Source organism: Photobacterium kishitanii, from assembly GCF_000613045.3.
GTDB lineage: Bacteria > Pseudomonadota > Gammaproteobacteria > Enterobacterales > Vibrionaceae > Photobacterium > Photobacterium kishitanii.
In genome coordinates, this window is the sequence record NZ_LN794353.1 from 807,400 (window position 1) to 865,070 (window position 57,671).

The 57,671-nt window shown below is 39.2% G+C and carries 58 protein-coding genes (1 of these 58 running past the window's edge); 26 read left to right on the plus strand and 32 right to left on the minus strand.

The window, feature by feature from the left end:
• Nucleotides 1–27, plus strand: the end of a protein-coding gene (locus tag PPBDW_RS18945; protein ID WP_036791513.1) for a chondroitinase family polysaccharide lyase. It extends 3,069 nt beyond the left edge of the window; 27 of the gene's 3,096 nt are visible here — the last part of the coding sequence; its start codon lies beyond the left edge, outside the window; its stop codon occupies nt 25–27.
• Nucleotides 28–115: 88 nt separating this feature from the next.
• Here the strand turns inward: PPBDW_RS18945 and PPBDW_RS18950 are convergent, their stop codons facing one another.
• From PPBDW_RS18950 to PPBDW_RS19025, 16 genes are all read right to left on the minus strand, one after another.
• Nucleotides 116–412: a SemiSWEET transporter gene (locus tag PPBDW_RS18950; RefSeq protein ID WP_036791516.1), complete on the minus strand. Its 297-nt coding sequence runs from the start codon at nt 410–412 to the stop codon at nt 116–118.
• Nucleotides 413–747: 335 nt separating this feature from the next.
• Entirely contained in the window at nt 748–1,677 is a 930-nt protein-coding gene (locus tag PPBDW_RS18955; protein WP_036791520.1) for an alpha/beta hydrolase, read from the minus strand.
• 201 nt (nt 1,678–1,878) lie between these two features.
• The gene (locus tag PPBDW_RS18960; RefSeq protein ID WP_036791522.1) at nt 1,879–2,895 is read right to left on the minus strand and encodes a substrate-binding domain-containing protein; all 1,017 of its coding nucleotides are present in this window, start codon (nt 2,893–2,895) and stop codon (nt 1,879–1,881) included.
• Nucleotides 2,896–2,927: 32 nt separating this feature from the next.
• Complete coding sequence (gene rbsK, locus PPBDW_RS18965; RefSeq protein WP_036791525.1) at nt 2,928–3,848, minus strand: ribokinase; 921 nt, start codon at nt 3,846–3,848, stop codon at nt 2,928–2,930.
• Between the two features lie 180 nt (nt 3,849–4,028).
• Entirely contained in the window at nt 4,029–5,042 is a 1,014-nt protein-coding gene (locus PPBDW_RS18970) for an aldose 1-epimerase family protein (protein WP_036791528.1), read from the minus strand.
• 53 nt (nt 5,043–5,095) lie between these two features.
• On the minus strand, nt 5,096–6,418 hold the full coding sequence (gene fucP, locus PPBDW_RS18975) for an L-fucose:H+ symporter permease (protein ID WP_036791531.1): 1,323 nt from the start codon (nt 6,416–6,418) through the stop codon (nt 5,096–5,098).
• A gap of 54 nt (nt 6,419–6,472) precedes the next feature.
• Complete coding sequence (rbsK, locus tag PPBDW_RS18980; RefSeq protein ID WP_036791533.1) at nt 6,473–7,399, minus strand: ribokinase; 927 nt, start codon at nt 7,397–7,399, stop codon at nt 6,473–6,475.
• Nucleotides 7,400–7,454: 55 nt separating this feature from the next.
• Nucleotides 7,455–7,874, minus strand: a complete 420-nt coding sequence (rbsD, locus tag PPBDW_RS18985) for a D-ribose pyranase (RefSeq protein ID WP_036791535.1) — start codon at nt 7,872–7,874, stop codon at nt 7,455–7,457.
• Nucleotides 7,875–8,197: 323 nt separating this feature from the next.
• Nucleotides 8,198–9,913: an NAD-dependent malic enzyme gene (locus tag PPBDW_RS18990; protein ID WP_036791537.1), complete on the minus strand. Its 1,716-nt coding sequence runs from the start codon at nt 9,911–9,913 to the stop codon at nt 8,198–8,200.
• Nucleotides 9,914–10,140: 227 nt separating this feature from the next.
• Nucleotides 10,141–10,482 carry a hypothetical protein gene (locus PPBDW_RS18995; protein ID WP_036791539.1) on the minus strand — a complete coding sequence of 114 codons (342 nt, stop codon included), beginning with the start codon at nt 10,480–10,482 and terminating at the stop codon, nt 10,141–10,143.
• A gap of 250 nt (nt 10,483–10,732) precedes the next feature.
• Nucleotides 10,733–10,936, minus strand: coding sequence for a twin-arginine translocase TatA/TatE family subunit (tatA, locus tag PPBDW_RS19000; RefSeq protein WP_036791541.1), 204 nt, complete (start codon nt 10,934–10,936; stop codon nt 10,733–10,735).
• A 2-nt stretch (nt 10,937–10,938) separates the two neighbouring features.
• On the minus strand, nt 10,939–11,214 hold the full coding sequence (locus PPBDW_RS19005) for a hypothetical protein (protein WP_036791542.1): 276 nt from the start codon (nt 11,212–11,214) through the stop codon (nt 10,939–10,941).
• Between the two features lie 120 nt (nt 11,215–11,334).
• On the minus strand, nt 11,335–12,030 hold the full coding sequence (locus tag PPBDW_RS19010) for a response regulator (RefSeq protein WP_036791544.1): 696 nt from the start codon (nt 12,028–12,030) through the stop codon (nt 11,335–11,337).
• Nucleotides 12,023–13,489, minus strand: a complete 1,467-nt coding sequence (locus tag PPBDW_RS19015) for a sensor histidine kinase (protein ID WP_036791547.1) — start codon at nt 13,487–13,489, stop codon at nt 12,023–12,025. Before PPBDW_RS19015 ends, PPBDW_RS19010 begins: the two co-directional genes overlap by 8 nt.
• A 105-nt stretch (nt 13,490–13,594) precedes the next feature.
• Nucleotides 13,595–15,457, minus strand: coding sequence for a potassium transporter Kup (locus PPBDW_RS19020; protein ID WP_036791550.1), 1,863 nt, complete (start codon nt 15,455–15,457; stop codon nt 13,595–13,597).
• A gap of 243 nt (nt 15,458–15,700) precedes the next feature.
• Nucleotides 15,701–17,164 carry an MFS transporter gene (locus PPBDW_RS19025; protein ID WP_036791553.1) on the minus strand — a complete coding sequence of 488 codons (1,464 nt, stop codon included), beginning with the start codon at nt 17,162–17,164 and terminating at the stop codon, nt 15,701–15,703.
• Between the two features lie 914 nt (nt 17,165–18,078).
• Here PPBDW_RS19025 and PPBDW_RS19030 point away from each other — a divergent pair.
• Complete coding sequence (locus PPBDW_RS19030) at nt 18,079–18,300, plus strand: GntR family transcriptional regulator (protein WP_036791556.1); 222 nt, start codon at nt 18,079–18,081, stop codon at nt 18,298–18,300.
• 476 nt (nt 18,301–18,776) lie between these two features.
• On the plus strand, nt 18,777–19,808 hold the full coding sequence (trpS, locus tag PPBDW_RS19035) for a tryptophan--tRNA ligase (protein WP_054262185.1): 1,032 nt from the start codon (nt 18,777–18,779) through the stop codon (nt 19,806–19,808).
• A gap of 247 nt (nt 19,809–20,055) precedes the next feature.
• Here trpS and PPBDW_RS19040 read toward each other — a convergent pair whose 3' ends face one another.
• Nucleotides 20,056–20,601 carry a DUF2799 domain-containing protein gene (locus PPBDW_RS19040; protein WP_243423029.1) on the minus strand — a complete coding sequence of 182 codons (546 nt, stop codon included), beginning with the start codon at nt 20,599–20,601 and terminating at the stop codon, nt 20,056–20,058.
• A gap of 718 nt (nt 20,602–21,319) precedes the next feature.
• Between PPBDW_RS19040 and PPBDW_RS22945 the strand changes: the two genes are divergently transcribed.
• Together PPBDW_RS22945 and PPBDW_RS19050 are read left to right on the plus strand one after the other, a co-directional pair.
• On the plus strand, nt 21,320–21,781 hold the full coding sequence (locus PPBDW_RS22945) for a winged helix-turn-helix domain-containing protein (RefSeq protein WP_054262186.1): 462 nt from the start codon (nt 21,320–21,322) through the stop codon (nt 21,779–21,781).
• On the plus strand, nt 21,774–22,226 hold the full coding sequence (locus PPBDW_RS19050; protein WP_036791561.1) for a hypothetical protein: 453 nt from the start codon (nt 21,774–21,776) through the stop codon (nt 22,224–22,226). The genes PPBDW_RS22945 and PPBDW_RS19050 overlap by 8 nt, the downstream gene beginning before the upstream one ends.
• 278 nt (nt 22,227–22,504) lie before the next feature.
• Here the strand turns inward: PPBDW_RS19050 and PPBDW_RS19055 are convergent, their stop codons facing one another.
• The 9 genes from PPBDW_RS19055 to PPBDW_RS19095 are packed head-to-tail and all read right to left on the minus strand — an operon-like array spanning nt 22,505 to nt 29,397.
• The gene (locus PPBDW_RS19055) at nt 22,505–22,948 is read right to left on the minus strand and encodes a F0F1 ATP synthase subunit epsilon (protein ID WP_036791564.1); all 444 of its coding nucleotides are present in this window, start codon (nt 22,946–22,948) and stop codon (nt 22,505–22,507) included.
• Nucleotides 22,949–22,964: 16 nt separating this feature from the next.
• Nucleotides 22,965–24,350: a F0F1 ATP synthase subunit beta gene (gene atpD, locus PPBDW_RS19060; protein ID WP_036791566.1), complete on the minus strand. Its 1,386-nt coding sequence runs from the start codon at nt 24,348–24,350 to the stop codon at nt 22,965–22,967.
• Between the two features lie 21 nt (nt 24,351–24,371).
• Nucleotides 24,372–25,244, minus strand: a complete 873-nt coding sequence (atpG, locus tag PPBDW_RS19065; RefSeq protein ID WP_036791569.1) for a F0F1 ATP synthase subunit gamma — start codon at nt 25,242–25,244, stop codon at nt 24,372–24,374.
• 57 nt (nt 25,245–25,301) lie between these two features.
• The gene (atpA, locus tag PPBDW_RS19070; protein ID WP_036791571.1) at nt 25,302–26,843 is read right to left on the minus strand and encodes a F0F1 ATP synthase subunit alpha; all 1,542 of its coding nucleotides are present in this window, start codon (nt 26,841–26,843) and stop codon (nt 25,302–25,304) included.
• A 12-nt stretch (nt 26,844–26,855) separates the two neighbouring features.
• On the minus strand, nt 26,856–27,404 hold the full coding sequence (locus tag PPBDW_RS19075; RefSeq protein ID WP_036791573.1) for a F0F1 ATP synthase subunit delta: 549 nt from the start codon (nt 27,402–27,404) through the stop codon (nt 26,856–26,858).
• Between the two features lie 14 nt (nt 27,405–27,418).
• Nucleotides 27,419–27,889: a F0F1 ATP synthase subunit B gene (gene atpF, locus PPBDW_RS19080; RefSeq protein ID WP_036791575.1), complete on the minus strand. Its 471-nt coding sequence runs from the start codon at nt 27,887–27,889 to the stop codon at nt 27,419–27,421.
• A gap of 52 nt (nt 27,890–27,941) precedes the next feature.
• A complete protein-coding gene (gene atpE, locus PPBDW_RS19085; RefSeq protein WP_036791577.1) occupies nt 27,942–28,178 on the minus strand; it encodes a F0F1 ATP synthase subunit C in 237 nt (78 codons plus the stop codon).
• A gap of 51 nt (nt 28,179–28,229) precedes the next feature.
• Entirely contained in the window at nt 28,230–28,997 is a 768-nt protein-coding gene (gene atpB, locus PPBDW_RS19090) for a F0F1 ATP synthase subunit A (RefSeq protein ID WP_036791580.1), read from the minus strand.
• A 1-nt stretch (nt 28,998) separates the two neighbouring features.
• Nucleotides 28,999–29,397, minus strand: a complete 399-nt coding sequence (locus tag PPBDW_RS19095; RefSeq protein ID WP_036791582.1) for an ATP synthase subunit I — start codon at nt 29,395–29,397, stop codon at nt 28,999–29,001.
• Nucleotides 29,398–29,986: 589 nt separating this feature from the next.
• On the opposite strand from PPBDW_RS19095, the gene PPBDW_RS19100 reads away from it, so the two are divergent.
• Nucleotides 29,987–30,808: a hypothetical protein gene (locus PPBDW_RS19100; protein WP_036791585.1), complete on the plus strand. Its 822-nt coding sequence runs from the start codon at nt 29,987–29,989 to the stop codon at nt 30,806–30,808.
• Nucleotides 30,809–31,160: 352 nt separating this feature from the next.
• Nucleotides 31,161–31,373, plus strand: a complete 213-nt coding sequence (locus PPBDW_RS19105; RefSeq protein WP_036791588.1) for a VF530 family protein — start codon at nt 31,161–31,163, stop codon at nt 31,371–31,373.
• Between the two features lie 80 nt (nt 31,374–31,453).
• Here the strand turns inward: PPBDW_RS19105 and PPBDW_RS19110 are convergent, their stop codons facing one another.
• Together PPBDW_RS19110 and PPBDW_RS19115 are read right to left on the minus strand one after the other, a co-directional pair.
• Nucleotides 31,454–32,698 carry an NAD(P)/FAD-dependent oxidoreductase gene (locus PPBDW_RS19110; RefSeq protein ID WP_036791591.1) on the minus strand — a complete coding sequence of 415 codons (1,245 nt, stop codon included), beginning with the start codon at nt 32,696–32,698 and terminating at the stop codon, nt 31,454–31,456.
• A gap of 23 nt (nt 32,699–32,721) precedes the next feature.
• On the minus strand, nt 32,722–33,789 hold the full coding sequence (locus PPBDW_RS19115) for a methyltransferase (RefSeq protein ID WP_036791594.1): 1,068 nt from the start codon (nt 33,787–33,789) through the stop codon (nt 32,722–32,724).
• Between the two features lie 257 nt (nt 33,790–34,046).
• Between PPBDW_RS19115 and PPBDW_RS19120 the strand changes: the two genes are divergently transcribed.
• The 17 genes from PPBDW_RS19120 (at nt 34,047) to PPBDW_RS19200 (ending at nt 49,611) form a co-directional block, all read left to right on the plus strand.
• Nucleotides 34,047–34,784, plus strand: coding sequence for a beta-ketoacyl synthase chain length factor (locus tag PPBDW_RS19120; protein ID WP_036791597.1), 738 nt, complete (start codon nt 34,047–34,049; stop codon nt 34,782–34,784).
• A complete protein-coding gene (locus PPBDW_RS19125; protein WP_036791600.1) occupies nt 34,781–35,563 on the plus strand; it encodes a lysophospholipid acyltransferase family protein in 783 nt (260 codons plus the stop codon). Before PPBDW_RS19120 ends, PPBDW_RS19125 begins: the two co-directional genes overlap by 4 nt.
• A 43-nt stretch (nt 35,564–35,606) precedes the next feature.
• Nucleotides 35,607–35,864 carry a phosphopantetheine-binding protein gene (locus PPBDW_RS19130; protein ID WP_036791603.1) on the plus strand — a complete coding sequence of 86 codons (258 nt, stop codon included), beginning with the start codon at nt 35,607–35,609 and terminating at the stop codon, nt 35,862–35,864.
• 5 nt (nt 35,865–35,869) lie between these two features.
• Nucleotides 35,870–36,127, plus strand: a complete 258-nt coding sequence (locus PPBDW_RS19135; protein WP_036791606.1) for an acyl carrier protein — start codon at nt 35,870–35,872, stop codon at nt 36,125–36,127.
• A 5-nt stretch (nt 36,128–36,132) separates the two neighbouring features.
• A complete protein-coding gene (locus tag PPBDW_RS19140; RefSeq protein WP_036792953.1) occupies nt 36,133–36,696 on the plus strand; it encodes a COG4648 family protein in 564 nt (187 codons plus the stop codon).
• 37 nt (nt 36,697–36,733) lie between these two features.
• Nucleotides 36,734–38,131 (plus strand): AMP-binding protein, encoded by a 1,398-nt coding sequence (locus PPBDW_RS19145; protein WP_036791608.1) that lies wholly within the window; start codon nt 36,734–36,736, stop codon nt 38,129–38,131.
• A 17-nt stretch (nt 38,132–38,148) separates the two neighbouring features.
• Complete coding sequence (locus PPBDW_RS19150; RefSeq protein ID WP_036791611.1) at nt 38,149–38,520, plus strand: ApeI family dehydratase; 372 nt, start codon at nt 38,149–38,151, stop codon at nt 38,518–38,520.
• Nucleotides 38,517–40,205 carry a glycosyltransferase family 2 protein gene (locus PPBDW_RS19155; RefSeq protein ID WP_036791614.1) on the plus strand — a complete coding sequence of 563 codons (1,689 nt, stop codon included), beginning with the start codon at nt 38,517–38,519 and terminating at the stop codon, nt 40,203–40,205. Before PPBDW_RS19150 ends, PPBDW_RS19155 begins: the two co-directional genes overlap by 4 nt.
• On the plus strand, nt 40,195–41,751 hold the full coding sequence (locus tag PPBDW_RS19160) for an HAL/PAL/TAL family ammonia-lyase (RefSeq protein WP_036791616.1): 1,557 nt from the start codon (nt 40,195–40,197) through the stop codon (nt 41,749–41,751). The genes PPBDW_RS19155 and PPBDW_RS19160 overlap by 11 nt, the downstream gene beginning before the upstream one ends.
• 118 nt (nt 41,752–41,869) lie before the next feature.
• Nucleotides 41,870–42,310: an acyl-CoA thioesterase gene (locus tag PPBDW_RS19165; protein WP_036791618.1), complete on the plus strand. Its 441-nt coding sequence runs from the start codon at nt 41,870–41,872 to the stop codon at nt 42,308–42,310.
• Nucleotides 42,297–42,983, plus strand: coding sequence for an outer membrane lipoprotein carrier protein LolA (locus PPBDW_RS19170; protein WP_045045296.1), 687 nt, complete (start codon nt 42,297–42,299; stop codon nt 42,981–42,983). The genes PPBDW_RS19165 and PPBDW_RS19170 overlap by 14 nt, the downstream gene beginning before the upstream one ends.
• A complete protein-coding gene (locus PPBDW_RS19175; protein WP_036791621.1) occupies nt 42,967–45,339 on the plus strand; it encodes an MMPL family transporter in 2,373 nt (790 codons plus the stop codon). The genes PPBDW_RS19170 and PPBDW_RS19175 overlap by 17 nt, the downstream gene beginning before the upstream one ends.
• 1 nt (nt 45,340) lies before the next feature.
• Nucleotides 45,341–45,952 (plus strand): DUF3261 domain-containing protein, encoded by a 612-nt coding sequence (locus tag PPBDW_RS19180; RefSeq protein WP_243423030.1) that lies wholly within the window; start codon nt 45,341–45,343, stop codon nt 45,950–45,952.
• Nucleotides 45,953–45,969: 17 nt separating this feature from the next.
• A complete protein-coding gene (locus PPBDW_RS19185) occupies nt 45,970–47,199 on the plus strand; it encodes a beta-ketoacyl-[acyl-carrier-protein] synthase family protein (protein ID WP_036792956.1) in 1,230 nt (409 codons plus the stop codon).
• Nucleotides 47,192–47,653, plus strand: coding sequence for a hotdog family protein (locus PPBDW_RS19190; RefSeq protein ID WP_036791624.1), 462 nt, complete (start codon nt 47,192–47,194; stop codon nt 47,651–47,653). Before PPBDW_RS19185 ends, PPBDW_RS19190 begins: the two co-directional genes overlap by 8 nt.
• A gap of 9 nt (nt 47,654–47,662) precedes the next feature.
• The gene (locus tag PPBDW_RS19195) at nt 47,663–48,388 is read left to right on the plus strand and encodes a 3-ketoacyl-ACP reductase FabG2 (RefSeq protein WP_036791627.1); all 726 of its coding nucleotides are present in this window, start codon (nt 47,663–47,665) and stop codon (nt 48,386–48,388) included.
• Nucleotides 48,385–49,611: a beta-ketoacyl-ACP synthase gene (locus PPBDW_RS19200; protein WP_036791629.1), complete on the plus strand. Its 1,227-nt coding sequence runs from the start codon at nt 48,385–48,387 to the stop codon at nt 49,609–49,611. Before PPBDW_RS19195 ends, PPBDW_RS19200 begins: the two co-directional genes overlap by 4 nt.
• A gap of 73 nt (nt 49,612–49,684) precedes the next feature.
• Here the strand turns inward: PPBDW_RS19200 and PPBDW_RS19205 are convergent, their stop codons facing one another.
• The 4 genes from PPBDW_RS19205 to PPBDW_RS19220 all read right to left on the minus strand — a co-directional run bounded on the left by PPBDW_RS19205 (nt 49,685) and on the right by PPBDW_RS19220 (nt 55,057).
• Nucleotides 49,685–50,050 carry a SpoIIAA family protein gene (locus PPBDW_RS19205; RefSeq protein ID WP_036791632.1) on the minus strand — a complete coding sequence of 122 codons (366 nt, stop codon included), beginning with the start codon at nt 50,048–50,050 and terminating at the stop codon, nt 49,685–49,687.
• A 174-nt stretch (nt 50,051–50,224) separates the two neighbouring features.
• The gene (locus PPBDW_RS19210; protein WP_036791634.1) at nt 50,225–50,920 is read right to left on the minus strand and encodes an aldehyde dehydrogenase family protein; all 696 of its coding nucleotides are present in this window, start codon (nt 50,918–50,920) and stop codon (nt 50,225–50,227) included.
• 13 nt (nt 50,921–50,933) lie between these two features.
• On the minus strand, nt 50,934–54,077 hold the full coding sequence (putA, locus tag PPBDW_RS19215; protein ID WP_036791637.1) for a bifunctional proline dehydrogenase/L-glutamate gamma-semialdehyde dehydrogenase PutA: 3,144 nt from the start codon (nt 54,075–54,077) through the stop codon (nt 50,934–50,936).
• Between the two features lie 227 nt (nt 54,078–54,304).
• The gene (locus PPBDW_RS19220; protein WP_036791640.1) at nt 54,305–55,057 is read right to left on the minus strand and encodes a helix-turn-helix domain-containing protein; all 753 of its coding nucleotides are present in this window, start codon (nt 55,055–55,057) and stop codon (nt 54,305–54,307) included.
• 248 nt (nt 55,058–55,305) lie between these two features.
• On the opposite strand from PPBDW_RS19220, the gene PPBDW_RS19225 reads away from it, so the two are divergent.
• Nucleotides 55,306–55,449 carry a hypothetical protein gene (locus tag PPBDW_RS19225; RefSeq protein WP_155521666.1) on the plus strand — a complete coding sequence of 48 codons (144 nt, stop codon included), beginning with the start codon at nt 55,306–55,308 and terminating at the stop codon, nt 55,447–55,449.
• A gap of 736 nt (nt 55,450–56,185) precedes the next feature.
• Nucleotides 56,186–57,574, plus strand: coding sequence for a hexose-6-phosphate:phosphate antiporter (gene uhpT, locus PPBDW_RS19230; RefSeq protein WP_036792957.1), 1,389 nt, complete (start codon nt 56,186–56,188; stop codon nt 57,572–57,574).
• Nucleotides 57,575–57,671: the final 97 nt, after the last annotated feature.

The window sequence follows — 57,671 nt, forward strand, 5'->3', positions numbered from 1 at the left end:
CTAAGCTTTAACCTCTCAAAAGCCTAGGTCATTAAGCCAGGTTAACATCACAATAAGCCCAAATAATTAATGATTACTTGGGCTTTATATAAAAAACTAACCCTGCCCACTAACGTTAGAATGTACCACCTGTATGCCAAAAAATACCAATCACCATTGCCATATCCATTAAAAACCCAAGACTGTTACCGACCCAAATTGGCGGATTTTTATGGACAAAACCATATACTGCCCATAATGCGGCTAAGAGTGCATAGAGCACCCATGTGGTTAATGATAAACCCAATGCGTGTTCACTATGAGAAAAGAACAACTTAAACAGCTGCGGTAACGTTGCTAACGGACCAACGATCCCCATCAGCAACATAAACGGTTCAAATGCTGTCGCTAAGCGCTTAAAACGGGTTGTCATCCATAATCCTTATGTATTATTAGTGTCCTAATAATATTCTAAAACACGCTTAAAAATGTCATTGATTACCTATCTAATAACAAATCGTGAACAACATTCACAATCTGGACTTTTTTCATCCAACTGCCATTGACATAATACGTAATCACACTATTCTGGATTGAAGGAAAATAACCAAAACTATAAATAGTTCACTACGGAAGGTGTTATATGGATTTACTACGCGGCTTATATTTACTACTCGAATCAATGTTCGAATAATGAAACATTTCTATTCTTATCGCTAAGTCGTAAGTAAGGCTTACCATTACTGCTTACGACTTTATTTCATCCTACTATTTATCAGTTAACAAAAACGTTCCTACCCTTTGATATACTCGCTGACAATGCTCAGGCACTACATCTTCTAAATTTAAAAACGCATGCACCATATCAGATACATGGTAATGCTGCGCCCTACTATCCAGCTGACGCAACTGCTGATAATAATAAATGCCTTCATCCCGTAATGGACAAAATTCGGTAGTAATCACTAATGTAGCAGGAAAGCCAGCCCTTATAGGCTGCCATAATGGCGATGCATTATATCGATGGTGATCAGCTTGAAAGTATTGATCAAAATACCATTGAATTTTATTTGTCTGCAGAAAATAGTCATTACCATTGCTCACAATCGAAGGCAAAGATAGAGTGTAATCAAGACTAGGATAAATAAGCACTTGCTTATAAATTTGTACCGTATCATCTTCTTGTGCCAATACACACATTGTTGCCGCAAGAGCGCCACCAGCAGAATCGCCACCAATAGATATTTGTGCTATGTCATTAATACCAATTCGATCTAGCTCTGATAATAGATGCTGCAAGCACAAATAAACATCATTAACAGCAGCCGGATAAGGGTGCTCTGGTGCTAAGCGGTAATCGATAGCAACAACAATATGTTGACTTGCTAACGCTAATTTACGGCAGATAGGATCATAAACATCTAGACTACCCGCAACATGTCCACCACCATGTAAATATACCAAAATAGGTAATGGTCTTTGAGGCTGGGGGTGATAAATACGGATGGGAACATGCTCAATGGCATCATCAACAATCATTGCAATCTCAGGTATATCCGTAATGAATGTCTGCGTAATTGTCGCTAGCCCCTCACGCACACGAGTTGGACTAAATTGAACGCCAGCAGCTATTAAGGCAGCTAATTCAAGATTAAATCCATGTAACCACGTTGCCAGTGAGTTATCCATTTTTCGCATAAATTTTCTGTCCCCCTCTCAACAACATCATTAATTGAGGATGACGATAAAATCTCAGCGCCATCAGAAAATATCGATAGTTAAATTATAATCTATTGACATAAAACTGATGATCTTTAATAAAAAAAGGTGATAAGCGGGGAAACTTATCACCAAAATAAGACTATAAACAATGGTGTAACTCGGTTTTATACAACCGATTTAGTTATTATAAGGCAATATTTTCACACTGTTACGTGTGACTAATGTCGGTTCAAGTTGAATAACCTGAGTATCACTCATTTGATTATCTAAGCGTTTAAGTAAGGTTTCAACGGCAGCTTGTCCTAATCGGTACTTGGGCTGATGAATAGTTGTTAATGCTGGAGACATATACTTTGCAATATGGATATCATCATAGCCAATGATTGATAAATCATTCGGGATTTGAATACCACACTCATTAGCCGCATTAATAATACCCATCGCCATCATATCATTTGAAACAAAAATAGCGCTGGGTAGCGTGCCATTGCGGTGCATTTTCATAAAGGCATCATAACCACCTTCGCTTTCAAAATCGGACTCAATGATCCAATGTGGATTAAAACTCAGATGTGCTTCATTCATTGCTCGTTTATAGCCTTCATAACGCATTTGAGCTTGATGCCTAATCAACGGACCAGTAATACAGCCAATATCAGTATGACCCGCCCCAATCAAATATTGCGTTGCCATGTAACCACCACGAAGGGAGTTATCTTGGATCTTATCACTGGTAAATAACATTGGTCCCCAATCCATAACCACCACTGGAATATCAGGGTAATGTTCAAATACATCAATCCGCTCACCTTCTAACGATGAACACATTAAAATCAGTCCATCAACTCGCTTTTGCAATAAGGTATTGATGGATTCGCGCATCCGTTGGTGATCACCTTCCGTATTACACAAAATCAGGCTATAACCATTTTGATAACAACTTCGTTCAACGCCTTTTACGACCTCACCAAAAAAAGGATTTGTGGATGTGGTCACCAACATCCCCAAGGTTTTAGTACGATTAACTTTAAAACTGCGCGCTAATACTGATGGGCCACTATAATGTAATTCTTTAGCTGCGTTATTTACTCGCTGTGATATTTCTTCACTGACAAAGCGGGTTTTGTTAATAACATGGCTGACAGTGGATGTAGAAACCCCTGCTAATTTTGCGATATCTTTCATCGTTGCCATGTTATTGATCCTTTGGTGAATTATTACTTTAACTATTCTTGCTGAGCCAGAAAATCCTCAACCTCTTTACGGGTTGGAATTGATGTTTGAGCACCAAAACGAGTAACTGAAATTGCGGCAGCAGCATGAGCAAATTTAACCGCTGATTCTAAAGCTAAATCTTCCAATAAACCAGTCACGAATGCACCATTAAAAGTATCACCCGCAGCCGTAGTATCGGTCGCTTCCACACTAAAACCTGCAATAATGTCACCACAACCATCTTGGCTTAACCATACACCTTTGGCACCAAGAGTGATCATCACAATTTTGATCCCTTTCGCATGCAAAACATTCGCAGCTTGTTGTGCGCTGTCAGCATCTATCACTGTGACGCCCGTCAGCACTTCAGCTTCTGTTTCATTAGGCGTAATAATATCTACGCATGCAAGTAACTCATCAGACAGTGAACGTGCTGGAGCCGGATTTAATATCACCACCGTATTCGCCGCCTTTGCTACTTGCGCGGCTTTTTCGATACCACACAACGGTGTTTCTAATTGCATCAATAGATAATCAGCTTGGCGAATACGCTCTAAATCAGGCTCAATAGCAGCCGCTGTTAACTTGGCATTGGCTTCTGCTGAAAGACAAATACTATTTTCACCACTGTCTGAAACTTGGATCATCGCAATCCCAGTCGGACAATTAGGCTGCATTTTTACTGCCGTAATATCGATACCGTCCATTCTAAAATTGTCACGAATGTTAATCCCAAATGAATCATCTCCTACACAAGCGATAAAACCGATATCTGCATGCAAACGTGCTGCGGCTACCGCCTGGTTGGCTCCTTTTCCTCCAGGAATAACTTGATAGTTACATCCATGAAGCGTCTCACCTGGACGAGGGAAAGAAGGGACTTGCAGAACATGGTCAGCGTTAACACTACCTAACACCACTAACTTATTCATAGGATTTTTCCTCTGTTCTTAACGAACCTTTCTAATAAAACATAACAAAATAAATGCTTTTAATTTTTCAACACTCACAACCTAGAATGAGACGAAAAATCAAAAGCTTTTATTTTACTCTCTCTTCTCAGAACCAATAATTACAGAGAGAGTAAATATGCGAGAATAAATTACGATTGTTTATACTGACAGACAAATACCGGTGCGCACTGTAAAACAACGTTCTTCATTAGGTTGCAGATAAACCACAGTTCCCCGCTCTTGCGCCGCGAGGAAGCCTTCAGGTCGACATGTTGCAGGTAATGCATACGCCGCAACCTGTTGGTCACCATTACATAATAACCACCGAGTCGCACAATTAAATTCATGGGTATCAAATTCAGTCAGTAAATATTTATCGCCAACTTGCATTTTAAATACCGCCCGATCCACATAACGGCCAATATCATCGATACAGTACACAATTTCAGGATCATGCATGTCAGGCTTATCAAGTATTGAAATCGGTGCTGATGTTTTTAAACTGTCATTGTATGCCAACCACTGCGATGTTGGTTGTACATGCGCAGGTACAGTTTCACGTAACATTAATGCTGCGTCAGGAATATTTTGCGTCATAACCGCATTTTCAATATAGGTCGCATTAATATGACACATATACTGCAATGGCATATTCACGCTGGCAAGATTTTTTACTGACATTTTAATATCAAATAAACTGGCATCTTTGGCTAACTGAACCGAAGGAGTCGCCAAGTAATGATCCCCGAAACCCATTACATATTCATAACTGCCTTTGATTACAACATTGTCAGCGTCAATTTCTAACCATGCTGAATCCATTACTGCACAAGGCATTTCACCATGTAAGGCATGGTCATCTTGCGGAGATGGGCACCCCATACGAAGCATGCCGGCATGAAAAGCAAAACAGCCATATGTCTCAACAACTGTTTTAGCGAATTTTGGTTCAGAGAACATATTTTTCATACACAAATCAGTGTCTAAAAAATGTGCATCCCAAATCATCTGCCCCATAAAAGGCAATATCACCAGATGTCCTTTGGTATTTTTAATTTCAATCGCATGCACACCTGAATTATACAAGAAGCTATGAATCTCAAAATGTTCAGACTGAGCGATTAACGTTCTTTGCTTAGTGAAATTTTCTTTATATAACGGCAAGGTAAACATATTTAATTCCTCCAGAAACTGACCACTCGTGATTGAGTGGTCATAATCGAACATTACGCTTTAGCTGCAACAAAATTGAATCTTTGCTTATATTTCTTTTCATTCATGAAGTAGACAAATACCACCGCAAAACATAGTGCACTCACAATAAATGACGACTGTAAGCCAATATTATCGGCAAGTAGACCTTGAATAACTGGAATAGCCGCACCACCAATGATAGACATCACCACAAACCCACCCGCGGTTTCTGTATAGCGTGTATCAACAGATTGTAAGGTCGAGGCAAAAATTGTTGCCCAACAAGGTGCAAATAATGCAGATGTTCCTACCGCAACCCAAACCGCGCTAAAGTTAGGAATAAAGGTCACATACATCAAGCATATGAAACCAATGGCTGAGTAACCCATTAATACGTTTTCTTGTGAGGTTTTAGTAAATAAGAAGTTCGCTAACAACTTACCTAAGAAGTACATAATAAAGGCATACAATAAGTAGTTAGCCGCATCATGCTCAACCATATTGTGATCAAGTTCCAACGCTAAACGAATCGTGAACGACCACACCGCCACTTGCATACCAACATAAGCAAACTGGGTCGCAATACCTTTAAAGAAGCGCGCATTACCCATTAAATAAGACAGTGTCTCACCAAATGATGGTTGATCATCTTTACTATCCGATGCCGCTTTACAGTTAGGATATTCAGTAACCGCAATCAAGATAGCAATCGTTGCAATCACACCAACTAACCATTTATAAGGTTCTAACGTTTGTTGCAATACTTGATCTTTAAACGCAGCAAGCTCAGGACCAGTTAGCGTCGCCATCATATGACCAACATCAACACCTTCTTGGAAAATCATGTGCTTACCAAGTAACAAACCAATGATATAACCCATCGCATTAATCGTATGAGAAACATTTAAACGTAATGTTGCACGTTCAGGCTCACCAATCATTGCTGAATAGGTATTACACGAGGTTTCAAGAAACGACAGGCCAATGGCAATACAGAAAATCGCCGCTAAGAACATCGTGTATGTACCAGCGTGAGATGCAGGGAAAAACATCAAGCAGCCAAAAATATACAGCGCTAGCCCTAATAAAATCGCCAATTTATAAGAGGTTTTTTTCACAACCATCGATGCAGGAATTGCGACTAAGAAGTAAGCACCATAAAACGCCGACTGTACCAGTGCTGACGCAAAATTAGACAGTTCAAAAATTGATTTAAATTGGGTGATCAATACATCATTTAGCGCTGCCGCTGCAGACCAAAGTGCAAACACTGACGATAATAATAAAAATTGAAATATTGGTGTTCTATTTAAAAAACCATCAGCATGTTGAATTGTATTATCTTTAATAAACATAATTTATCTTCCATAAATAATCACCCTAATCAAAGAGCGTGATTTTTCTGCTTTTTAGAGGTTGTTTGCTTGGTATGCTGTAAATTTTTCAAGGCTAGGATATGACAACTGGGTTCCTTTCTCTGTCACTGAAAGCCCCGCGAAAATAGTCGCTTTTTCAAGCGCGAGTGCCACATCACCTGTTTGAGTAAAGAAATGAGAAAAACAACCGATAAAAGCATCTCCCGCGCCAGATGTATCGACCGCATTCACTTTTATGGGATTAGCAAGATACTCGCCAGCTTTTGATATCCAAAGTGAACCTCGTGATCCCATTGTCACAATCAGATTTTTTAATCCATGCTCAAATAGTACATTCGCCGCTTGATTGATCTCTGCAATCGTAGCAACAGGTTTACCGGTTAATATTTCAAGTTCCGTTTCATTAGGCACAAAAAAATCGCATTTACAGACATACTCCAGTGATAACTCTGGTACGGCAGGTGCAGGATTCAACAGCACAGTAATATTATGTTTGTTGCCAAAATCAATGGCGTGATAAACCGTTTCTAAAGGAACTTCTAGCTGCAATACAATCATATCGACATTTTTTAATTCCGCCTCAGCACAATCAATGTCTGCTGGTTTTAAATAATTGTTTGCTCCTTTTACAATCAAAATAGAATTTTGCGAAGTGGTTGTATTAACAAAAATAGGTGCGACCCCAGTACTCACACCATTGACCTTAGTCACAAAGCAGGTGTTTATATGTTGGCTGCGATAATTAGCTAAACTCATCTCCGCAAATTGATCATCACCAACTTTTGATACCATTAAAACTTGAGCGCCTAATTTAGCGGCAGCTACCGCTTGGTTTGCACCTTTACCACCATTACCAATAGCAAACGCTTCAGCTTCAAGTGTTTCTCCACTTTTAGCGACACGATCACCATAAGTAATTAAATCAACATTTGTCGAACCAATAACAGCAATCTTTTTCATATTTAAATATATTCTCAGTACGTTAAAGAAAAACGAGGATCACTCCCTTAGTAATTTAAAAAACGACACCTGCTTGGAAAATAATATTGGCATACGGTGTAAATTCACCAGTTCTCACAACTGCACGACTTTGCGCGGTGCGTTGCTTAAATTCCTCATGAGATAAATATGAAATTTGAATCGGTTTAGCTGTTGCGGCACTCTCTTGATCCAAAATAGCTAATAATGCTTGATGATGGGTAGGGCTGACTTCTGCAAATTCTGTCGCCATAATCACCGCTTCAATTTGCGATTCCGATAAAATAACCTTTACTGTATCTAGAAAGCTCGGCACACCATGCGTTAACGCAAGATCAATCCGTTTTACATGTTGCGGAATAGGTAATCCAGCATCACAAATAGTGATTTCATCGGTATGCCCTAGTGTTGCGACTAGGTATGAAAGTTCGGCATTAATTAGAGTACTTTTTTTCATCTGAATAACCTTATAATTGCACGTTATATAACTCAATTTATCTGTCTTTGAATTGATATTTATAATTGACAGTAAAACGCATCGAAACGTTTCGATGTAAATAATAAACCGCTGCAAAAAATTCACCATAGTGAAATATATAAGCTGTGAGAATGATCGCTTTCAAGGCTTAAAATAGGCTTAAAAAAGTTATTTCGCTCACATTTTTACCAGCGAAACGTTTCGATAATGGAAAGGAGGAAAGATCAACGTCCAGATCAAATAGCAAAAAAGCCATATTTAGCTATAAATATGGCTTTAAAAATAGTGACAACGTTGCGATTTTATACGCGACGATAAGGTAAATACACCGGCTCCCACATATGGCTGGCTAATACTTGTTTAAGATCCTTATCCCGTAAATAACTACATGCATCCGTTGCTTGCATTTGAGTTAAAATAGCTTCTGCAACATGGATAGACACTGCTTTTAAGTCACTAATTCGAGGATAAATACATCCCATCGCTAAATCTTGCTCATTAACGCACTCTGCCAGTGCATAAGAAGCAGTAGTGAACATATCTTGAGTGATTTTTGATGTTTGTGACACAATCGATGCGAGACCAACACCAGGGAAAATAAAGACGTTATTTCCTTGTCCAATACGATACTGCTGGCCATTATATTCCACATCAGAAAAAGGACTTCCCGTCGCAACAATTGCTTGGCCATCACTCCAATGATAAATCGCTTCAGGAATGGCTTCACAGTGAGCAGTTGGATTTGAGAGAGGAAATATAATTGGTCGAGGAGTATATTCCATCATCTTTTGAATATGTTCTACCGTAAACGAACCACCAATACCACTTGCACCCAGTAATACCGTTACGGGATGATTATTAATTAATTCTGTTAAGCTAATTTTACCAAGATCAGTAGCATGCCAACCTTCAGATATTGAACGCGGTTTAGCATAGCGACGCTTATAATCTTCTAAGCCATCACGATCATCAAATACCACTCCTTGAGAATCGAGAATGAAAATTTTTGCTCGCGCTGAATGATGACTGCAACCTTCTTTAAGTAGGCCGGCATAAATTTGATCAGCCACACCAACCCCGCCAGCGCCAGCCCCATAGATAACATAAGTTTGATCAACTAACCGTTCATGTTTGATCTTACAAGCACCAAGAATACCAGCTAAAACAACAGAGCCCGTTCCTTGAATATCATCATTAAATGACGGCAAACTATCTTCATAATCATCTAAATTATCAAACGCATTGGCTTTACTAAAATCTTCCCACTGTAATACAGCTTTGGGAAAATAACGTTTAACTTGTTGAACAAATGCTTTTATAAAACATTTATAAGCATCACCACGAAGTCGTTTACGTGAAATACCTAAATACATAGGATCATCAAGTAACTCTTGGTTATCTGTACCAACATCTAATACTATCGGTAAGCAATGAGCAGGATGGATCCCAGCTCCTAATGTATATAACGACAACTTGCCTATCGGAATCCCCATACCGCCGACACCTTGGTCGCCAATACCTAAAATACCTTGGCTATCTGTAACCACAATGATTTTGATCTCTTTACCCATAAAATGGCGCGACATCTCACCCATTGCATCTACATTTTCTTCAGTAATATATAACCCACGCGCTTTTTGATAACGATGACTAAATTCTTGGCATGCTTTACCTACCGTTGGGGTATAAATAATTGGCGTCATTTCTTCTACATGACGAGATAATAAAGCATAAAAAAGCGTTTCGTTACGATCTTGTAGTGAGCGTAAGAACAGATATTTTTCTATATCCGTTGAAGCACTGCTAAAGCCATCATAGACACGGTTGAGTTGATCATCGAAGGTTTGTACTCGTGGTGGTAATAGTCCTGTTAATTGAAAAGCTTCACGCTCTTCTTGAGTAAAAGCTGTACTTTTATTTAAAGTGCGGTCATTGAGTAACTCGGTGCCGGTTAACGACACAGGACGAAACACTTTCCCTTGCGCATCTTTCCATCTGAGGTACTTACCGATAGTCATATTCTGTCTCCGCGTATAACAACAATAGCCAGCAGACTTTATTAACATCAACAACAGCCACACTGTTATTCATACTAATAAAACCATAATATAAATTAGAGTGTATATCTAACTGCGGCATAAAAATGTGAACAGTCGCATTTTTAATTAGATCGCTAATTAAAAATCATCCTGACATTATCTGTTATACAAAAAGAATAAATAACCCTGAAGAAAACCCACTTTAATTATAGGTTTTCACGACGTATTGCCACTTTATCACAGCAAAATGGTGTAATATTAAGATTATCTCGTGCTTGCAGATCTGCATCAGTATAAAGCTGATATTTTAAGTGCTGGAAAAAACCATCTTTATAATCAACTCCAGCAATGGCAATAATGGCTAATACTTGCTGAAATTCAATATACCTAAAATCATATTTCACTCGCAATTTATGCGCAGCTTTGATTGTTGCAGAAATAATATATTGATTAGCATTTAACGCTAAAAGCATTGACTCAAGTGCTGTTGTCGAACCGTCAACATAACAACGACGTTGATGAGGCTCAATAATTACTGTTGGTTTCATGGTAATGCCTCACTGCCAATAAGAAGCAATTAATAACACCACAAAAATCCCTGCAATTAACTTTAATAATAACCCTAAACTCGCGCCACCTTTAGGAGCTTTATTACAGCAACTCATACTTACCTCTACTATCATCATATTTGAATAAAGCATGATCATAAAGGTTACACTGAGGGGAAGGTCAAGGGAGAATTACATGAGTTACATAGCCACTATGTAACTCATTAATACCATAAAACTAAGATTGTTATTACTGATTGTCCGCAGATTTAGCGGCGACTTGAGTATCCACTACCGTCTCAGTCTTTGATTGCGGTTCATCTTTAACTGCATTTTGAAAACCTCGCAATGCACAACCAAGATCACTACCTAATGTTCGAAGTTTTTTAGTTCCAAATAATAAAACAAAAATAACGGCAACAATAAGTAGCTTACCGATGCTAATTTCACCCATTTTTAATTAATCTCTCGTTGTTTTTCACTGTTAGATAAATAACGTTCTTTTGCAGCAGCAATGACAAATACAGCTGCAAAAAACACCCCAATAAACCATTTCGCTTCCAGAAACTCAGGAAAATAGTGGGTAATTGATAATTCAATTAAAAGAAGCACTGAAAATATCTGTAAACCGACAATAGTTAATTGCAGCCAAGTTGCTTTTTTATAAAGACTGCGTGTTAACATCCACACGAAAAACATAACGGCAAGACCAAGTTTTACTTCAATAAACATCTGTATACCTTCAATAAGTCCAACTCACTTGATGGTATAAATTTTAATCTAATGTTTATGTAAGGATTATCAAGGTGAATATAAATTTTTTATAAACCCATTCAAAAATATAGTAATGGTTTAATCATCGCTAATTAACCGATAACCAACCCCATTTTCAGTAATAATATATTGTGGTTGCGCAGGAGATCGCTCTATTTTATGACGTAGCTGTGCAATATGAATACGTACATAGTGAGCATGCTCAGTATAATTTCCGCCCCAAACTTCTTTTAATATCTGCTTATGGGTTAATACCTTGCCCATATTCTTCGCTAAGAGAGTAAATATCTTGTATTCTTTCGGCGTTAGCTTGATCGCCTCACCAGCATTGGTAACGGTTTGCATGGCTAAATCTAATACTACCTCACCAAACTGATACTGACTGATCTCAGCAGAATTAATATTAGTATTAATACGTAATGCTACTCGAATTCTAGCTAATAGCTCCCCACTACCAAACGGCTTAGTTAAATAATCATTGGCACCAGCATCGAGAGCAAGCACTTTATCCGCTTCTTTATCGCGCGCAGAAATAACAATAATCGGCGTTTCAGTCCATGAACGTAACTCTTTGGTAAAATCAAGACCATCAGCATCCGGTAAGCCTAGATCTAATAATATTAAATGTGGATTCCAGGTGGTGATTTGTTTAAGGCCTTCTTGTGCTGTCTCAACCGTTTTGACTTGATAACCGTGCCCGGTAGTTAAAATATCAAGAAAGCGACGGATAGGTGCTTCATCTTCAATAATTAAAATCTTACTATCATTATTCATAAATATCCGTTAACTCATACTTTTCGCAAGGAATTTTCACCACAAATATACTACCGCCTCCAGTACGTGATAATACACTTATCTCACCATTATGCGCTGCAACGATTAATTGGCAAATAGCTAAACCTAAGCCTGTCCCTTTTACTTTAACTTGATCTGAACGATAAAAACGCTCGAAAATACGTAACCGATCTTCTGGTGCCACCCCGCAGCCACGATCAGCAATTTCAATAATAAAATGGCCGCGTCGATAATTAGTTTGAATATCAATCTCACTACCTACAGGGCTATATTTAGCTGCATTTTCAACAAGGTTAGCAATAATTTGTTCAATTAAAGTGTAATCTAATGACACTAAAATCGTATCACCACATAAATTAATCGGATGCGATTTTATGACTTGCTCAACCCGTTTAATTGCACTCCCAATCACCTCTTCAGGTTCAACCCAATCGCACTTGGGGATCAAGGTCTTAATACTATAACGACTAATATCAAGTAACTTGGTTAAGCTACGATTTAAACTGTAACCTTCTTCTGCAATCGACTGTAATAATTCTTGTTGGGTTTGTTCTGGTAAACGTAAGCTCGTATCACTTAATGTGGTAGCAGAACCAATAATCGACCCCAATGGTGTTTTTAAATCATGAGATACCGCAGCTAATAATGTATTACGCATTTGCTCTAATTGATTAGCTTCTTTTGCCGCAGCTAAAGCGATATTCGCTTCAGATCTTGCTAACGACAGGCTAATCAGTGTACTCAAAATCGGATTAAACACCTGCTCTGATAATGCTTCAATCAGTAATACACCAAACATACCAGACTGCCCATCTAATGGATGCAAACTCAATGAGGGCGAGAGATACTCAATATGTTGCTGCTGTCTCCTACTGAAACGTTCAATTAACGGTCGATAAGTTACTTCACTGAGTTTCTGATGCGTCGCAAGACAATGTAACTGTGGCGAAAACAGCCATACTTGTGCTCGCATTTTAAAATGCTGCTCAAGATGGACAATTAATGCTTCAGCGATAGCATGGCTTTCATTTAATGCCGCAAGTACTGACGCTAAATCATAATTACTATTTAACTCTGCCCGTAGAATCTGATTTTCTTCAATTTTTTGTTGCTGAGATTGGGTTAATCTCACCGCAAACACACCACTAAAAGCCATCACTGAAAAGGTGATAATATGTTGGTAATTCTGAAATCTAAACGAATTGTGCTCAGGTAAAACAAAGAAATGAAAGGCGACAATACTAATAGCAGTGATCACATACGCCATTCGTTTACGTAACAACACCCCACTAACAATATTAAGTAGTAACAACAGCATTGCAGTATCAGTTTCAATGATAACATCTCGAAAGGCGACACCTAGATACGTCACTAATACATATAACAATAATAAAATACTGGTTTTGGTTACATCAAACCACGATAACGGGTTATTCATTCATTTCTCATTTTTTACCACATAAATTAGACAGCATTAAGTTAACAACAGCGCTCATCATTATTAAATACGATAATGATAAGCGCTGTGATTAAACCTAAGGCGTTATATCTCTACATGAACCCCTATCTCAATCAATCTATCTTGCGGTACATGCAGTCGCTCTGACGTTCGAAGAGCGTTACGGCTTAATAGAATAAATAGCCGAGCTTTTACATCATGCCACCAAGAACTGGGCTTCACTTTTATACGTTCTGATGACATAAAAAATAACGTATCCGTTGGATGTAAAACAAAGCCATTGCTTCGTGAGACCGTGTAGATTTGTTCAATATCGGGCGACTCTTGATAACCAACATAAACAATCATTTGCCAGAAGGTTTCGGATAGTTGAGTCACTTCCATACGCTTTAATGGGTGTACTCGCGGTTGATCTGGATATTTAAACGTTAACAGTACATTTCGTTGGTGCAAAATTTCATTATATTTAAGATTATTGATTAATGATGATGGAACTTGTCCTTCATTTCGAGAGAAATACACGGCCGTGCCTGACGCGCGGCTCCATTGTTTTTGCTCAAGTTCACTGACCATAGCTTCGGCAGACAAAGGCTGTTTAAGCAGTAATCCTAATCGCTGCCGTTCTAAATACCATACGACCATTAGAATAAACACCATTGAGCCGATGGTTAATGGTAACCAACCGCCATCCATAAATTTCAATGATGTCGCAGTAAATAACAAAGCATCATAAGTGAGCATTAATAGCCCATATTGTAATGTCACCAGCCGTGACCAATTCCATAAATGACGCGCTACAACTAATGTGAATACCGATGAAATCAACATTGTTGCAGTCACCGCAATACCATATGCTGCAGCTAAACGTTCAGAGCTACCAAATGTTAGAACAACCGTAATAACGAGGATAAACAACAATAAATTAGCCAAAGGAACATAGATCTGTCCTTGAGCTTGATGCGAGGTATGATAAATTCGCATTGGCGGTAAATAACCTAAATTAACCGCTTGACGCGTGAGCGAATAAATACCCGAAATCACCGCTTGCGAGGCAATAACTGTCGCAAAAGTAGCTAATATAATTAACGGTAACCGTAAAATGGTCGGTGCTAACAGAAAGAAAGGATTCGTTGCAGTACTCGCATCGGCCAGCACTAATGCCCCTTGACCAAAATAATTAAGTACTAAACATGGCATCACAATAAAAAACCACGCAAGACGAATCGATTTAATCCCAAAATGCCCCATATCAGCATAAAGCGCTTCAACCCCAGTAACAGCCAACACGACCACCCCTAAGGTAAATAACGTTTCAATACCATGGTTAACAACAAACTCTAATGCATATAAAGGATTTAATGCCAGTAGTACCCTTGGGTTAGCAATAATACTGATCAGTCCCAACACGCCGATACAGCTGAACCATAGCAGCATCACTGGTGCAAATAAACGTCCAATACTGCCTGAACCATATTTTTGAATCGCAAATAACGCACATATAATACTAATCGCAATAGGAATAATCATCGGCTGTAAATTGTGATTAATAACAGTGATCCCCTCTACTGCTGATAACACTGACATTGCTGGAGTGATAATTGCTTCACCAAAGAAAAAACCTGCAGCTAACATGCCTAAAAAGATAATTATTTTTTTGCTACGCTCAGGAGCTGCACCATGCGCTAGTGCAGTTAACGTTAGCACACCACCTTCGCCACGCTTAGATGCTCGCGTGACAACCGCTAAATATTTAATAGAAACGGTAATAACAAAAGTCCAAAAGACAAGAGACAACACACCAAAAACATTGGCAGGGTCAATGACCAGTGCATGAGAACCGCTAAACATCGCTTTAAAGGCATATAATGGGCTAGTGCCAATATCACCATATACAATCCCAACAGATAAGCACGTAAGTACTAATAGTGACTGTTTTTGATTTTGCATAACTTGTTACATATGTGTTTGCCCTTAACTACTGCAACACATAAGGCCTTATTTCATTCTACGAGGCGAGCAGATTAACAAGGGTAATGTAAAGTTAGGGTATATTTTCCAGTATCAAATATAAAAAATATATAAGTTTTGGGTATTATTTAACCAGTATGTAGCAAGTTTCAACTGTCAACAAAAACAAAAAAAGCATCAGTCAGTGACTGATGCTTAATAATTCCGAGGTTAATATAGCGCTTACATGCTCTCTATATTTCGACCTGATGTTTCAAAACGATATTTATGTGTTACCCATGCGCCTAATAATGATGTCACAACCAAGCACAATAACAACGAAAACACCCCAATTCCATGCAGCAAAATCGGGAATAAGAAAGCAGTTAAAATCGCACCAAACTTAGCAATTGATGCCGCAAAACCGGCCCCTTTAGCTCGAATTTTAACGGGAAACACTTCACCCGATATCAAATATGTTTGTGCATTAGGACCTAGGTTATTCATAAAATTAAATAACATAAAGCCTAAAAATAGCAAATACATCTGATAATCACCATGCATTTTTACTGAAACTGCCGCACATAATAAGCCAACAGCACAACCAATAAAGCCATAAATTTGTAGCTTCATACGACCAATAGATTCAGAAAAAATAATCGCGCAAATAACACCAACAATAAGTAAGCAGTCAATAACTGCAGTACCTTTGGCTAAATAAATTGTATTAGCAATCGTGTTCTGAAGCGCATCTCCGCCTGTTGCCTGATGAGGATCAAGTACCGATGCTAAAATAACCGGCGTAAAAATACCAATACCATAAGTGCCAAGATCTTGAATAAACCAAGGTACTGATGCCAAAATTGTTTTAGCACGATATTTTTCTTTAAATAACCGTTTATAACCATGTAACCATGATGATAATTCAACATCATCACACGGTGTTTCTTCAATTGGCATTGACGACTGTTGCGAACGATGTAATAACCGCTTGAGTGATGTTTCAGCATCGGCCTTACGATTTTTAGACAATAGCCAATGCGCACTTTCAGGAATAAAGAAACGTGCAATCGTAATCGCTAATGATGGAATCAAAGCAATAATATACATCAAACGCCATGCATTGATGTCGTTCACATACGTCAAGACAAAAATACCGGTTAAAATACCGAGCAAAACACCAATAGACTGAAACGCAAACGCACCCAATACCAGCTTACCGCGGTTCTTGGATGGAATACTTTCAGATATCATTAAGTGCGCCGTAGGATAATCACACCCTAAAGCTAAGCCAATACCAAAGTTAAACACTAAAATACTCAGATAAGACTGGCTAGTTGCCATGCCTATCAAGCAGATCGAGAGCAAAGCCATCTCAATAATGAACATTTTCTTACGTCCATAAAGATCAGATAGCCCACCCAGAGCACTTGCTCCAATTAAAATACCAAACAGAATCGAGGAACTAATTACACCTTTCTGTAGCTCTGTTAAATGAAATTGTAGGGTTAATAATGGTAGGGTTAACCCCATCATAAAAACGATCATACCCTCAAAAAACTTACCAAATGTCGCTAATAACCAAATTCGCCATTGTACACGTGTCATTGACATTGAATATTTGCTAGTAACTGAATTACTTATTGATATTTCATCAATATAATTTTGGATCGTATTTTGCGGTTGAATCTCTATTTTTTGATTCATGTTAAAATCAACAATGCTTATTGTCTTAATTCAGACGAATATCAGTATTAAAGTTGGCAGTATATAAACATATATCACAACCAAAAATGAAATTTATTTTCTGAATGTAATTAACTGCCACTATGCGTTCTCAGATATGCCCGCTATAAAGATCATATAAAACCAAAAAAGCAACCTTAACATATAACTTAAAAAACAAAAGCTTACATGAAAACCAACAGACTAACAAAACAAGAAGAAATAGTTTTTTTTAGATTTATTTTATATGTAAAGATCAAAAATAAAATATAAATTACTATTTATTATGGGTCTATTAATCAGAATTTAAACAATATGAGTTATTTTTCAATGAAAATTAATCCAGATAGGCGCTAATTTACAATTTTGATTGCTAAAAAAACATACATCAAGCGTAAAATTCTTTCACTTTTTTGTTAATAAAAAATATAACTTATTTTTATTACCATAATAAAGGTTCAATCATGAATTGAATAACAGAATAGCGTCCATTCATTGCACTGATACCACCCTATATTGCTAATAAAAATCCTTCGCAACAACTAAGGATTTCTATCACAAAAGCCACAAATTATCTCTCTATTTATAGTTAAATAACCAGTTAGTACTTACTGATGTACCAAAGTTATGCTCAATATTAGTACCGTCAGTATTTTTACTAATATTGGTTTAATATATTGTTACTAACCGTTTGTTTTTTGTTATATCAAAAGTGTTATTTTGTATATTTACCGTATTAGATCTGGTATGAGTCGCATTAATGATATTACGATCAATCTCGTCACGATTAAGGCTTACCATTCATAACACATTATTCAAACTACAATGACACAATAATGACATACCGTTGCTATGCTATTAGCCGTTTACATTCACAATGATTGGCAAAGGTTATAATGAGCGAACAACTATCATCTCCCCCCACTATTATTTGTGAAACTATACTCCAGCAAATTGAACGAGGGTTATTTACTACTCAATCAAAACGACTGCCTTCAGAACGAGAGCTAAGCGAAATTTTTAATGCTAGTCGACTTACGGTAAAACATGCATTACTACAATTAGAAGCTCAGGGGGTTATCTATAGAAAAGAACGCCGAGGATGGTTTTTAGTGTAAGTTATACCAATAAATGATACCGACACTGCAAGTAGAAGGATGCTAATTCACAATAAGAGAAGATCAAACAGTAAAATATCACTTAACAATATCAAAAACGTAATTCCTCTTGATATATTGCTTAGATTTGAAATACCAAGACTGTGTTACACACTCAATTACTTTTATTGTTTTTTATGGATGTTAACAACCTATCACTGCGTTCAAATACCATATAACTTAGTTTTTCAGCCATTTTCATTTACTGATTAAAACTGCTTGTTTGGCTAATTATATTTTGATAGGTTTGTAGCATGATAATGACAGTAAGTAATATCTCACCCCTTTTCTTTTGGTGGCGCTCTTCATAGAGCGGCGCTGACATAGTTATTTTTTCTCATTTCTATTTCATTTTGCCGCCGGAAGGTTGCAAATGAATACGCCTATTATTATCCGTATTTTATCACCTCTCCGGCCGCATTTTTTCGGAGAGCTTTATGAACATTCAATCATCAACAATCAGTCCTCAACAACAAGCCATCATTCTTACTGGTGATAGAGCCACGGGCCAATTACATCTCGGACACTATGTCGGCTCACTGCAACAGCGAGTACAACTACAGCATCACTACCAACAAAATATTCTAGTTGCTGATATGCAAGGCCTTACCGATAACGGCCATAATCCCCATAAGGTTGCCACTAATATTGTTAATGTCGTTGCCGATTATTTAGCCGTTGGCATTGATCCTAAACTGACCACTATTTGCCTCCAATCAGCTATTCCTGCTTTGGCAGAACTGACCATGTATTATTCCAATCTAATTTCGATTGCACGTTTAGAACGTAATCCAACCGTTAAAAGTGAAATTCAATCTAAAGCTTTTGGTCGTTCAATTCCTGCTGGATTTTTAACTTATCCCATCTCTCAAGCTGCTGATATCACCGCATTTCGTGCAAGCTTAATTCCCGTTGGTGACGACCAACTACCAATGCTTGAACAAACAAATGAAATAGTAAGAAAAATAAATACCATTGCCGGCAAGGATATTTTAGTTGAGTGCCAACCTTTACTCAGTAAAGTCGCTCGCTTACCAAGTACTGATGGCAAAAATAAAATGTCGAAATCGATGGGAAATACCATCACGCTTGGTGCTGATAGTAAAACCATTTCGCAGGCAGTAAAATCAATGTACACCGATCCAAACCATCTTCGAGTGGAAGATCCAGGAAGTGTCGAGGGCAATATCGTTTTCACTTATCTTGATGCTTTCCATCCTGATAGCAACTATGTAGCAACATTAAAACAACAATATCGTCAAGGTGGATTAGGTGATGGCACCACGAAAAAAATCTTAGAGCAATGTTTACAAGATTTAATCGCTCCAATACGTGAGCGTCGTGCCGATTTTTTAAATAATAAAGACTACTTAATTGAGGTGCTAAAATCAGGCACTGAACACGCTAATCAACAAACTCAGCAAGTGTTAGCTGATGTTAAACAGGCTTTTGGTTTGAACTTATTCTAACAATAAATATCGCGTGATCTCATAACGCCTATTATCTAGTATTAACACTAAATAATAAAAAGTAGAGCATATAAATATGCTCTACTTAAGTTTAACGACATCCCATAAACTATTTATTGCGAAGTAAATACCATCAATGTGGCACATTTAAAATCATGATGAATTCATAGCTCGTAATATAATAATCCTCACTAATTGACCATCAATTAGTGAGGATTATTATCGTTAGCCGCAGCTCCTACGAAGATTAATAGCTTAACGTTGATTCTAATTTAGCCAATTTCCTTTTCAGTTTGCTTAAGGTCTGTGTTTTTTCTTTAATTAAATTTGGTCGTTGATTAATTTCGTCAATTTCATCTAACTTCTCACGTCGCTCTCGGGATGAAAGCTTATCGTAAATTAAACTATTTTTTAGATCGTTTAATTTATCTTTTTTATGCGCTATTTCGTCTTTCTCATCGCGTAAATCTTGCTCTGCTTGACTTACACTTTCTCTTATACTAAAGAGTTCTTTGCCTTTATTGTAACCCTTCAAAAATAGGATTGCTGTTTTTTGTGGACAAACTCCTTGATAGCTCTGCCCGTTAGAACCAATAAAAAAACCATTATTTTCAGTACAGTAGATAGTCAAGCCTTGATTATAACCTAGTTGATATTCATTGAAATTGGCGCGAACATTATATTCCGAGCAAGCAGAACTTCGATCACTAAATTGAGAAGAAGAAGCGCCCTGTGAACCATCAACATATCCCAATGCTGACCAGTTTGCTGTTTCGCATTCTTGCTGATTCATAACAGAACATGCTGTTAATGTTGAGCATAAAAAGAGTGTTATCGTAAGAGATTTTGTTGTCATAGCTAACTTGTTACAAAGAAATAAAGCCCGATACTCTAAAGCTATTATTGTTAAAAATAAAGTTGTCTATGTTGCATAAGTAATAACAAACTGGAAACTTATACTCTTTGCAATGATGATATGGGAATACACCAATCTGTAGTGATTATTTCAATAGAATGATCAACCTACCTATCGTAGATAGGCTGATATATTGTAATATCTTACATCATAGACATGATTATTAACGCTTAATCCAATACATATCATTGGTAATAAAAAGTATTATTTTTCTTATAAAATACATTACTACAAAGCTATATGGGAAAATAGCCACCCCTAATAGATTATGCTTATAATAATGAATCCTTTTGAACCAATAAATAAAACCTAGTAGGAAATTAACACTTAAGATACTGATTAGAAGCGTATACATAAACATTATTCTTAATGATAAACAATACCTGAATTATTATCTTTTTATCTCCAACAATACCATTTATAAATAATTATTAAATCATGATAAAACCTATTATTACTTTAATAACAATCTTTACATTCACCATTTAAATGAAAACGGCAACTCCCATGTTAATAGTCGATTGGTAATTTCAATAAATTATAGTTTATCATTGCTACAATTTATATTGATACATAACTCAATAATGAGCAATAAATGGCGATATATCACATTAACAATAAAATACTTGATATAAATAATCGTATAATCATAGACAGTAATAATAATTCAATTAAGATAAGTCAAAGTGAACTAAGGATTTTAATTAGCTTTATCAGTATACCAACTAAAGTCTGGAATAAAGATGAATTACTTCAGCAAGGTTGGCCGAATAGTATTGTTGTAATCAATTCATTAACAGTTGCTATCAGTAATCTACGGAAAGTATTCAAAGATGCAAATATTATCATATCTCATAAAGGAATCGGTTATTCCTTAAATGCTAATACCAAAATATCTCAAATTAACACCCAACCTAGCCATCAATTAAACGAGCTAGAATCACCACAGATAAAAACAATAAAACCCTCACTAATCAATATACTACTAATTAGTTCCATTCTGTTTTTTATGTTCTCTTTATGGTTTTATTATTCTTGGAACTACACTTATGTTTAGGCGAATAAATAATAAAACAAAGATCATAATTTCATGTTTACTCATAGGGATTTCATTATTTTTTACCTTACCTATATGGAATGGTTTTGGATGTAACGCTTTATTCCGTTACGAAAATAAAAACTTTATCGGTTATGGATATTGTAAAAGGGGAAGTGTTGAAATATTTCTTACCCAAAGAAACTCAAAACATACTGTTTTAGCAACTCATATTAATGCTCGAATTATCACGTATAAAGGAAAAAATGCGCTTTATTTTTATAATTTAGAAACAAACAACCATGCAATAAGTAAATCGAATTTAATGACTATTAGCATGCTAAAGTATAATCCTTTTTATAGTTTTAAAAGTAATGATTTAAAAGATGGCACATTAAGTCTAATCCATAAAAAAGATTTAGAGACGATTCTTACAATTAATGAAGGGAGATTGTCTTTTTTCTAAGGTATTAGAATAATACCCAATATATATAATTATATTTAAAAAAACATCTTAACGGAAAAAGCCCCTGCTCTCGGTACAGCGCAGGGGGCTTTAGATAGTGATGGTAAACTGAAAGTCCACCTATAATAAATAACATCCTGTATATTTATTATTTTGTCCCTTGGTATTAGGCTGGAGACCTATAGAGACGGGGACCAGTAGATATAAGACAATAACCACACGTTGTAACTATGGTGATTTAGTAACAACGTGCTGTTAGCGTATTATCGCCACTGGTTTTAGCGGCGCATTTGTTTCTGAGTTAATTCAACAGCACGTAATTGTGCCATTGCTTTAGCTAGATCCATTTCCGCTATTGCGAAGTTAACATCATCAGCATGCTTGTTGATGTTTTCTTCTGCGGCGCGTCGAGCTTCATCAGCGCGGGCTTGGTCGATGTCCTTCCCATGCATTGCCGTATCGGCAAGTACAGTTACTACGTTGGGCTGAACTTCAACTATACCGCCTGAGATATAAAGGATTTCTTCGGGATCCTTCAAATCTGTGACGAAACTCGCTACACCAGGTTTTAGTCGGCTCAATAAAGGAGAGTGACCAGGGCGAATACCCAACTCACCATCGGAGCCTGAAACTGCCAGCGCGTGAGCTGGACCAGAGAACAAGGGTCCCTCAGCACTTACGATATTGAGTTGGAACGTGTTCTCGGTAACGCCAATAGCCATAATGCCTCCTTAAGCCCTATAGAGTTTTCGCTTTTTCGAGTACATTTTCAATGCTACCGCAGTACAAGAATGCTTGTTCTGGAATATCATCATACTCACCGCTTAGTAAGCCTTTAAAGCCTGCGATAGTCTCTTTAAGAGAAACGAAAATACCTTTTTGACCAGTAAATACTTCTGCTACGTGGTAAGGCTGAGTTAAGAAACGCTCAATCTTACGTGCACGAGATACAGTTAATTTATCTTCTTCAGATAATTCATCCATACCTAAAATAGCAATAATATCTTTTAATTCTTTATAACGCTGAAGTACAGTCTGTACACCACGAGCAACATCATAATGCTCTTGACCAACAACCAATGGATCAAGCTGACGCGAGGTTGAATCCAATGGATCAATCGCAGGGTATAAACCCAAGGCTGCGATATTACGTGACAATACCACTGTCGCATCAAGGTGGGCGAACGTCGTTGCTGGTGATGGGTCAGTCAAGTCATCGGCAGGTACATATACCGCTTGAATTGACGTGATAGAACCAGTCTTAGTTGATGTAATACGCTCTTGCAGTACACCCATCTCTTCAGCCAATGTTGGCTGATAACCTACCGCTGATGGCATACGACCTAACAATGCTGATACTTCTGTACCTGCTAAGGTATAACGATAGATGTTATCGATAAACAACAATACGTCACGACCTTCATCACGGAAGCTTTCCGCAATGGTCAAGCCTGTTAGTGCAACACGTAGACGGTTACCCGGTGGCTCGTTCATCTGACCGTAAACCATGGCTACTTTATCGAGTACCCCAGCATCTTTCATCTCGTAATAGAAATCATTACCTTCACGAGTACGCTCACCAACACCAGTAAATACTGATAAACCTGAGTGTGCTTTAGCGATGTTGTTGATAAGTTCCATCATGTTAACGGTCTTACCTACACCCGCACCACCAAACAGACCGACTTTACCACCTTTAGCAAACGGACAAATAAGGTCGATAACCTTTACGCCAGTCTCTAGCAGCTCAGAGCTATTAGATTGCTCTTCATAAGATGGTGCAGCACGGTGAATAGCGTATTTTTTCTTTTCGCCAATTTCGCCACACTCATCGATTGGGGTACCCAATACGTTCATGATACGGCCAAGAGTTTCTTCACCTACAGGAACAGAAATTGGCGCATTAGTATTAACCACTTCTAACCCACGGCGAAGACCGTCTGATGAACCCATTGCGATACAACGAACAACACCACTACCAATTTGCTGCTGCACTTCTAATACTAACGCAGCATGTTCACTGTCACTAAGAGTAAGCGCATCATATACTCGTGGCACGCTATCTTGATTAAATTCAACGTCAACGACAGCGCCGATGACTTTGACAATCTTACCAGTACTCATTTGATATCCTCAAAATTCTGTTTAAACGGCTTGTGCCCCAGCTACGATTTCACTTAGCTCTTGGGTAATTGCTGCTTGACGGGCTTTGTTATATACAAGCTGAAGATCATTAATCAGCTCACCCGCATTATCTGTTGCAGCTTTCATTGCAACCATTCGTGCTGCTTGTTCACAAGCGATACTCTCAACGGTGCCTTGGTAGACTTGTGATTCGATATAACGAAGCATCAATTCATTGAGGATCGGTTTAGGATCAGGCTCATAGATATAGTCCCAACGACTTGCTTCATTCACATCTTCTGATGCGCTTTCCTCAAGCTCAGGGTTAGGTAACAACTGGGTTACCTTTGGCATTTGAACCATAGTGTTTACAAATTGGTTGTAAACCAGGAACAAGCGGTCAATTTTGCCTTCGTCGAAAAACTCCAACATTGCATTAACCGGACCTAAAATATCTTCTAGTTTTGGCTCATCACCAATACCTGATGTTTGTGCAATCACGTTGCCGAAGCGATGGAAAAACGAAATTGCTTTTGAGCCGATCAAGGTGGTATCTACGTCAACCCCTTGATCTCGCCACTGGCGCATATCTGCCATGGCTTTCTTGAACAAGTTAATGTTCAAACCACCACATAATCCTCGGTCAGAGGAAATAATGATGTAAGCTACTCGTTTTACTTCTCGCTCTTCAAGATAGGGATGCTTATATTCCAACGAACCGGAAGTTAAATGCCCGATTACCTTACGCATATTTTCTGCGTAAGGGCGGGTTGCTTCCATGTTGTGCTGAACTTTACGCATCTTACTTGCGGCAACCATTTGCATTGCACTAGTGATCTTTTGCGTATTTTGTACGCTAGCGATTTTAGTGCGGATCTCTTTTGCATTTGCCATGGTTAGCTCCTATCTACATTCATACTGCGTCGTCTGGACGGAAAATATTCTCGTTACTTAGTACGACTGCGTATCAACGAATGTTTTTAGAAGCTGATGCAGACTTGCTTCGATATCATCGTTGTAATTACCTGATTCATTGATTGAAGCAAGCAACTCTGCGTGCTGACTTTTAGCAAAAGCCATCAATGCTTCTTCAAATGCACCAATTTGAGATAACTCAACGTTGTTCAAATAGCCTTTCTCAGCAGAGAAAATAGCAAGTGCTTGCTCCGCCACAGACATCGGTGCGTACTGTTTCTGCTTCATCAACTCAGTTACTTTTTCACCGTGATCAAGCTGCTTACGCGTCGCATCATCAAGGTCAGATGAGAACTGAGCAAACGCTGCCAATTCACGATACTGTGCCAATGCGGTACGAATACCACCAGACAGTTTCTTGATAATCTTAGTCTGCGCAGCACCACCTACACGTGACACTGAAATACCTGGGTCAACCGCTGGACGTAAACCTGCGTTAAACAAGTTAGTCTGTAGGAAAATCTGACCATCAGTAATCGAAATTACGTTAGTTGGTACGAACGCTGATACGTCACCCGCTTGAGTTTCGATGATCGGCAAGGCTGTTAATGAACCGGTTTTGTCTTTCACTTCACCATTAGTAAAACGCTCAACATAGTGTGCATTTACACGTGATGCACGCTCTAGTAGACGTGAGTGAAGGTAGAACACATCACCAGGGAATGCTTCACGGCCTGGTGGACGCTTAAGCAATAGTGAAATCTGACGGTAAGCAACAGCTTGTTTTGACAAGTCATCATACACAATCAAGGCATCTTCACCGCGGTCACGGAAATACTCACCCATAGTACAACCAGCATAAGGAGCTAGGTACTGTAGTGCAGCAGCTTCTGATGCAGACGCAACAACTACAATCGTATTTTGTAGAGCGCCATTTTCTTCTAGCTTACGAACTACGTTAGCAATAGTTGATGCTTTTTGACCAATGGCAACATACACCGAGTAGATACCAGAATCTTTCTGGTTAATGATGGCATCGATAGCCATCGCTGTTTTACCCGTTTGACGGTCACCGATAATAAGCTCACGCTGACCTCGACCGATTGGTACCATCGCATCCACGGCTTTGTAGCCAGTTTGGATAGGCTGATCAACCGACTTACGGTCAATAACACCTGGAGCAATGATTTCTACCGGTGCGAAACCGTCATTGTCAATAGCGCCTTTACCGTCAATTGGTTGGCCTAGGGTATTAACTACACGCCCTAATAAACCTTTACCTACTGGTACTTCAAGGATACGACCGGTACCGGTCACTTTCATGCCTTCCGCAAGGTCTGCATAAGGACCCATAACTACAGCACCAACAGAGTGACGCTCTAAGTTAAGTGCTAATGCATAACGGTTACCTGGTAGTTCAATCATCTCACCTTGCATAACATCAGCAAGACCATTGATATTAATAATACCGTCGCTTACAGAGACGATAGTACCTTCGTTACGTGCCTGACTAGTCACATTGAAGGTTGCGATTCGTTGTCTAATTAAATCGCTAATTTCGTTAGAATTTAGTTGCATATCTATTACCTATTACGCCTGAAGGCTCGTTGCGAGTCGGTTGATAGAGCTTTTAAGCGTACCGTCAATTACTAGTTCTCCAGCTTTGATCAGTATGCCGCCTACTAGCGTTTCATCGATGTGGCAATCGAGCTCAACACTGCGATTTAATTTTTTCTGCAGCGCCTGTACTAAATTGGCTTGTTGTTGAATGCTTAATGGCTCAGTCGTTGTTACATGCGCAGTAACCATGCGTTCATAATCATCTTTGAGCTCATGAAACAATTCGACTACCTGAACAATCACATTTAGACGTCCATTTTCAGCCATTACTTTGATCAGGTTCTGGCCATGTTCGTCCAGTAGACCTTCACAAACGCCCAAGAACATGTCAGTAAACGCTGCTGAATCCTTAGCACCAAACTGTTCGCTGTCTTCAATCTGCTGAGCAATGATTGGTTGACTAGCAACCGTTGCTGCGATGGTCAACATTTGCTCCCATTGTTCCAATGCCTGATTAGCAACTGCATAATCAAATGCAGCTTTGGCATAGGGCTGAGCAATGGTTAGTGGATCTGACATAATGTGCTCTCCGCTTACATATCCGTGATAAGTTTATTAACAAGATCGCGGTTAGCATCAGTATCCAAATTGCGATTAATCAGTTTCTCTGCAGTCTCAATGACCATATCGGACATTTCTGCACGTAGTTCCTGACGAATGCGATTACGTTCGCTTTCTAACTCGGCTTGACCCTGAGCAACAATACGAGATTTTTCTTTCTCACCTTCTGCTTGGGCATCTTCGATAATCTGTGCTCGACGCTTATTACCTTGCTCAACTAACTCACTCGCACTTTTCTTCGCATCTTCAAGAACTTTTGCGCCATTCGCTTTTGCGATGTCGAGTTCTTTAGCTGCGTTTTCAGTATGAATAAGCCCATCTGCAATTTCACGCTGGCGCTGCTCAATTAACGCAGTAAGCGGCGGCCAGACATACTTCATACATAACCAAACAAAAATCACAAAGGAGATTGCTTGACCAAGCATGGTTGCATTTAAATTCATACCATCCTCACTATTTAAATAACGTTATGATAAATAACGGTAGTTTTAGCTATTAAGCCACAGCAAAGATGATGTAAAGACCGATACCAACACCAATCATAGGAACCGCATCGACAAGACCCATCATGATAAAGAACTGTGTACGTAGCATCGGCATAAGGTCCGGCTGACGTGCAACACCTTCAAGGTATTTACCTGCTAAGTTACCGATACCAGCTGCAGCACCCGCTGCACCTAAACCAATCAGTAGTGCACCAGCAACATAAAGAACTGCACTTACAATATCCATGAATGACTCCAAATTTATTAAATAGTTAAAACGTAAATCGAACTTAATTTATTAATGTTCTTCTGTTGCCATCGCAAGGTACACAACTGTAAGTACCATAAAGATGAAGGCTTGTAGGAACACAATAAGAATGTGGAATAGTGCCCATGGAACGCTAAGCGCCCACTGCATCCACCACGGCATCAACGCAATTAGGATAAAAATCATTTCACCTGCGTACATGTTGCCGAACAATCGAAGACCGAGAGAAATTGGTTTTGAAATTAATGTGACTAACTCCAAAACTAAGTTCACAGGGTAAAGCCATGGACTTTCAAAAGGTTGTGTCGTTAGTTCTTTAACAAAACCACGAATCCCTTTTGTTTTTAAGGTATAAATTATGATCAACATAAATACACCCAGCGCCATAGACATAGGCACATTGACATCCGCTGAAGGTAATTCACGGAAATGCTCAAAACCAAATAGACGAGCAAGTGCTGGAATAAAATCAACAGGCAATAAGTCAATTGCGTTCATCAAGAAAACCCAAACGAAAATAGTTAATGCCAATGGGCCAATTAACTTATCTTTTGTTTGAAAAATTTCCTTAACAAGGTTGTTCACAAATTCATAGGTGATCTCAATGAAACATTGCAATTTACCAGGAACACCACTGGTTCCTCGTGAAGCAACGTATCTAAAGACACCGATAAACAGTAAACCTAACAACCAAACCATGAGCATGGAGTCAAGGTTAATGCTCCAAAAACCCTTACCCACAGTGAAGAATGTTAGATGGTGCTCAATATAATCGTGAGCGGTAGTTACTGATTCCACCTTACGTCATCCTAAATTGAGGTTTGTTAAGTATCGGAGTTAAAAAGCATCCCAAAAATGTAACGCTATATGCTAATAACATAATCTCATTATTAACCGGGATAAAACGAACCACTGCCAATATCATTAATGCGGTATAAACCCATTTAACTAGCGTATTAAGTTTGGCTAGATATTTAATATTAACTTCATTATTCATCTTCAATTTATATGCTGCGCTACCAAGCCCAAGCAATGAAGGAATAACAGCGATCGCAACACCTATAATTGCAGATTTCACACCAAACGTATTATTTGCAATACAAATGAATAATATAAATAAAAATCCAAGTATTGACTGTCCGAGTAATATGATTTTTGCTGCAGAAAGAATATCGTTACAACCTGAGTCTGCTTTCATATTTAAATCCTCTACACCGTCTGTATCTTAATTATTAATGCTCCTTATCTTAATTGTGTATATTACAGAAAATATAAAATCATTAATTAAGTACGGCATATACTACGCTACATGTTGAGCCTGTATAAAAACTGAATAATTTTTTAAATACTTTCACATCACAATAAAACGTCCAATTTCACAGCGTCATTAAATATATAATATAAACTTATATCTTATGAGGCTTCTCACTAATAGGCTTATTTTTCAATACGTTTAAGTCCACCGTGTGCAGTACAAAATTTACGTGATCAGTTTTGTGATAGCCATCAAAATAAATGCAAACAATGATTACCATTTTTGGCTCTTGATGTTGGTGCCCAAGATCTAGATTATCATGTGCGTATTACGCATAAGTAATCATTAACATGTTTTAACTTTTCTTTACATCTCATTACTGACCATCTTTAACTGAATCGTATTTAAAAAGCGATATTTTCTCCCTAATTGCATTATTGACCATTTGCTGACAAATAGTTTTTCCATCATTTCTTACGTTTTTATTTAACAAATAACATCAAAAGTAATCAAATCGAATAACCTCCAAAATATGAAAAAAAATACTGACACGTTTATTAAACGAGCAAAAAATCGCCACTCAGAAAAATATAGTTACGCTTTTTTTGATTATATAAACGCCAAAACCAAAGGCATTATCACTTGCCCAATCCATGGAAATTTCAATCAACGGCCAGATGCTCACCTTGCAGGACATGGCTGCCCAGCCTGTTCTGGCAAACAAAAGATGGATATTCAGACTTTTATTGACCGAGCAACGGCCGTTCACGGTAACAAATATTCCTATAAGGAATTTATATATAGCGGGACATTAGAGAAAGGGATCATAAACTGTCGAACTCATGGCAATTTTGAACAGCGTCCTAATGCACATCTTGCAGGAAAGGGGTGCCCTCAATGTGCTTTGTCTTATCGCCGTTCACAATCTGTCTACATAGCAAAGGCTAACAAAGCGCATCACAACCGTTATCGTTATGATCATTTCATCTATACTGGCGCACTCAAAAAAAGTGACATAACTTGTCTTATTCATGGTGATTTTACGCAACGAGCTGATGCACATTTACGTGGTTCAGGATGCCCTAAATGTACAAAAAACAAGCATAAGAAGACCACAAAACAATTTATCGAAGATGCAAATAAAATTCACAATAACCACTATAATTATTCATTATTCGAATATAAGAACATGAGAGTTAAAGGTATTATTATTTGTAATATCCATGGTGAGTTTTCCCAATTACCAGCGAATCATCTGGCGGGAAATGGCTGTCCTAAATGCGCCTTACAACGTAGGAAAAAAGCCAATAATATAAATAAACAGCCACCGATTAAATTATTACAGTCATATTAATTAATAATGTAAAAGACTATTAAAATTATTATTGATGGTAATTACCTGTACGAGCCAATATAAAAACCATAATAATAAGCAACAACAATCTTATACTTTCGAACATACTGTTTGAGAGTAAGTACTATATGCATTTTAATTAATTAGCTTTGATTATTTTATTTCACTCTTTCGCTTATTCAGTATTAGCATTAATAATGGTTAAGTTTATTTTCAGTTTTATCTAATCATGTAACGATTGAAGAGGCAGTGTTTGTCAGCCATAAAACAGCATTGGGTATCGTGCCATTGTCAGTTACACTAAGCACTAACAACTAAGTATCTTAAATGAATCACTTGAACGGCATATAGCATGACACAAAAAAATAACCCATTACACGGCATCACGTTAGAAAAAGTATTGATTGAACTTGTCGAGCATTATGGTTGGGATGAACTTGGCTCACGGATTAACATTCGCTGCTTTAATGATGATCCGAGCATTAAATCAAGCCTCAAGTTTTTACGTAAGACTGAATGGGCGCGTACTAAGGTTGAAAGCTTATATCTTGATATGATGCGCTAACAACCACCGATAAAAAAGCCGCTACATTCATCACTCGCTTGAGTTGAAATGTAACGGCTTTTTTCAACGAAACCTTGGTCTTAGTCTGCACATAATGCAGCTACAACAGCTAATCTACGTTGTGATTGGGCTACAAAAGGATTATTAATATCCCACGCATAGCCAGCTAAAATGGCACATATCATTTGTTTAATTTTAGGATCAGGATCAGGATGAAAAATGACTGTTTGTAACTCTCCTGAATACCACCCCTCTACATAAGTACGGAAGGTATCAACACCCAACATCAGCGGCTCAGCATAATCACGTTGCCAATCAATGTTATCTCCTGCAAAAGAGCGTGTTAACACCCCCGCAGCTAACTGTGCAGATTTCATCGCAATCGTTACTCCAGAAGAAAATACCGGATCTAAAAACTCTCCAGCATTACCTAACAACGCATAATTTGACGTTGCCAGTTGGGTAACATTCGCTGAATAGCCCTCAATGGTTGCAGCTGTCAATGGATATTCTGCAGCAGCCAATACTGCCGCCAACCCCGGTTCTTCAATAACCAATTGCTTTAATATCGAGATCGAATCATCACCATAATTCGCTAACCATTGTGGTGGCGCAACCACTCCTAATGAACAAGTGCCATTACTAAACGGAATGAGCCAATACCAGACATCAGCTGATTGAGGATGGACTGAAATTAAAATCTTATTACGATCATATTCCACCTCACAATGGTTAATATCAATATGATCGGTGACATGGCAAAATATCGCTTGTCGTGGTGGTAAATGTGACGGTTTTTCTAACCCCAGTAATCGTGGCAATACTCGACCAAAACCGCTCGCATCAAGTACAAAATCCGCTTCTAATACATATTGTTGCTGTTGAGCATCCGTAATTGTAAGTACTGACTTACCATCTAAACATTCAATCGCTTCAACGGTGTGCTCATAGCGAATCTCAACCCCTTGAGCTTGCGCTTCATCCGCTAACACTTTATCAAAATGTCCGCGCTGAACTTGATAGGTTGTTCCTGCTCCTGGAGTAAATTTATCGCTAAAATCAAACGCGGTATAACGGTCTCGATAACGAAAAGCAGCACCATCTTTAAACTGAAACCCAGCCGCAGTAACTGCATCTAACATTTTCGCTTGTTCAATAACCTCCATACACGCAGGCAGTAAACTTTCGCCAATGGAAAATCGAGGAAAGGTGCTTTTTTCTAATACAATCACATCAATGTGTTGCTGATGCAATAATGCAGCAGCAACAGAGCCTGAAGGGCCAGCACCAATAATAACCACTTGCGTACGCTGTTTTTGATTCACAATCGCTATCCTTACGTTACATTTTATCCAGCTTGCAACGTGAGTAATGTATGGCCTAAGCCGATATCATCCTCACGCTCAACAATAATAAAGCCCGCTTCTGTTACAAGTTCTAAAAAATCTTCACTACGATAAAAACGACTATTGCCATTCGCTAAACAGGTAAAATATAGCGATGTTGCATTTAAACAATAAGACGCAGCCTCATAACGTTGAGTATCCCAAAATAATTCTAAAATATACACTTTGGCATTTAGGCTCATGGCTTGTCTTACACGACGTAAAATACTTAGAATTTCCATTGGAGAAAAACAATCTAGAAATTGACTCATCCACCACACATCAGCACCTTGTGGAAAAGCTTGATCACGATCAAGCATATCCATCGGATAGCCTTTAATCCGATCAGAAAATCCAGCCTGCTCTGCATTGACAGTTGCAACTGCAATCTGCTGTGGTAGATCAATAATTGTCACTTCAACATCATGGTTATGCTGACAACATTGCAATGCCCATTTACCCGTATTACCACCAATATCAAAAATTCGTAGTGGTTGGTGAGTAAACACTTTGTCTAATAATAGCGGAAATGAACGATCCGAATAAAAATGGTCGAATGCAAACCAACTTTGTTTCGCCTGTGGTGGCAATTGTGATAAACCCTGATATATAGTTGGCCAATCACCGAGTTCTTTAAGCCCTGCCGGCTTACCTTGTTGAATTGATTCCGTTAAATGCATCATTGCGGCATAACAAACATCCGCAGTAAAATCCATGTTCGCATTCGTCATACCATCATGTAATAAAAAATATCCAAGATTAGCTAAACAATATTTATCCTGGTGCCAAGTAACAATATATGCACTTAATGCCATATCAAGTAAAACTTTAACACCATATTCCGACACATTAGTAACTGCTGCAATTTGTTCAGCATTAAGTCCTTTTTTACCTGCATCATCCAATACTTGTAATATTTTTAAATCACGCAAAGTTCGAGCGGTATGAAAAATAACCGGCGAAAAAGCTAATTTCTGAGCTTCCGTTTTCGCCGCTAATGCATTGAATGGATCTGTAGTAAAACGAGTCACACTGCACCTATTAATAGGGAGAGATAAAATAAGATCGCTATTCTAACGAGCTACTATCAAGATGTACTGTTTAAAAACAAACAATATCGATAATTACACAGATATCAGCAACCAAAACAAAATCATCAATTAAAATAAAAAGATTTAATTGATGATTATAAATTACACAGTTATCTGATTGATTTAATGATAAACTTTATTAATGTTTATATTAATTTTGTAAGTACTCTGATTATTTAGTTGTTTGTGTGGAGCCTATGAATACAATTCACTTCAATATTGACCATTGGGTTGCCCTTGCACCGGGTTTAACAACCCAACAAGATTGGCAGACTTGGGCTAAAAACCCACAATTAATTGATCCTCAGCCACCAGTAGCAGATAAAATACCACCAATGATGCGCCGTCGCATGAGCCCTCTCAGTAAATTGGCACTCCAAACGGCGCTGATGATTACAGCATCAAATAATATCGACTATATTGTTTTTTCAAGTCGACATGGCGAATTACACCGTACCGTCAAGCTAATCAAAGATATTATTAATGGTGATGATGCTTCACCGATTGCTTTTTCACAATCGGTCCATAATACTGCGGCTGGTTTATATACTATTGTAGCCAAACAACCCATTGCAGTTACCTCATTAGCTGGCGGGGAAAATAATCTCCATATGGCACTAATTGAAGTTGCTTGTTATCTCAACCAATATCCACATCATCGGGTACTTATGGTCGATTTTGATCAACCATTACCGATTGAATATCAACAATTTGAACAGTACCAATACCCAAGTTTCGCGCTTGCAATGGTGATATCTAATGGGAATAACTGCCAATTAAGTTGGCGACCGACCTTAAAATTAACCAATGAACCTCAGCATAGTGTTAGTTGTTATCCACAGACACTAACGATAATTAAGCACCTTGCCAATAAAGATAATCGATGGTCAATTAATGCTCAACACCAACAGTGGCAGTGGCGATATCAATCATGAGTACACTCTCAATAGCACAGCGACTCAATAAGAGCTGGCGTATTATCGCAACCGCAGGATGCTTCAGCCTTTTTGGTTTAGGCGCCCTTTTGCTGACGTTCATGATATTTCCGCTAATATCACTACTTACACCCAATCACCAGCAACGAGAAATCAAAGTACAAAGCACCATTCAACGTACTTTTAATTTTTTCTGTCGCACAATGCGATTTTTAAAAGTGATTGATTATCGCTTTGACAATTTGATCGCGCTTAAAGAAGACAGACACAGTTTAATTGTTGCTAATCATCCTAGTCTAATTGACTATGTCCTTATAGCTTCACAATTGCCACAATGTGATTGTCTTGTTAAAGCTTCTATTTGGCGAAATCCCTTTATTAAAGGTATTGTTAAAGCTGCTGGTTATATTCCCAATCGCGATCCTGAATCACTATTAGAAAGCTGTAACCAACGCCTACAACAAGGTAATGTATTACTGATATTTCCAGAAGGAACACGTACAACGGCGACTAAAACACCAAAGTTGCAGCGTGGAGCGGCACAAATAGCCATTCGCAGTCAGGTTAATATTCGTGTCGTTCATATAACAGTATCACCGAGCTTTTTAACCAAAGAGCAAAAATGGTATCAAGTACCCGATAAAAAGCCTTTTTTCTTAATTGAAATAAAAAACAAAATTAGTATAGAGTCGTATTTAAAAGAACATAGCTCGCCAACAACTGCGGCTCGACAACTCAATAAACATTTAGCCAGTACTCTTTTTCCAACAGACGTTTGAGCTACATTTATACTGTCGTTAACCCTTAATACAAGCAGGTAACATGGAACAACTACATACAGAATTAAAAACGTTAATTATCGATGTGTTAAATTTAGAAGATATTACTGTTGAGGATATCGATACCGACGCACCGCTTTTTAACGATGGTCTAGGGTTAGATTCTATTGATGCCTTAGAACTTGGACTGGCAATCAAGAAAACATACAATATTGTTATTGATGCTGATGACACTAATACCCGTCAACACTTCGCATCAATCGCTAACCTTGCTCATTATATCTCACAGAACAAAGCGTAATTATTATGACTCAAATTAATAACGACCAAATTTTTCATCAAGTCCAAGCACTTTTAGTCGAGCTATTTGAACTTGATGCTGAGGATATCCATTTAGAATCAAACCTCTATCAAGATCTTGATCTTGATAGTATTGATGCTGTTGACCTTGTTGTACGCTTACAAAACCTCACTGGCAAAAAAATTCAGCCCGATGAATTTAAAAATGTACGCACCGTTGATGATGTCGTTATCGCAGTTGCTGATTTGCTCAAGGCTGAATAATGATAATGCGTCTGCTAACAATATTGTCAGCCTTAGCACTGATCGCCTACCCTGTCGCCGTTTATTACGGCATTAGTCGCTGGGGATTAGCAACTGTAGGTGCTTTGCTGACAGTATTTTTCATTGTACGGATCATTGCAGCAAAGCAGACGCAACTTAAAGAACTAAAGTATATTGGTTGGTTAAGCGGTGGCGCTGGAATAGCCTTAGTTACATTGGGATCATTATTTCGCCAACAAGGGTTATTATTATACTACCCAGTTATTGTCAATATCTTAATGCTAGGGCTATTTAGTAGCAGCTTATGGCAACAGCAAAGTTTAATTGAGCGTTTAGCACGTATACAAGAACCTGATTTACCTGCAAGTGGCGTAAGCTATACCCGTAATGTCACTAAAATATGGTGTGTGTTTTTTATTATCAATGGCACTATTGCATTAATAACTTGTTTTATGCCACTGCATATATGGACATTATACAATGGCTTTATCAGCTATATATTAGCGGGAAGCTTATTTGGTATCGAATGGTTATGCCGACAATGGTATCGCAATAAAAACACCCAATAAGTAAGCACTAACTTTCATAAAAAACTAGAGAACGGCTATGCATACAGCTATATTCCCTTCTGCTTTAACATCATTATCAACCTTAATGCAGCGCCCTACTCATCATCTCAATAATGTGGCCATTAATGGTACAACACTGCACTCATGGCCTCAGTTTCAAGCGCATGTTTTTAGTTTAAGCCAACAAATAGCGCTAACTAAGCAACAACGCTTTGCCATTTGCTGTAAAGACAGTTACATCTTTGCCGTTGCTTTTATGGCTGTTATTCACGCTAATAAAAAATTGATTTTACCGAGTAATCATCAACCTGCAGCACTGGCTGAATTAAGCCCGCATTTTGATGTGTTATTGCACGATACTGATACTCAAATTCCAGCATCGTTAGTAACCATCAACCTAAGCCCCTTGATCCACCAGCATCAAGCGTTAACCTCAAAAGCAGTGTTCCCAATATTAATACTGGCTGATATTGAATTAACCCTGTTCACATCAGGTTCTAGTGGCACACCCAAGGCGATTATAAAAACCCTTGATTTACTCGATAATGAAATCGCCCAACTTGAAGCAATCTGGGGACAACAGTTACAACACAACCATATTTGCAGTACCGTATCGCACCAACATATTTATGGATTATTATTTCGCGTATTATGGCCGTTGTGCTGTGGTCGTAGTTTTGATTGTTTTAATCTCGACTATCCGGAACAGGTGCAAGCCCAAGCCTCAACAAGTAACATTTTAATCAGTAGTCCAGCACTACTAAAACGCCTCAATAATAGCGTTACTTCTACTCCTTATAACGCCATTTTTTCATCTGGTGGCCCATTACCATTTGCCGCCGCGCAACATTGCCAGCAATTCTTAGGCGCACTGCCGTTTGAAGTCTTTGGTAGTACCGAAACGGGTGGGATTGGTTATCGCCAACAACAGCAATCTACGACACCGTGGCTACGATTTGATGTGGTTAAAATCGCGGTTAATGTCGAACAATGTTTAAAAATTCGTTCTCCCTTTGTTGATCCTAATCAGTGGTATCAAACTTGTGATCACTGCCTATTAATTGATGATCATTATTTTGAACTCAAAGGCCGTACCGATCGAATCATTAAAATAGAAGAAAAACGCATATCGTTAACTGAAATCGAACGACGCTTATGCCAGTTAGCGTGGATTGATGAAGCGGCAGTATTGCCATTAGAACGACAGCAACGATTACAAATCGCCGCAGTGATCACCCTAACAGCCCAAGGTACAGAGCAACTAGAGCGAGTAGGAAAAGGACAGTTTTGGCTATTATTACGCCAACAGTTACGTCAATGGATAGAGCCAATTGCTATTCCTCGACGCTTTCGCCCAATTGCAGCTATTCCATTAAATAGTCAAGGGAAGCGCCTGATGTGCGATCTTGAAAACCTATTTAATGACCACAACTAATGAAGTAATAACGACCAATGAACAGACCAATGCCAACCTTACTCAACAGCCATATTGTTGATCATCATGCGGTTATTACTTTATGTGCCGATGATGGATTAGATGATTTCAAGGGACATTTTCAAACCTTTGCCCTTTTACCTGGCGTCAGTCAAATTGATTGGGCAGTACATTTTGCGCGTCATTATTTTAATGATATGCCACCAGAATTTGGTGGAATGGATGTGATCAAATTCCAACAACCTATTTTACCCAATAGCACTATCGTCCTGACATTAGACTGGGTCGCTGAAAAACAAAAATTACAGTTTAATTTCAGCTCTGTAACACCAGCAAATGAAACAGTTATCCATTCTTCAGGCAAGATCAATATGGGGAACAAAGCATGAGTTGGTTTCATCCATGTTTTATTATTCCTTGTTATAACCATGGTAATACCGTACCGGCTATCATTGATGGATTACAAACTTTTACTCATCCAATCATCATTATTGACGATGGCAGTAATCAATCGACCAAAGATATCCTGACGCAACAGGCACTGCGTAATAATGTCACGGTTATTACCCTCCCTCAAAATAAGGGCAAAGGCGGTGCAGTAATAGCTGCAATACAATATGCTCATCAACATAATTATAGCCACGCAATCCAAATAGATGCTGATGGGCAACATGACTTAACTGCCGTTAATGATTTGCTCACCACGGCTAATCAGCACCCAACAGCACTGATTTCAGGCAAACCTATTTACGATAATTCGGTGCCTAAATCACGCTTATACGGTCGTTATATCACCCATTTTTGGGTATGGATTGAAACACTCTCATTTGAGATTAAAGACAGTATGTGTGGCTTTCGTTGCTACCCTATTGAACCAATAATACCCATTCTAAAACAACATCATTTAGGTCAACGAATGGAATTTGACACTGAAATTATGGTGTATTTCTATTGGAATAATGGCTCGATTCGGTTTATTGATACTAAGGTTATTTACCCTGAAAATGGAATTTCTCATTTTGATGCTGTATGGGATAATATCAAAATCAGTTGGATGCATACCAAGTTATTCTGCGGTATGTTACCCCGTATTCCTCAATTACTAAAACGGCATCAATATCGTTCACAGCACTGGTCAAGCCGAGGTGAGCGCGGTACTATTTTAGGTATAAAAATCTTATTAGCTATCTATACTTTATTAGGTCGAAACGTCGTTAATGGGTTCTTGAAAGTGGTGATCGGCTATTATTATTTAACCAGTAAAACAGCTCGCCATGCTTCAGAGCAGTATTTACAACAATTACAGCATTATGCCGAGCAACAGCAACTTCAATTACCAAATGATCTTTCTAGCTATCAACATTTATTATCATTTGGTCATACAACCCTTGATAAGCTCGCGGCATGGAAAGGTGATTATAACGCCAATAATCTCACCATTCATGGTCAACATCACTTTGATAATATCGTTGCGAGTAAACAAGGTGTGGTCATTCTCGGCTCCCATTTAGGTAACCTTGAATTATGCCGAGCTTTAAGCCAACGACATAAAAATATTAAAATTAATGCATTAGTTTTTACCGAGCACGCTGCACGTTTTAATAATGTCATGAAAACAATTAATCCTAGCGCTAACCTAAATCTGATCCATGTTAATCAACTTGGTGCCGATACAGCGATTATACTCCAGCAAAAAATTGAGCGTGGAGAGTGGGTCGTCATCGTTGGCGATCGAACTTCTGTTGCTAATGAAACTCGCGTCAGCTGGGCTAATTTTCTTGGACAAGCAGCCCCCTTTCCGCAAGGCCCTTTTATACTCGCAGCAATACTTAAGACGCCAGTTTATCTATTATTTGGTCTGCGTGATGACAGCCAACCCCAACCTCATTTTAATGTATATTTTGAAGCTTTTAGTGAACAAATAATTTTACCACGCGCCACTCGTAATGCCGCACTCCAAGCTGTGGTTGAACACTATGCGACTCGCCTTGAGCACTACACGCTACAAGCGCCATTACAATGGTATAACTTTTTTAACTTTTGGCAGCTCAGTGGAAAAAAAGATGATAAATAACGCAAATACAATCCCCCAACAAACTATTCGCTTTGGCGCTGAACGACTTACCATTGAAGATGTAGTCGCAATCAGCAATGGGGCAACAGCAGAAATGAACACCGATGCTGCGTTTACCAGTAAAATAGATCGCGGGGTCGCCTTTCTGGAACGATTATTAAAAGAAGAAGGGGTTATTTATGGAGTAACAACGGGTTACGGTGATTCATGTACCGTTGCAATTCCAACCCACCTTGTCGATGATCTTCCCCTAAATCTTACCCGTTTTCATGGCTGTGGTTTAGGTGAAGATCTTGATCGTCAACAAGCACGTGCAGTGCTGGCAACTCGACTATGCTCACTGTCCCAGGGTGTATCTGGTGTTAGCCATCCGCTACTCAACCAAATCGTCACCCTGATCAATCACGATATTAGCCCACGTATTCCTCAAGAAGGCTCTGTTGGTGCCAGTGGTGATTTAACGCCATTGTCTTATCTTGCAGCAACACTAATAGGCGAACGCGAAGTTATTTATCAAGGTCAAATTCGACCAACCGCTGATGTTTTTAAAGAGCTCGGTATCGAACCTATCAAACTCAAGCCAAAAGAAGGCTTAGCACTGATGAACGGTACCTCGGTTATGACGGCATTGGCATGTATTGCTTATAAACGCGCAGAATATTTAGCCCAATTAGCCACTAAAATTACGGCAATGGTATCGGTGGGTATTCAAGGCAATGCATTCCATTTTGATGAAGCGTTATTTGCCGTAAAACCGCACCCAGGACAACAACAAATTGCCAGCTGGCTGCGTTCGGATCTCCAAGCTGAGCGTCCACCACGTAATAGTGATCGCTTACAAGATCGTTATTCACTACGCTGCGCACCGCATGTTATTGGTGTACTACAAGATAGTCTGCCGTGGCTACGCCAAATGATCGAGAATGAACTCAATAGCGCCAATGATAATCCTATTATTGATGGTGATAATGAGCGCGTACTGCACGGCGGACACTTTTATGGTGGTCATATTGCAATGGCAATGGATACCCTAAAAACAGCCGTTGCCAACATAGCCGATCTGTTAGATCGCCAGATGGCGCAATTGATGGATTATAAGTTCAATAACGGACTGCCATTTAATTTAACGGGTGCGACAGGTGAACGTAAACCAATAAACCATGGTTTTAAAGCGGTTCAAATTGGTATTTCAGCATGGACAGCAGAAGCGTTGAAACACACCATGCCCGCAAGTGTATTCTCACGCTCAACTGAGTGCCATAACCAAGATAAAGTCAGCATGGGAACCATCGCATCTCGCGACTGTATACGCGTATTACAACTCACCGAGCAAGTCACCGCAGCGTCACTATTAGCAGCAACTCAAGCCATTGAGTTACGTAAACGTGATCATCAACTTATAGATATTAATATCAGCCCAGCGTTACAAGCTATGCAACAAGCTGTACTGGCTGATTTTGAATTTGTCATTGAAGATCGTCCATTAGAACAAGATTTACGTTATTTCATTAGCAAGATCCAACAACAACATTGGTCGTTATATTGATCGCTAATGATCTGTTAACACTTATTTGATCTTACGTGGCCTTGACCTTATCGCAAGGCCACCTGATTATTGTTAGCATTTATTTATCGTCTTAACTTCGACAATGATTGAGTAACTCATGAACCAAGATCCTTCTTTACCATTACTGACTGCCGAGCTGACGTTAACGACCCACTTTCAAGATGCCGATCCAATGGGCGTTATCTATCATGGTAATTACTTCCGTTTTTTTGAAGAAGTACGCCGACTATTGATGGAAAAAATTAATTATAGTTATCGTGATATGCAAGCCTCTGGTTATTTGTGGCCTATCATTGATACGCGCGTAAAATATGTTAAACCGATTCCTTTTGATCACCGTATTCGTATCACAGCAACCCTCACTGAATGGGAGAATCGACTTAAAGTTGATTATGTTATCTATGATGCTAAAACCAATGTTCGAATGACAAAAGGCTATACAATGCAAGTCGCTGTCGGGATTGATAATCACGAAATGTGTTTTGCTTCACCCACTGTTTTCACTGATAAAATAAAGGCTTGGCATGATAAACAATGAGTCAACAGCATTAATGACAGCCATTAAATGGTGCCGTAATAGCTTGCTGTGTACCGTATTAGCTATCACCAGTTTATCAACGCAAGCGATGACCTTAGGTGAACTCCAACATACGCTTTCTGCCACCAAGGTTGTTCGAGGGGATTTTAGTCAAACGAGAACCATGGCAATGTTTAACCAACCACTACTATCTAATGGTGAGTTTTTAATTGCGGCAAACAATGGCTTATGGTGGCATCAAACGGCTCCGATGGCGGTCTCATTAGTACTCACTAACAATAAACTTAGCCAGCAATTTGATAATCAACCGCCACAGATCATCTCGGCCGCTCAAAATCCAATGGTGTTTTATTTCAGCCATATATTTCTCGCACTCTTTAACGGTGATACTTCAGCATTAGATCAGCAATTTACCTTAAAACTGACCACATTAGTCCCTGATAACAACAGTTCCGACGCTAGCAATAGTGACAATCAATGGCAATTAGTACTCATCCCTAAACAAGCACCATTAAATAAAGTATTTACTAGCATTACACTTCAAGGTGGCAAGTTCATCAATCATCTAACATTGGCTGAAATTCGTGGCGATAAAACAGTGATTACTTTTAGTCATCAACGCACGACGCCAGCAACACTAACCACAGAAGAACAACGTGTTTTCAAATTCTAAACTTAGCCAGTTATGGCTGTTGATTATGTTGCTGTTGGTCGCTGGTTTAGGTTACCAACTCACTGCGCATAAACAACTACCTATCGAAACCAATATTCTGGCGTTATTACCCGCAAATCACCAAGATCCTGCTGCCCAACAAGCATTTGATCATATCGCCACCAGCATGAGTAATAAGGTGGTGTTTTTAGTTGGTAGCCCCAATAGTGCGACCATGATCAGTGCAACTGAACAATTTAGCCATCAACTGGCGCAACTGGGATTGTTTGCTAATATTGATGCAAAAATGAGCAATAGCCAGCAGCAAGCATGGGCACAACTGTATTACCCTAAACGGTTTCAGCTATTAACCCCAGCACAACAACAACGGCTAGCACATAACCCGCAACAACAAACAGCACAAGTATTACAAGCGCTGTATAATCCCTTCTCTGGAGTTACCGGTGCCGAGCTTAAACATGATCCCTTTTTATTATTTCGCGACTATTTAACGCAATTAAGTGCACAAAGCGGGCATTTCAGCCTCAATCAAGGTTTTTTGACCACGGAATATCATCAACGTCATTACGCATTAATTACCGCTGAACTCGCGGGTTCACCCTATAGTGTTAAATTACAACACCAATTGCCTGCACTTGATGCGTTACAACAGCAGATCATCAACCAGTATTCTACGCCGACTGAAAAAGTAGATATTTTACATACTGGCGTGATTTTTTATGCGGCTCACGGCACTCAAAGTGCAGAAAAAGAGATCAGTACTATCGGTTTAGGATCGTTATTAGGGATCATCGTTTTATTAGTGGTTGTCTACCGCAGTCCATTACCATTAGCATTAGCTCTACTGTCAATTAGCTGTGGTTTAATTGCTGCATTTGTTGGTACAGTCGCCATTTTTGGCAAAGTACACCTGTTTAGTTTAGTGTTTGGCGCTAGCTTGATCGGAGTCTCGATTGACTATGCCTTCCACTATCTCACCGATAGATTAGCAGCCGGTAGAGATTGGGATCCACACCAAGGGCTCAAGCATATTTTTGTGGCCATTAGCTTAGGTCTAATTACCAGCTTAATTGGCTATTTGGGGATGTTAGTTGCGCCTTTCCCTGGACTACAACAATTATCGCTGTTTTCAGCGATTGGTTTAATTGCCGCTTACGCAACTGTTGTCTGTTGGTATCCAAGCTTGGCATCAAAACCTTGCTCACCACGACCATTACCTTGCCATCAATTACTCAATGCGTGGCTACAACTATGGCATATACCTAGCGTTCGTTGGAGTGTGCCATTAGTACTGGCAATCGCCTCTATTCTCGGCTTATACCATACTCACTATGATGATGATATTCGCCAACTTCAAGCATTGCCGCAGCAACTCAAACAACAAGAAGCAACCATAAAAGCCATTACTGGCGTAAGCAGTGGTCAGCAAATGTTGCTAGTTAAAGCAAAAACAGCACAGGATCTATTAACTAAATTAGCTGCCGTCGATCAGCAACTGAATACATTAGTCGCTACTCACAAACTTGATAGCTACCAAAGTATCGGCCATTACCTACCATCGATTGCAGCTCAAAAGCATAACTTTGAATTAGTTAAACAATTATATCAACAGCAAGGGCTCGCGTTAGATCAACAAATTAAATTAAGCCAGCCACCACAATTTACAGCGACGTTTCAACCATTAACTATCGCCGAATATTTAGCTTCGCCAGTATCAAAACCACTCCGTTTCACTTGGCTGGGTAAAATTAATCAATCACCCACTGAACAAATTTATGGGGCGGTTATTTTGTTATCTGGTGTAAACCAGCTTAGTGCAATTAAACAATTCACAGCACAAGATAGTCAGTTAAGCTACCTCAATAAAGCTGATGAAGTATCGCACCTTTTTGGACAATACCGCCAACGAGTAACAGAGTTATTAATTGCAGCAACCCTGGTTATTTTAGCGTTATTAGTATGGCGTTATGGCATCAAAAAAGGATTGCAAATGATCCTACCGTCATTCATTGGCGGTTGTGCGGGCATTGCTATCACCAGTATTAGTGGCACGCCATTAAATCTGTTTAATTTACTGGCACTGATATTAATCTTAGGGATTGGGATTGATTACAGCCTCTTTTTTGCTGAATTAAAATCAACTGATAACAATCATCACCGCCGTTCAACATTATTAGCCATTACCTTATCAGCATTAACGACAGTATTATCATTTGGATTATTAGCGTTAAGTGCTACTCAAGCTATTCATAGTTTTGGTATTACCGTACTGACTGGGATTGTTATTGCATGGCTATTAGCGCCTTTAGCCATGACGCCATCATCCCCAGCAACGTCTAACATAGGAGTTAAATGATATGTCTCGTTTTATGATAAATAACGGTAATTATCGCTACTTAATTGCATTACTAACAACGGTGTTTATTTCTGGCTGCGCGACAATATCCCAACCACAGTCAAATCAAGTTGAGATTGCGAGCCACACATTTGTTACTTTACCGACACCGGCACAATTAGGCTATTCATTAACAGCCAGTCAGTTAATCACAGCTACGTGGCACCAAACAAGCCATCAACTACCGGTTCAGTTACAAGTCACACCACAGGCATTAGCGCTCGCTGGTTTTTCATCATGGGGATCTCGTATTCTTAGCTTAGATTATACCAACCACCAGCTAAGTACGTATGTAATGCCAGGATTAGGTTCAACACTGCCAGAACCTAAACAAGTACTGTTCAATATGATGATCACCCTGTGGCCACTATCGGCATGGCAGCAACCATTACAACAGATCGGCTGGCAATTAAAACAAACTGCAAACCATCGCCAACTTGTCGACAATAAAGGTGTCGTTGTAGCCGATATTAATTACCAAGACGCAGATAAACTAAAAGGAGTCATTACGTTTGTTAATCACAAGCCTAATTACACAATCACTATAAAAACATTACAATATCAGCGTCAATAATGTCAGCACGAGATCTTATGAAAAACAATCAACCCACAACGCCAGTCTATATCCGCGGCTGTGGTTTTCATTCTGCTTTAGGTGCAAACCCAGAACAAATCCAGCACCGACTCGTTGCAGGGTTTAGTCCTGATATGCGCACGGTATCGGGCTGGCTCAATGACGGTAGTGAAACTGTCATTGGCCAAGCGACTGCGCCATTAACTGCGATAGATGAACACCAATATCCACACCAAAATACCGCTAATAATCGTCTGGCATTATCAGCATTACAACAAATCGCACCTCAAATACAGCAAGCTATTGAACAGTTTGGTAATGATCGTATTGCAGTGATTATTGGTACAACAACCTCTGGCATCAGTGATGGTGAACGAGCATTAGCACAACTTGTAGAACAAGGTCACTTACCTGAAAACTACCATTATCATCAGCAAGAGCCCGCCAATACAGGGCAATTTATTGCGGATTATTTTGGCTTAACCGGCTTGGTTTACACAATATCAACGGCCTGTTCTTCAAGTGGACGCAGCTTTTTATCGGCTAAACGACTCCTCAAAGCAGGCTTAGCAGACGCAGTTATTGTTGGTGGTGCTGATACATTGTGTAGACTAACGCTGAATGGATTTCATGGCTTAGATTCATTATCCTCTCAGCGGTGTAATCCATTTAGTGTCAATCGTGACGGGATTAATATCGGTGAGGCAGCGGCATTTATGTTGTTAGCACTCACACCTGCTACAACCAATAACCAACTAGCATCGTCACAACCACAAATTGCTTTTTTAGGGGGGGGAGATAGCTCTGATGCTTATCATATTTCAGCCCCTCACCCTGAAGGTAATGGCGCAGAAGTTGCAATGCGAAATGCATTAGCTGATGCGGGGTTAAAACCTAATGATATTGGCTACATTAATGCGCATGGCACTGCGACGCCACTTAACGATGCGATGGAAGCCAAAGCGATTGCACGCGTATTCGGCACCGAGGTCGCGGTTAGCTCGACCAAACCACTCACGGGTCATACTCTCGGCGCAGCAAGTGCCGTGGAAGCTGCGATTTGTTGGTATATTCTTGCTTATCAGTTACCGTTACCATTACAAATAAATGATGGTCACCAAGATCCGTTGCTGCCAATCACACTCGTAAAACAGCCATTACCATTAACGACAGCGGCAGTACTGAGTAACTCGTTTGCTTTTGGTGGTAATAACATCAGTTTAATTTTTGGATATGTTAATGACTAAGATCCCACCGTTAGCACAATTACTGCCCCATGACGCTCCAATGATATTAATTGATGAGCTGATCAGTGTTGATGTGGAAAATGTACATTGCCAAGTGACAATCCGTTCAGATAACCTCTTTTTTGATAACCATTCTCAGAGTGTTGCGGGCTATGTAGGTATTGAGTTAATGGCACAAACAATTGCTGCTTGGGCGGGTTATCATGCATGGCAACAAGGCAAACCTGCCCCGATTGGCTTTTTACTCGGCTGTCGCCGTTATCACAGTGAATGGTCACAATTTAATCAGGGAGTTGTGCTTGATATTTATGCTGAGCGTTTAATACAAGATAATAATATGGCGGTTTTTAGTTGCCAAATTATCAGTCAACAACAAACGATTGCTAGCTGTCAACTCAATGCATATCTTCCCTCTGAAGAAAAAGTAGCAACCCTGCTTACCACTAAAAAATAGGAATAATTCATGACTCGACATGTACTTGTAACCGGTGCTAGTAAAGGAATTGGGCGAGCGATCGCTATCCAACTTGCACAAGATGGGTTTACCATTGCTGTGCATTACATGAGTGATCAAGCAGGTGCCGAAACTACTCTTGCTGCCATTATCAATGCCGGAGGCCAAGGCCGAACCATTCAATTCGATATTAGTAATCGCGAACAATGTCGCCAGCATCTTGAACAAGATATTGCTGAACATGGTGCTTATTATGGCGTAGTTAGTAATGCTGGTATTACTCGCGATACCGCCTTTCCAGCCATGACAGCACAAGAGTGGGACGGCGTTATTCATACCAATCTTGATAGCTTTTATAATGTACTCCACCCATGTGTCATGCCAATGGTACAACTGCGCCAAGGTGGACGTATTGTTACTCTAGCATCAGTGTCAGGCATTACTGGCAATCGTGGTCAAACCAACTACAGTGCAGCCAAAGCGGGTATTATTGGCGCATCAAAATCATTGGCACTTGAACTTGCTAAACGTAAAATTACCGTTAACTGTGTCGCCCCTGGTTTGATTGATACCGGCATGGTTGATGAACATGTTAAACAGCATGCTCTACCACAAGTCCCCTTGCGCCGCATGGGTGATCCCCAAGAGGTTGCTGGATTAGTGAGTTATTTAATGTCCGATATTGCAGCTTATGTTACTCGTCAAGTGATTTCTATTAATGGAGGTTTAGTATGAACCGTCGCGTTGTAATCACAGGCATGGGGGGAGTAACGGCTCTGGGTCAAGATTGGCTAACAGTGGAACAAAAATTGCGTGAGGGCAAAAATGCGGTGGTCTATATGGACGATTACGCTCTCTATGACGGTTTAAATACCAAGCTTGCAGCCCCAATTAGCAATTTTAATGTGCCTAAGCATTATACCCGTAAGCAACTGCGTGCGATGGGGCGTGTATCAAAACTCGCTACAGTCGCGAGTGAACAAGCACTCACCCAATCGGGTTTGTTAGGCCATGATGTACTTACCAATGGTAACACTGGTATCGCTTACGGTTCATCTGTAGGTAGCACGCCAGCTATTGGGGCATTTGGCGCGATGCTTAACGACAAAACCACCAAAGAAATTACCGCAACCACTTATGTACAAATGATGCCACACACCGCGGCAGTTAACGTCGGCCTATTCTTTGGCTTACGTGGCCGAGTGATCCCAACGAGCAGCGCATGTACCTCCGGCAGTCAAGCCATTGGTTATGCCTACGAGGCCATCAAGCATGGTTATCAAACCGTCATGGTGGCAGGTGGTGCTGAAGAACTGTGTCCAACAGAGTCAGCGGTGTTTGATACTCTTTTTGCTACTAGCCTTAAAAATAACACCCCCAAATTAACCCCACGTCCATATGATATTGACCGTGATGGATTAGTGATTGGTGAAGGTGCAGGCTCACTCGTATTAGAGGAATATCAACATGCGTTAGATAGAGGCGCGACTATTTTAGCGGAAGTGGTTGGCTTTGCGACTAATTGTGATGCAACACATATTACCCAGCCTCAGCAACAAACGATGCAGCAATGCATGACAATGGCATTGCAACAAGCACAGTTACAGCCACAGGATATTGGCTATATTTCAGCTCATGGCACTGCGACAGAAAAAGGTGATATTGCAGAAAGCCAAGCGACAGCCAATATTTTTGGTAATCAAACCCCTATTAGTACCCTCAAAAGTTATTTTGGTCATACTTTAGGGGCGTGTGGTGCTATTGAAGCGTGGCTGACTATTGAAATGATGAACAATGGCTGGTTTAACCCAACATTGAATTTAGAGACGCCAGATCCACACTGTGGTGAACTTGATTATATTCAAGGCCAAGGACGAAATATTGATTGTGATTACATCATGAGTAATAACTTTGCTTTTGGCGGTATTAACACTTCATTAATTTTTAAACGCTTATAAATATATCCCTTGGTACAATAGCGGTGTTAATCACGCTACTGATACCAAGGGAAATTTTAGCATACAGCATCACTTATTGCTGTTGTAAGAACGTTATCGCTTGCGGCTTTTCAGCAAAGGTAAAATATTGAATATCAATATTACGGAAAAGAGCATCTTCAACTTTAACGACTTTTTCAATCCAGCCCGCGTCAGCAACAACAGCCACTTGCTTAATATGCTTCAAGCCAGCATGAACCAGATATTTTAATTCTTCAACAATTGCTGCTAACTCAATCCCAGAAAAACTTTCAATTTCTTCATAAATGACAATTCCACCGTGATCAACGGTTTTAGCTTCTGCATCCATCAAAACACGCTTCATATCATCTTCTGTCACTTTGCCCGATAATGTAAAAGCTACTGCGTTATCAATGCCAATATCAATCATGGTTAACATATAAAATTCCTTAGTCAAGATTACATCAAGAGACGTTATTACTCTTTATATTTTGGTTACTATGCGCTTTTATTAACATTGCTTCAGCCACTAAATACAGACCTTTAGTCAATATCACATTGCAACAATAGCTGTTATCACGCTTGTAAACGCCGACTTAACAAAGAGTATATTTTATTCACCACAACCTAATTCTAACAAAGTTGCATTACCGCCCACGGCAGTAATATTAATCGTACGTGTACGCTCAGTAATAAACCGCAAGCAATAATGCTGACTACCGATAACGGGGACCTGTTCTCCATCAAGCTCAGCAACCAATTGAGCTAACACCCCTTCTCTTTGTGCTAACTGGCGCGCCAGTTGTTGGGCACCATTAAGATCGCCACAATAAGCAACACCTGCAGTTTGAGGATGGGTAACTAATGCATCAACATCGGAAATATTCACTACCGTAATCACACCAGCAATACAGCCTAATTGTTCAAGCTGAATTTTGATCTTCTCTGCTTGCTTTTTATCTGCAATGCACAATAATACCGCATTACCACAGACCAATGCGGCAACTAATTGGCCCACAATAGCGACTTCAGTCATACCTTTTAACGCCGTAACAACAAACACACCTCGCCCACAGCAATAGAGCTCATTCGTTTCACCTGTGGGGCCAGGCATTAACTCAAGTTTAGCAACATATTGCAGAGCATTAGCACATTGAAAGTTCACCATCGCTGCAATATTCATCGGCAATTGCTGTGCCCAATGCAGCAAAATAGCGGCTCGTTCATCAAAACCAAGCTTATTCCAACTTATCATTGCAATATCGCTATTATCGATTAATACCTGCAAATTTTTCTCATGATGCAGCATAAACGACTCCTTGTTATTGATTAATAGGTTTTATACAGTCTTGAGTAAAGCGATATAAATAGTGTGGTCCACCCGCTTTAGGTCCCGTACCCGATAATCCTTGCCCCCCAAAAGGTTGTACCCCGACAGCAGCACCAACTTGATCACGATTGATATAGCAGTTCCCCACACGAGCATGTTGCTCTATAGCAAGATAAGTACGCTCATTACGACTATGAACCGCCATGGTTAATCCAAATCCAGTCTGGTTTATTTGGTCAATAATTTGATATAACTCACTCGCCTTAAACCGTACCACATGCAAAATCGGCCCAAAATGTTCTTGCTGCAATAGATTAATATTGTCAATTTCGATCACCGTTGGCGGCACAAAATCCCCCCACTGACACTCAGGCGCTAATGGGGTTTGAGTGATCAACTTAGCTTGCTTTGTTAACATTTCAATATGAGCAAGTAACTTATTGCGAGCTTGTGTATCAATCACCGGTCCAACGTCAGTGCTGTGAAGCTCAGGACGACCGACACTAAGCTCAGCCATTGCACCTTTAATTAACGCTATCACTCGATCTGCAATATCAACCTGGACGAACAATACTCGTAATGCTGAGCAACGTTGACCTGCCGATGCAAATGCTGACCGAATCACATCCCGTACCACTTGTTCTGGCAACGCGGTACTATCAACAATCATCGCATTTTGGCCCCCTGTTTCAGCAATAAAGGGAACAGGAGCGCACTCTCTTGCCGCTAGCATACGATTAATGGTTTGTGCAGTTGGTGTCGAACCGGTAAAGACCACGCCAGCAATACGTTGGTCAGAGAGTAAGTACTGACCAATATCCGCACCACCTCCCGGCAACAGTTGAATAACCCCAGCAGGGATACCAGTTTCAAGTAACAACTCAATCGCACGATAAGCAATTAATGATGTTTGTTTGGCCGGCTTGGTAACAACGGTATTGCCCGCCGCTAATGCCGCGGTAATTTGACCTATAAAAATGGCTAATGGAAAATTCCAGGGACTAATACAAACAAAAACCCCACGACCTTGATAATGCAGTTGCTGATCAATACCGTGGTAACTGGTGATCCGTTGTGGTGAACCAAAATTAACGGTTGCTTGCTGTGCGTAATAACGACAAAAATCCACTGCCTCACGAATTTCATCAATAGCATCTTGAATGGTTTTCCCGGCCTCTCGATGACATAGCGCCACTAATTCATGCTGATAACGATCTAAATTTTCAGCAAGCGACAATAAATAACGACAGCGGACAGAAGCTGGCGTTGTCGACCAATCAATAAACGCATCTTCAGCCTGTGATATTGCCGCCTCTATCTGAACTTGATTGGCAAAAGTTACCGTACCCACAACTTCACGTCGATCATAAGGAGCCGTAACTGTCATTATTTCCGCGGTATCATCACTCTTGGGTAGATTGTTAGGTAAAGGAACGGCATGCCATTGATGATCGGCAAATGCAGTCACTGCAGCATTAAACGGTTGCCATTGCGATTCAATGTCAATATTAATTGCTATCGAATTACGGCGTTGATCCCCAAAGATTTCAGAGGGTAAAGGGATATGACTATTATGTAATGTTTGACGCTTACTCAAGGTATCAACAGGATGTTCAATAAGCTCTTCAATTGGGCAGTCGGCATCAACTAAACGGTGCACAAAAGAACTATTAGCGCCGTTTTCTAATAACCGTCGTACCAAATAAGGCAATAGATCTTTGTGATTACCCACTGGCGCATAAATACGCACCGACACATTGTTCATCGCCATCACATGGTTATACAGTGCGTCCCCCATGCCATGTAAGCGTTGAAACTCAAAATTATTATGCTGTGACATTGCAATAATAGCACTAACGGTATGTGCATTATGAGTAGCGAACTGTGGATAAATAACCCCATTTAACGCGGGTGATAACAGCATACGAGCACACGCTAAATACGAGGTATCCGTTGCCTCTTTACGTGTAAATACCGGATAACCACTGTAGCCACCTTGCTGGCTAATTTTAAGCTCACTGTCCCAATATGCGCCTTTAACTAAGCGTAATGGAATCACATCACCTTGCTTTTTCGCTAATGCCGCTATCCAAGCGAGTACCGGTAATGCTCGTTTTGAGTAAGCCTGGACCACCAGCCCAAATCGCCCCCACCCTTGTAGTTGCGGGGAGTGATATAATTTTTCAAATAATTTTAACGACAGTTCTAAACGATCGGCTTCTTCGGCATCAATAGTAATGCCGACATTATGTTCTCGTGCACAATGTAATAATGACAATAAAGAGTCATACATTTCACTTAATACCCGTGCCTCATTAGCGACATCATAACGCGGGTGTAGTGCTGATAATTTTATCGAAATCGTAGCATCTGACGAAGTATTATTTGCACCTTTGGTGGTTAAATAGCGATCCTTTCCCACCGCCACAATGGCAGTAATATAATCTTGGTAATACTTGCAGGCATCATCAGTTGTCAATGCAGCCTCACCAAGCATATCAAATGAATAACTAAGGCCTTGATCGCGCTTTGATTTACCATTTATCATCGCCTCATCAATATTGCGTCCCAATACAAACTGATGGCCCATTATTTTCATAGCTTGGTGCATTGCTTGACGGATCACGGGCTCCGACATTTTATTAACGAGTCGATTAATAACATCAGACGCAGATCCATTACGCACTGTCTCTAACGCCACAACCTTGCCCGTTAGCATTAATCCCCATGTTGATGCATTAACAAATAATGAATCAGAATTTTTAAGATGAGATTTCCAATCTGCAACACTTAATTTATCGCGAATCAAAGCATCTGCTGTCGTTGTATCAGGAATACGCATCAGTGCCTCAGCCAAGCACATTAACAAAACACCTTCTTTAGTATCTAAGCTATATTCCAATAACAATGCATCTATCATTTGAATCGCATTTTTATCAGCACGAACACGTGCAATTAATTCTATGGCTTGCTGCTCACTATCAGTACGCTCTTGCAATGAAGGCTTTGCCAGTGGTATTAGCTGCGCCAACCACAGTGATTCATCAACTGCATAATTAGGGGAAATCAATGACCACAGCCGATCTAATGGCTGCTCAATAAAAGAAGACTGAAGAACATCAGCAGCATTGAACATAGCACATACCTCAATATAATCTGCACCATAAAAAACATTATCTACCAAGAAAATGTTACAACATTGTTGTTTACTGATAGATATTATGCTGAGGAGATATCACCGTCTTGCTATTTTCTCCAAATATTTGTAGTCAAACTCCGATAATTAACAAAATAAGATCCAGCCCTATATTTAGGAGTAACTTTTAACGTTTATGGGCAAGTAAACTACAACAAAAGATACCCCTAAAGCTGTCGCTGATAGCGCGCTGGAGGAATACCATATAGCCGTCGAAATGCCTGAGAAAAGCTACTTTGACCAGCAAAACCACAAGCTTGTACAATATGAGCGACAGTTAGCTTTCTCTCGCTCAGAAGTTGCTTAGCTAACTGAAGTCGTTTTTGTAATATATACCACTGCGGTGTATTACCGGTTTGAGTTTTAAACAAGGCATAAAATTGACTTTCGGCTAAGAAAACGATGGCAGCTAACTGTGCAACTGTAATTTTATGATTGATATTGTGCTGAATATAATTATCAACGACATCGATATTAAGGCGTTGCGACTGACGCTCTCGATAGGGGATTTGGAGATGACGTTGCAGTACACACAGTAAGGTCATTATGCATGCTTGCTGTAACAGTTCATCGGTTGGATTTGCTTTCATTTCAGTAATCAGTAGTTGAATCAATTGCTGTGACTGATTATCTAAATAAAAATATCCTGAGCGAGAAAATAACTGCGAAATACGTTGTTTAATTTCATTATTATCATTGAATACTAGCGGTAAGTTAATGACTAATAACTCATTATCGCCAATACCTACAAAAGCATATTCACAATTAGCCATGACTAAACAACCAAGACCTGGATAGATCAAATTAGTGACACCATCAATATCAAACTCTGATTGTCCCGACAAGCTAATAACAACTTGATGATAGCTAACAGTTTGTGACAAACTAACAACAGCTAATTGTTTATCCTCTTGCATCATCACCTTTCTTCCTCTATCCAACTCAGCATAACTACCTTACTTGAGCAAAAAAACAGTCAACCATAATTTATCAACCCTGAATAGTTACCCACTATTTTTGTGGATAACAGCAAATTATACTTAAATATCAGTATCCTAATATTTTCAACAATAAAAATTAATAATTAGAACTGTTTTTAAATTCCAGACATTCTATTTTGGCAATAAAAAAGCCGCACTATACCAGTGCGGCTAGGATGTTGCGCTCAATGTACTTACATGGCACATCAAGTTTGTTACGCTTCGTCACTCATTACGTTGAGCTTGGCGTGTCCGATAACTATGTATGGACCCATATTTTGACGAAGAAGCAAGAGTTTTACGGTATTGCTATCCAAATTGTTAACAACTAAGAGTGTCATCTTAGAAGCTTTTACGTATTTCACTTACTGTTACGCATTGCAACTTGATTGTTATTAATAACGGGTTGAATAGGTCTACTAATAACAACCGGAACCTGACTCCCTGAGTTAGATGGAAAACAGCTTGTTTCCTCCGTAAGCTCGATAATATATCTCAGTGCAGGTTAATTAAACTATGGTAGATAATTCATGAATAGGCAAATTTTAAGCTGTGATCAATGTCAAAAATAACAAATAAAACCAAGTAATCGACTAATTCCATTATTTTTCAACACGCTATTAAAAATAACCCATAAACTCAATATAACTGCTGAATTATATTAATACTAATGCCTATAAATATCGTTAGCTTTATTTTCATAATAAAACATTAACTAATAAGATTAATATTTTCCAATTATAAATTTATTTGTAGAAAATAATTCTTAAATAGGCATTATATATAACAGACATCAACATTTTTTAGTTTTAAGCCAATTAAAACTGTTATTGTTTAAGTTATTTTTATATCTTTGTCGCTCAATCGACACTACTACCCTCCAAAAATGAAATCTTTGTTTTACATACAAAATAGTTAAAAACGTGATCTGACAATGAGATTTAAAATTCCATAAAAAAACTAGGAAAAATTCTTAATCCGTTTATCAATTGTATCTGTATGGTCTCGGCTGCAGCGATTTGCCTAATTACAAGCAAATCTGATTTAAGTCCTAACGAGATTCAGCCGATGGAATTATCAATACTTCAACGAGTCCGCAAGCCTACGCTTGACTTGTCGCCAAAAGAACGTCGTAAACTATGGTTCTCTCCTTTTTTAAAGTCCTATTTAGTAGTTTTCGTTAGTTATATGGCCATGTATTTGGTACGTAAAAACTTTAACATTGCCCAGAATGATATGATTTCTGATTATGGCATGAGCCTAACGCAGCTTGGCACTATAGGTCTTGGTTTTTCAATTACTTATGGTGTTGGTAAAACCATTTTAAATTATTGGTCAGGCGGTAAGAATGCTAAAAACATTCTCCCTCTAGGGCTATTATTATCAGGTTTCTGTATTCTTGGTATGGGCCTAGTTATGGGACCAAGCTCTAGTCAATTTATTATGATGACCATCCTTTATGCGGCCTCTGGTTTCTTCCAATCGGGTGGTGGCTCAAACTCGGTAGTAACTATTACTAACTGGACGCCACGCAATCGTCGCGGTCTTGGGGTTGGTTTCTGGAACATCTCACATAATGCAGGTGGCGCATTAGCTGCGGCTGTTGCTATGTTTGGTGCTGATTACTTCTTTGGTGGTGATGTACAGGGTATGTTTATCTTCCCTGCTGTGATTGCGATTATTATTGCAATTATTGGCTTCTTTATGGGTAACGATAGCCCAGAAGCCTACGGCCTTGGTACGGTTGAAGAAATTTTTGAAGAGCCTGTTTCTGAAGAAGATAACGCCGTTAAAGAAAACAAATTAACAAAGATGGAAATCTTTAAGAAATATGTTCTTTTTAACAAAGTAATCTGGCTACTTTGTTTTGCTAACGTCTTTCTTTACATTGTACGTAGCGGTATTGACCAATGGTCAACTGTATATGCACACCAAATTTTAGGCTTCTCTAAAGACGTTGCAAACTCAGGCTTTACGATGTTTGAAATCGGTGCACTCGTCGGTACTTGTTTATGGGGTCTATTATCAGATTTATTTAATGGTCGCCGTGGTGCTGTATCTTGTATTGCATTGATTGGTATAGTCTTTACCTTAGGTTACTACCAACACGCTGATTCTATTTTTGCTTATAAAGCATCACTATTTGCATTAGGTTTCTTAGTGTTTGCTCCTCAACTCCTGATCGGTGTTGCTGCAATCGGTTTTGTACCAAAGCAAGGTTTAGCCGCAGCAGATGGTGTAAAAGGTACTTTTGCCTACTTAATTGGTGATTCGTTTGCAAAAATTGGTCTTGGCTACATTGCCGAAGGTAATCCTTTCTTTGGCCTTGACGGCTGGACAGGTACCTTTGCTGCAATTAAAGCAGCAGCTATCGCTTGTTGCGTATTAATGGCAATCGTAGCGCTATTTGAAGAAATTAAAATAAGAAAACTAGCACAACAACCAATAGCGCATTAATAAATATCCTTTATAAAAAAACCCTTATAATTAAATAAATTATGAGGGTTTTTTATTATCTGCTACATTTAAAAAAAAAGTATTTACCCTATTAATA

Excerpts from the sequence above, each read along its gene's own strand:
- PPBDW_RS19210 (WP_036791634.1), bottom strand. The coding sequence starts at position 50,920 with ATGCTGCATCATGAGAAAAATTTGCAGGTATTAATCGATAATAGCGAT.
- atpG (WP_036791569.1), bottom strand. The coding sequence starts at position 25,244 with ATGGCAAATGCAAAAGAGATCCGCACTAAAATCGCTAGCGTACAAAAT.
- PPBDW_RS19225 (WP_155521666.1), top strand. The coding sequence starts at position 55,306 with ATGTACTTACATGGCACATCAAGTTTGTTACGCTTCGTCACTCATTAC.
- PPBDW_RS18955 (WP_036791520.1), bottom strand. The coding sequence starts at position 1,677 with ATGCGAAAAATGGATAACTCACTGGCAACGTGGTTACATGGATTTAAT.
- PPBDW_RS19120 (WP_036791597.1), top strand. The coding sequence starts at position 34,047 with ATGAATACAATTCACTTCAATATTGACCATTGGGTTGCCCTTGCACCG.
- atpD (WP_036791566.1), bottom strand. The coding sequence starts at position 24,350 with ATGAGTACTGGTAAGATTGTCAAAGTCATCGGCGCTGTCGTTGACGTT.
- uhpT (WP_036792957.1), top strand. The coding sequence starts at position 56,186 with ATGGAATTATCAATACTTCAACGAGTCCGCAAGCCTACGCTTGACTTG.
- PPBDW_RS19010 (WP_036791544.1), bottom strand. The coding sequence starts at position 12,030 with ATGAATAATGATAGTAAGATTTTAATTATTGAAGATGAAGCACCTATC.
- PPBDW_RS19030 (WP_036791556.1), top strand. The coding sequence starts at position 18,079 with ATGAGCGAACAACTATCATCTCCCCCCACTATTATTTGTGAAACTATA.
- PPBDW_RS19105 (WP_036791588.1), top strand. The coding sequence starts at position 31,161 with ATGACACAAAAAAATAACCCATTACACGGCATCACGTTAGAAAAAGTA.
- PPBDW_RS19025 (WP_036791553.1), bottom strand. The coding sequence starts at position 17,164 with ATGAATCAAAAAATAGAGATTCAACCGCAAAATACGATCCAAAATTAT.
- atpA (WP_036791571.1), bottom strand. The coding sequence starts at position 26,843 with ATGCAACTAAATTCTAACGAAATTAGCGATTTAATTAGACAACGAATC.
- PPBDW_RS19015 (WP_036791547.1), bottom strand. The coding sequence starts at position 13,489 with ATGAATAACCCGTTATCGTGGTTTGATGTAACCAAAACCAGTATTTTA.
- PPBDW_RS19180 (WP_243423030.1), top strand. The coding sequence starts at position 45,341 with ATGTCTCGTTTTATGATAAATAACGGTAATTATCGCTACTTAATTGCA.
- rbsK (WP_036791533.1), bottom strand. The coding sequence starts at position 7,399 with ATGAAAAAGATTGCTGTTATTGGTTCGACAAATGTTGATTTAATTACT.
- PPBDW_RS19145 (WP_036791608.1), top strand. The coding sequence starts at position 36,734 with ATGCATACAGCTATATTCCCTTCTGCTTTAACATCATTATCAACCTTA.
- PPBDW_RS22945 (WP_054262186.1), top strand. The coding sequence starts at position 21,320 with ATGGCGATATATCACATTAACAATAAAATACTTGATATAAATAATCGT.
- PPBDW_RS18995 (WP_036791539.1), bottom strand. The coding sequence starts at position 10,482 with ATGAAACCAACAGTAATTATTGAGCCTCATCAACGTCGTTGTTATGTT.
- PPBDW_RS18970 (WP_036791528.1), bottom strand. The coding sequence starts at position 5,042 with ATGTTTACCTTGCCGTTATATAAAGAAAATTTCACTAAGCAAAGAACG.
- PPBDW_RS19055 (WP_036791564.1), bottom strand. The coding sequence starts at position 22,948 with ATGGCTATTGGCGTTACCGAGAACACGTTCCAACTCAATATCGTAAGT.
- PPBDW_RS19040 (WP_243423029.1), bottom strand. The coding sequence starts at position 20,601 with ATGAATCAGCAAGAATGCGAAACAGCAAACTGGTCAGCATTGGGATAT.
- rbsK (WP_036791525.1), bottom strand. The coding sequence starts at position 3,848 with ATGAATAAGTTAGTGGTGTTAGGTAGTGTTAACGCTGACCATGTTCTG.
- PPBDW_RS19050 (WP_036791561.1), top strand. The coding sequence starts at position 21,774 with ATGTTTAGGCGAATAAATAATAAAACAAAGATCATAATTTCATGTTTA.
- atpF (WP_036791575.1), bottom strand. The coding sequence starts at position 27,889 with ATGAATTTAAATGCAACCATGCTTGGTCAAGCAATCTCCTTTGTGATT.
- PPBDW_RS19135 (WP_036791606.1), top strand. The coding sequence starts at position 35,870 with ATGACTCAAATTAATAACGACCAAATTTTTCATCAAGTCCAAGCACTT.
- PPBDW_RS19140 (WP_036792953.1), top strand. The coding sequence starts at position 36,133 with ATGCGTCTGCTAACAATATTGTCAGCCTTAGCACTGATCGCCTACCCT.
- PPBDW_RS19205 (WP_036791632.1), bottom strand. The coding sequence starts at position 50,050 with ATGTTAACCATGATTGATATTGGCATTGATAACGCAGTAGCTTTTACA.
- PPBDW_RS19160 (WP_036791616.1), top strand. The coding sequence starts at position 40,195 with ATGATAAATAACGCAAATACAATCCCCCAACAAACTATTCGCTTTGGC.
- fucP (WP_036791531.1), bottom strand. The coding sequence starts at position 6,418 with ATGTTTATTAAAGATAATACAATTCAACATGCTGATGGTTTTTTAAAT.
- PPBDW_RS19220 (WP_036791640.1), bottom strand. The coding sequence starts at position 55,057 with ATGATGCAAGAGGATAAACAATTAGCTGTTGTTAGTTTGTCACAAACT.
- PPBDW_RS18950 (WP_036791516.1), bottom strand. The coding sequence starts at position 412 with ATGACAACCCGTTTTAAGCGCTTAGCGACAGCATTTGAACCGTTTATG.
- PPBDW_RS19100 (WP_036791585.1), top strand. The coding sequence starts at position 29,987 with ATGAAAAAAAATACTGACACGTTTATTAAACGAGCAAAAAATCGCCAC.
- atpE (WP_036791577.1), bottom strand. The coding sequence starts at position 28,178 with ATGGATATTGTAAGTGCAGTTCTTTATGTTGCTGGTGCACTACTGATT.
- PPBDW_RS19150 (WP_036791611.1), top strand. The coding sequence starts at position 38,149 with ATGAACAGACCAATGCCAACCTTACTCAACAGCCATATTGTTGATCAT.
- PPBDW_RS19155 (WP_036791614.1), top strand. The coding sequence starts at position 38,517 with ATGAGTTGGTTTCATCCATGTTTTATTATTCCTTGTTATAACCATGGT.
- PPBDW_RS19075 (WP_036791573.1), bottom strand. The coding sequence starts at position 27,404 with ATGTCAGATCCACTAACCATTGCTCAGCCCTATGCCAAAGCTGCATTT.
- PPBDW_RS19020 (WP_036791550.1), bottom strand. The coding sequence starts at position 15,457 with ATGCAAAATCAAAAACAGTCACTATTAGTACTTACGTGCTTATCTGTT.
- PPBDW_RS19165 (WP_036791618.1), top strand. The coding sequence starts at position 41,870 with ATGAACCAAGATCCTTCTTTACCATTACTGACTGCCGAGCTGACGTTA.
- rbsD (WP_036791535.1), bottom strand. The coding sequence starts at position 7,874 with ATGAAAAAAAGTACTCTAATTAATGCCGAACTTTCATACCTAGTCGCA.
- PPBDW_RS19130 (WP_036791603.1), top strand. The coding sequence starts at position 35,607 with ATGGAACAACTACATACAGAATTAAAAACGTTAATTATCGATGTGTTA.
- PPBDW_RS19185 (WP_036792956.1), top strand. The coding sequence starts at position 45,970 with ATGAAAAACAATCAACCCACAACGCCAGTCTATATCCGCGGCTGTGGT.
- PPBDW_RS19190 (WP_036791624.1), top strand. The coding sequence starts at position 47,192 with ATGACTAAGATCCCACCGTTAGCACAATTACTGCCCCATGACGCTCCA.
- PPBDW_RS19195 (WP_036791627.1), top strand. The coding sequence starts at position 47,663 with ATGACTCGACATGTACTTGTAACCGGTGCTAGTAAAGGAATTGGGCGA.
- PPBDW_RS19095 (WP_036791582.1), bottom strand. The coding sequence starts at position 29,397 with ATGAAAGCAGACTCAGGTTGTAACGATATTCTTTCTGCAGCAAAAATC.
- PPBDW_RS19125 (WP_036791600.1), top strand. The coding sequence starts at position 34,781 with ATGAGTACACTCTCAATAGCACAGCGACTCAATAAGAGCTGGCGTATT.
- PPBDW_RS18990 (WP_036791537.1), bottom strand. The coding sequence starts at position 9,913 with ATGACTATCGGTAAGTACCTCAGATGGAAAGATGCGCAAGGGAAAGTG.
- PPBDW_RS19170 (WP_045045296.1), top strand. The coding sequence starts at position 42,297 with ATGATAAACAATGAGTCAACAGCATTAATGACAGCCATTAAATGGTGC.
- trpS (WP_054262185.1), top strand. The coding sequence starts at position 18,777 with ATGAACATTCAATCATCAACAATCAGTCCTCAACAACAAGCCATCATT.
- PPBDW_RS19200 (WP_036791629.1), top strand. The coding sequence starts at position 48,385 with ATGAACCGTCGCGTTGTAATCACAGGCATGGGGGGAGTAACGGCTCTG.
- PPBDW_RS18960 (WP_036791522.1), bottom strand. The coding sequence starts at position 2,895 with ATGGCAACGATGAAAGATATCGCAAAATTAGCAGGGGTTTCTACATCC.
- PPBDW_RS19005 (WP_036791542.1), bottom strand. The coding sequence starts at position 11,214 with ATGTTTATTGAAGTAAAACTTGGTCTTGCCGTTATGTTTTTCGTGTGG.
- tatA (WP_036791541.1), bottom strand. The coding sequence starts at position 10,936 with ATGGGTGAAATTAGCATCGGTAAGCTACTTATTGTTGCCGTTATTTTT.
- putA (WP_036791637.1), bottom strand. The coding sequence starts at position 54,077 with ATGTTCAATGCTGCTGATGTTCTTCAGTCTTCTTTTATTGAGCAGCCA.